Here is a 56,461-nt window from a genome sequence, read left to right as displayed (position 1 = left end):
GCTTTTTTTTGTTTTTCCTGTACGCGTCAGCCCGCATCGTTACCTGTGGTAATGATGATGGTTGTGGTAATGGTGGTGATGCTGATGCGTTTCATGGATGTTGTGTACTCTGTCATTATTATCTGTCTGTGCTGTATTCTTTTAGGGTTAAAGGATCGGGCACCTTAAGTCAATGGATTTTTAATTTGATCACATTTCGGGAGACTCTCACGTCCCGCTGCGTGCAGATTTATTTTCATCCGATTCCCCCAAGTACAACCCATCCAGACAGACTTATTCGCCATAGTAAAAACTTATGGCAGTATTTTACTCGGCCAATTTTTTTTCAATATCGTGCAGCAAACGGTGCAGCATGGCGGTGTCCCGCTGTTCAAGACGCCCCAAACGCTGCTGCAGCCAGTCAGCCATTTTTTGATCGTCCGCTACCCCCAATTGAGATAACAGTTGCTCAACACGAGCGCGCAGTGCGGCCAGCTGGTTTTCGTTTGCCCCTTCAGCCTGTGGCTGAGGGATTTGCATTAGGGAAGCTAATTGATAGCAGTAGACCATGACCGCCTGGCCTAAATTCAGGGACGGATAATCGGCCACCATCGGTGCCCCCGTGAGCACGTCAGCGAGTTCCAGCTCTTCGTTTGTTAACCCGGAATCTTCACGGCCAAACACCAGCGCGGCTTTCTCCAGCCACTGGCTTTTCTCTTTCAGCATGGGCACCAGTTCAGCAGGGGTGGCGTAGTAGTGGAATTTCGCACGGCTGCGCGCGGTGGTCGCAACGGTAAACGAAATGTCGTGCAACGCGGCGGCTAGTGTGTCGTAAGTGGTTATATTATCTAGAATATCTCCCGACCCGTGCGCCACCCACCGGGCGGCAGGCTCCAGATGGGCCGTGCTGTCCACAATACGTAAATCGGTAAAACCCATGGTCTTCATGGCACGCGCCGCTGCGCCTATATTTTCGGCTCTGGCTGGGGCAACTAGTACAATCGACAGATGCATTTATGCTCTCTTTTTAATCAGTTAGCGGGTAAAAATGTGATGCACATCAACATATTACGCAGCGCGAATTTACAAAATTGCAACACAAATCACCGAAATAGCGTTTCATAACAAATTAAAAACGCTAAACTATTTTGTGTCTGAACAATCAGTTAGAATGTTAACAGAAGACTATTATCCTTATGTTTTATAATGATAATAGCGACATGAATACCCTATTCTGATTGGATTCACTTCGTTTATAAATCAAGGTCCGCAACTAGTTGGTTTATTGAAAAATTGTGATAAAGGCTAGCATTCAGCTACGATGATTTCATCAAACTGTTAACGTGCTACAATTGAACTTGATATATGTCAACGAAGCGTAGTTTTATTGGGTGTCTGGTGTCACTTAGCCTGTTATGTTGCTGTTAAAATGGTTAGGATGACAGCCGTTTTTGACACTGTCGGGTCCAAAGGGAAAGTACCCAAGACCAAGCTAATGATGTTGTTGACGTTGATGGAAAGTGCATCAAGAACGCAATTACGTACTTTAGTCACGTTAGGCCGGTCATGTTAATTTGCGACATGTATCAGGCAGGTCAGGGACTTTTGTACTTCCTGTTTCGATTTAGTTGGCAATTTAGGTAGCAAACATGCAGACCCCGCACATTCTTATCGTTGAAGACGAGTTGGTAACACGCAACACGTTAAAGAGCATTTTCGAAGCAGAAGGCTACGATGTCTTTGAAGCGACCGATGGCGCAGAGATGCATCAGATCCTTTCTGAAAATGATATCAACCTGGTGATCATGGATATTAACCTTCCGGGCAAAAACGGTCTTCTTCTGGCGCGCGAACTGCGTGAACAGGCGAACGTCGCGTTGATGTTCCTGACAGGCCGTGACAACGAAGTTGATAAAATTCTTGGCCTGGAAATCGGTGCGGATGACTACATCACCAAGCCGTTCAACCCTCGCGAGTTAACCATTCGTGCACGCAACCTGCTGTCTCGCACCATGAACCTGGGTACGGTCAGCGAAGAGCGTCGTAGCGTCGATAGCTACAAATTCAACGGCTGGGAACTTGATATCAATAGCCGTTCACTGATTAGCCCGAACGGTGAGCAGTATAAACTGCCGCGCAGTGAATTCCGCGCGATGCTGCACTTCTGCGAAAACCCGGGCAAAATTCAGTCCCGTGCAGAATTGCTGAAGAAAATGACCGGCCGTGAGCTGAAACCGCACGACCGTACCGTAGACGTAACGATCCGTCGTATTCGTAAACATTTCGAATCTACGCCGGATACCCCGGAAATCATCGCCACGATCCACGGCGAAGGGTACCGTTTCTGCGGCGATCTGCAGGAGTAATCCCGCAGTTAACGCATTAAAAAACGGCGCATTTGCGCCGTTTTTTTATTTCCAAATCCGCATCGTATCGTCATCCGGTGCTGCAGGTGGTTCAGGTCGCTTCGGCTGAGAGAGCGAGTACCAGTCGAAATGCCGGGTCAGGTACATCACCGCAAACAGCGCCAGCGCGAGAACCGCTGACCCCAACAGCAGCGCGCTGTCCTCCGAACGCAGCAGGAACCACATCACCACGTCCAGCCCGAGTAGCGCCAGCACAAACAGCCCGCTGCGCTTCCAGCTTTTCAGCACGGCCTGCAGGTACATTCCGTTCATCGCTGCGCCAACCAGACTTGCAACAACCCAGGCGGGCGTAAACCCGACGTGTTCAGACAGCGCCAGCAGCACCAGATAGAACAGGACCAGCGACAGCCCCACCAGCAGATACTGCATCGGGTGAAGGCGTAATCCGGTTAAGGTTTCGAAGACAAAGAAGGCCATAAACGTCAGCGCAATCAGCAAAATAGCGTACTTGATCGCACGGTCAGTCAGCTGATACTGGTCGGCTGGCGTCGCTACCGTGACGCTGAAGGCCGGGAGCGCCTCCCACTCCGGCGACTCCTTGTCGTAGAACCAGCTCTCAAGGTTATTTGCAAACCAGCTGCTCTGCCAGTTCGCCTGGAAACCGGACTCGCCTATCTGATGCTTAACGGGGAGATAATCGCCCATAAAACCCGGATGCGGCCAGTTGCTGGTGAGCGTCATTTCGCTATTACGCCCTACCGGTACCACCGCAAAACTGCCCGTTCCCGCCAGGCTGAGGGACATCTCAAGCGCAAACGTTTTGGCTTCCAGCGCTTTGTCGGTCAGCGGGATGTGGATCCCAGCAAGCGCCCCGTAGACGCCTGAACCGGGTTCCACGCTTAGCGTCTCACCGTTGATTTTAGAGATACTGACCGTGCCAATGCCCCGCGCGTCGCCAACGCCCGTTACGATAAACGGTTGCCCTGTTGTTATCGTTTCCCCTCTCAGTTGTTTTAGCTCTTCGGTATTAAACTGTGCTTTTATCTTCAGGTCAGCGTTCCAGATTTGCCCGTCGTAGATGCCAATATTTCGGGACTCCACGCGCTGGTTACCTTCCACAACCAGAGATTCCGGCAGAATGAAATGCATATAGCTTTTCTTGTATTCGATCTTCTTCTCGTCCTCTATCTTGTAAAAGATCTCCGTCATCGGAATCGCAATCATCGGACCGACCAGCTTTTGCGGTCCGCTGGTGCTCTGACGAAGCGTATTTTCAACATCGTTGCGGTAGTTTTCACGCTCTGAAATCAGGTTACTGACCATAAAAAGCGGGACTAACAACAGCAGGATGCACCCCAGCAGAGTGCTTACTTTCCAGAACAGGGGGGATTTCATCATTACGTCTCCTTTGTGATGAGGAGAGCGTAACCGGGCTATGTGGGGCCAGTTTGAAGTTATGTGAAGGGACGGTGAAGTATCAGCGTGGCCATCACGCCACCTTCATCACGATTACGCAATGTGATCTCCCCCTGGTGCAGACGCGCCACCTCCTGTACAAAGGCCAGCCCAAGGCCGCTGCTTTTCAATCCGTTGTCACGAGGAAGAGAGTAAAAACGTTCGAAAATTCGCGTCAGGGCATAATCCGGGATCCCGCTGCCGCTGTCGGTGACGGTAAAGTGTATCTGCTTGTCCCCTTCATGGGCTGCAAGCTGAACAGCCCCGCCCTCCGGCGTGAAGTCGATGGCGTTATCCAGTAAATTACCCAATGCCTGTTCAAGCAGCTCCGCATCACCTTCCACACACAGCGCGGTGCTTTTACAGGTCAGGGTGATATTTTTAGCGGTCAGTAGCGTCGAGCGGGCGTCAGCCAGCCGCGTAAACAGCGCATCGACATCGACGCTTGTGGGGACAATCTCCACCCGATTTTCAAGCCTGGCCTGGGCAAGCAACTTTTCGACCAACGATTGCATACGCGCGTTTTGCACCAGGATGTTGTCGATAAATCGCCTGGCGACCTGCGGTGAGGGCTGCTCAGCGAGAATTTCCGCCGCGCCCCGGATTGCGGCCAGCGGGCTTTTCAGCTCGTGGGTGAGCGAGTGGACATAGTGTTCAATGTAATTTTTCCCTTCCAGGCGAATACGCATATTCTCCAGCGCCTGCGCCAGCTTGCGCAGTTCACTGCTGCCGGGATTCGGTAATGGCAGAGGGGAATCGGTGGTAACCGCGTCAGCGTAGCGCGACAACGTACCGATAGAACGATTGATCCACCACGCCACAACAAGGCCAATCAGCAAAGCAATGCCAAGCAATGCACCACCCGCCCACAGGATCCGTCGCTCGCTGCGATGGATAACAGGTGCCATCGCGCTGTTGGGTTTCCCGACCGACAGCACGCCAATAATCTTACCGTTGTCCACAACCGGAGCCGCAACATACATCACCGTGCTCTCTGGATCGTCAGGATTGCTCTGGGTGCTCCGCGCGCCGTATTCGCCACGAAGGGTCAGCCAGACATCGTTCCAGCGGGAGTAATCTTTCCCCACAGCCAGACTCGCGGAATCAAACACCACTCTGCCCTGCGCATCGGTCATGTAGACGTGGTATTCGTTGCGCACTTTATGAATGCCGCCGATATTGGCGCGGAAAGGCCGCTGATGAAGTTGTGAAAAGGCCTGCGCCAGTTTGCCCTGCTGCGCATTGCCCGAAAGGAGATCCTCGCGCCCGACTTCGGCTAGCAAGGTCGCGGTATCGATCAACGTCCCTTCAGTTGCCCTGCGCACGCCGGGCTTCACTTCCTGAACAAAGATCGACAGCACAAACCACGCGGCGATACCCACGATCAGGAAGTACCCCAGCAGCAGCCGCATCCCAATGCGCATTAATAAAGCCCCAGGCTGTAGCCCATACCACGATGGGTGCTGATGGGTGAAAGCTCCTCGTTCACCGCCCGCAGCTTGGCGCGCAGGGTTTTGATATGGGTGTCCACGGTACGATCGAAACTGTCCCCGTCTTCGCCCCACACCTTGTCCATTAGCTGCTGGCGGGAGTACACACGTCCGGGAGCCTGTAACAATGTTTTAAGTAACAAAAACTCGTAGCGCGTGAGGGGTAACACCTCACCGCACCAGCTGATTCGTGCCGCAGGTTCGTTCAGTTCAAACTGGCCGATACGCACAACATCCGAAGGCGCGGCTGATTTTTGCATCCGCCGTAAAATTGTCCGCACCCGGGCACACACTTCGCGCGGTGAGAAAGGTTTAGCGACGTAGTCATCAGCCCCCATCTCCAGACCGAGCAGTTTATCCACCTCGTCGCTTCGCGCCGTTAGAAACAGCACCGGCAACGCCGGATGCAGCGCCAGCAGTTGACGGCACAGCTCAAAGCCGCTGATGTCCGGCAACCCGACATCAAGAATTGCCAGCGCGGGTAACTGCCGCCGCGCCTCTTCCAGCACGGGCAGACCGCGTTCAAACGCCTTCACCGCGAATCCTTCCTGCTGAAGCATGTAGATAAGTGTGTCAGCGATGCTGATTTCGTCTTCAACCAGCCAGACCACAGGTAGTTGCATGGTTCGTCCCTGAATTAACGCCACGGCATGATTGGCACCGCGCTAATCGCATTTTTCGGTGAGCCTTCCACCACTTTGTCGGAATAGGCCAGGTAAGCCAGGGTGTTGCGTTTCGCATCATAGAAACGTACTACCTGCAGCTTTTTAAACACCAGCGAGGTGCGTTTCTGGAACACCACGTCGCCCTGCGCTTTACCGTTCTTAATTTTATCGCTTAACTCAACCGGACCCACCTGCTGGCAAGAGATTGCCGCATCGGAGGTATCTTCCGCCAGTCCCAGGCCACCTTTGATACCGCCGGTTTTCGCCCGGCTGACATAGCAGGTGACATTTTTCACGTCCGGATCGTCAAACGCCTCGACCACAATTTTGTGGTCCGGGCCAAACATTTTGAACACGGTATCGACGGAACCAATCTGTTCTGCCTGCGCCACGCGCCCGACCATCAGCATCAACGCGGTGAAGATCAAAGTCTTGTATTTCATATTGTTACCATTCTTTAAAATTACACTGGGCGATTATTCAACACTTTAGACAAAAATGTAGCAAGATCACAGGATTAGAATATATTTGCCCACAATGTGCTCCAAAAAGCATGAATGCGCAAAAAAAACACTGAATGCTAAAACATCAAAAAATGCTATTATCCGCTAACCTGTTATCAGGCACCTGCTGTTTTAAGGATGAGGATAGTATATGGATCAGGCTGGAATTATTCGCGACCTGCTCACCTGGCTGGAAGGTCATCTCGACCAGCCTTTGTCACTGGATAATGTGGCGGCTAAAGCAGGCTATTCCAAGTGGCATCTGCAAAGGATGTTCAAGGATGTCACCGGTCATGCTATCGGGGCCTATATTCGCGCGCGTCGTCTGTCTAAGTCTGCTGTGGCATTGCGCCTTACGGCACGGCCGATTCTGGATATTGCCCTGCAATATCGTTTCGATTCGCAGCAAACCTTCACCCGAGCCTTTAAAAAACAGTTCTCGTTAACGCCAGCGCTTTATCGTCGCTCGCCTGACTGGAGCTCGTTTGGTATGCGTCCACCGCTGCGTCTGGGCGAGTTCGCGATGCCAAAATACGAAATTGTCACGTTGCCTGAAACCCATCTGATCGGTACGACGCAGAGCTACTCCTGTTCTCTGGAGCAGATTTCTGAGTTCCGTCATCAGATGCGCGTACAGTTCTGGCGCGACTTCCTGAGCCACGCCCCGGCGATCCCGCCGATTCTGTATGGCCTCAACGAAACGCATCCAAGTCAGGAAAAAGACGACGAGCAGGAGGTGTTCTACACCACCGCGCTGACCCCAGAGATGGCCAATGGCTATATTCAGGGTTCGAAGCCTGTCGTGCTCGAAGGCGGCGAATACGTGATGTTCGCCTATGAAGGGCTGGGAACGGGCGTTCAGGAGTTTATCCTGACCGTTTACGGAACCTGCATGCCTATGCTGAATCTGAATCGCCGTAAAGGTCAGGACATTGAGCGCTACTACCCGGCGCAGGATGCCAAACCGGAAGAAGGCCCAATCAATCTGCGTATGGAATTCTTAATTCCGATTCGTCGTTAACGCTGCAGTTCGTCAAGTGCAGGGGCATCGAGATGCGAAATGTCCCCTGCCATCTCCACCACCCACCCCGACGCCAGCCATGCGCTTTCCTGGTAATCAATCCGGGAAATGGAGCAGTTGCGCAGACGCAAACGGCGTTCAGCGTAAGCCGGTAACCCCAGGATGGTGCTCACCAGGCAACCCAACGCAATCCCGTGACTCACCAGCAGCGGACGGCTTCCCGCCGGAAGCTTCAGGCATTCCGCCAGTGCGGCATGCATACGAACGCTCAGCTCTTGCATGGATTCGCCTTCAGGAATACGGCCATCTTCGGTACCGTTAACCAGCGTACGACGCCAGCCCTCCTCCTTCTCCGTCAGCGTATCAATATGGCGTTTTTCCAGCACGCCCATATCCAGCTCGCGCAGGCGCGGCTCAAGCATGACGTCACAGCCGCAGGCGTCCGCGATGATGCTCGCCGTCTGCTGTGTGCGACCGAGATCGCTGGTGATAACGTGGGTGATGCCCAGCGTTCGGGCGCGTTCCGCCACCTGCCACGCTTGCTGTACCCCCTTTTCGGTGAGGGGACTGTCTGACTGGCCTTGAATACGTCGCTCGGCGTTCCACTGCGTTTCACCGTGGCGAACAAGGTATACCTGTAACATGCTTTTTTTCCGTTATACTGCGATGAGTTTTTTTTCGAATCGAGCTTAATTATGCACCATGTTGTCTCTGCTACCACTAATCCTGCCAAAATTCAGGCAATTCTAAGGGCATTTGAAGAGATCTTCGGCGAAGGATCCTGCCATATTGATGCCATCGGCGTCGAGAGTGGTGTTCCTGAACAGCCGTTTGGCAGCGAGGAAACGCGGGCTGGCGCACGAAATCGCGTGGCAAATGCCAAAGTTGCGGTGCCTGAGGCTGACTTCTGGGTGGCGATTGAAGCGGGTATCGACGAAGGCGCAACCTTTAGCTGGGTGGTGATCGAAAGCCGCGAGCAACGTGGTGAAGCGCGCTCGGCTACCCTCCCTCTGCCAGAGATCATTCTGGAAAAAGTCCGTGCGGGTGACGCGCTGGGGCCGGTGATGTCACAGTACACCGGCATTGATGAGATTGGCCGTAAAGAAGGGGCTATTGGCGTCTTTACTGCAGGCGCACTGACGCGTTCAGGCGTTTACCACCAGGCGGTGATCCTGGCCTTAAGCCCGTTCCATAACGCGATTTATCGCTGATCGCCCAACAGCACAGACTCAAGCCACTGACGCAGCTCAACCGGTGCCGATTTCAGGCTGTTCGATCCGCGGGTAATCGTTGCGATACCCGCACCGAGCTCATTTTTGAGTTCACGCTGGCTCATTTCGCCGCGCAACAGCTCTTCAATAATCCGCACGCGCGTGCCCAGCGCTTCACGCTCATCTGGCGTGAGCATCAGCTGCATAAGGGGCAAATGCAAATCCTGAGCGTAAGACTGGCGGAGCAACTCCACAAAACGAAGCCACTCCTGATGACGTTGTTCGGCCATTGCCGAGGAATACGGGGAATGCTGGGTCATGTTATGCTGCCTCTTGTACTCTTTAGCGAGTACAGCATAACACAACCCGCGCCGATCAGTAACGTCTCTGCCACTCGGCATCGCTCATCAGGGTATCTTTCTGCCCCATGAAGTAGCGATAGTATGCGTCATACGCCAGCACGTTCTTCACGTAGCCACGCGTTTCCGAAAACGGAATACTCTCGACAAACGCCACGGCATCGATACGTCCGGCGCTGTTGCCAAGCCAGGTGCGCACGCGACCAGGGCCCGCGTTATACGCCGCAGACGAGAAGATACGGTTGTTACCGAACTGCTGATAAACATACTGCAGGTAGCTGGTACCGATATTGATGTTGGTATCCGGATCGAGAAGCTGTGACGGGCTGCTGTACCCCGGGATATTAAACATCTTCACCGTGTGCGTTGCCGTGCCCGGCATGATCTGCATCAGACCGCTGGCACCCACCGGAGAACGAACTTTCGGGTTCCAGGCACTCTCCTGACGGGCAATCGCCATCGCATAGCTTTGCGGGATATCTTTACCGCTGGTATAGCGATCGAACAGATCTTTGTAAGCCAGCGGGAAACGCTCTTCGAGATGATCCCACAGCTTACCGGCGATCGTGGCCTGCACGCTCAGATCCCACCAGTGGTTATCAAACGCATAGCGGGCAAGCTGAGCTTTCTCGTCAGTACTACGGCTGGTGACCAGATTCGCCCACTCGCTGCGCGCGGTGTTATCCATATTCCAGTACATTAGCTCGCGAACGCGCGCCATTTCAGGCCCCTGCGTCAATGCAGGGTTCGCATTGGCTGGCGCTTTATCAATGCGGAAGGTGTACTCTTCTCCCAGGCGTTGCGCGGCCGCCATCGGGTAGAATCCGCGCTGCTGCATCAGCGTATGGAGGATCTCTTTCGCTTCCTCATCACGTCCTCGCTCCATCAGCAGATCGGCCTGCCAGTAGCGCCATTCGTCTTTCTCTTTCGCTTCCATCGGCAGGCGCGCAAGCCAGGTATTGAGCCCACGACGATCGCCTGAGCCCAGCGCCATTCGCACGCGACGTTCCACCAGCGACATGGAGTTCGAACGCATAATGGCATCGTCTCGCCAGCGCGCCTGTTCGTCAGTCACATCCGTGCCCATCAGTCGCCACGCCACAATATCGCGCAACTCCTGGGTTTGCTCTTCGTTAAGTTGCTGCGCCTGCACCAGCTGCGGGATCATCAGCCGCGCGTTTTCCACATCGTCACGCGCCACGCTGGCAAAGGCTACCGCTGCCATCTGGCGGGTAAAATCGGTCGCGCCTGTGCTGCGGGCAAAGGTCAGCACAGAGTTAGGATCGTTGGCCAGCCCAATCACCGCAGTGGAAATGGTTTGATAATCCGATGGCATCTGCCCCGCCAGCGCGGTGACCAGACGCGTGTTTCCGGCTTTCATCGCCAGGCGAATACGCTCCAGATACGCCAGTGGATCTTGCTTGCCAGAGGCGCGCCAGGCACCAAAGAGAGAGTCGCAGGCATTGGGCTGATTTTTACCGGTCAACCACAGATCTTTGGCACCGTTCCACGCCTCTTCCTGCTGCCCCGTGGCCCATTTTGCGTAGTAATAGTTACACTGCGCTTCCGTGGTGGTCGGCTTTTCAGGGCTGAAAGCTAACAGCCCGCGCCAGTCTTCACGACGAGCCAGTTCATTCACAAAACGAGACTGTAGCGTCCGCGCGGGAGGCAGGGTTGGGTTAGCCTGAATGAAATTATTCACCGCGACGGTCGGTTGATTCATGAGATCGTCAGTTAGCTGGCGATACTCCAGATACGGATACAGAGGGTAATCCTTCAGTGTCGGCATCAGCGCCTGCACGGTATCCATCTGCTTGTTGTCCCACGCCTGTTTGATCTGGGCGTAGCGATTACGTTGTTCATCCAGTGAATCGGCATGCACCGCCTGGCTTACCGCCATTACGCATACGCTGGCAGCGAGCAGACGCCAGACCACCTGTTTGGCTTTTTCCACAAGCTCTTCCTCTTTGTTTTTCGTCAATTGCAGCGTCTTGCCACGTCAAAGTCTAATCAACTTATGCTAACCAGGCATCCTGCAACGCGCCACGTCATGGACACTTTTTTACCTTTCTTGCGCGTTTTAACACTCCCGACGTTCCTGGCTGGGATTAGGTCGTGAAAAAGGCTACACTTCGAGGCTGAAATTCCTTCTCATTACGATAAAAGAGGCGAAGTCCAACGTGGCTCAATTCGTTTATACCATGCATCGTGTCGGCAAAGTTGTCCCGCCGAAACGTCATATTCTTAAAAATATCTCGCTGAGCTTCTTCCCGGGCGCAAAAATCGGTGTTCTGGGTCTCAACGGTGCCGGTAAGTCCACCCTGCTGCGCATCATGGCCGGCATCGATACAGACATCGAAGGTGAAGCCCGTCCGCAGCCTGGCATCAAGATTGGTTACCTGCCGCAGGAACCTCAGTTGAACCCGGAACACACCGTCCGCGAATCCGTTGAAGAAGCGGTGTCCGAAGTGGTTAACGCCCTGAAAGGTCTGGATGAAGTGTATGCCAAATACGCTGAACCGGATGCTGACTTCGATAAACTGGCTGCTCAGCAAGGCAAGTTTGAAGAAATTATCCAGGCGCACGATGGTCACAACCTGAACGTGCAGCTGGAGCGCGCCGCTGACGCCCTGCGTCTGCCGGACTGGGATGCAAAAATCGCAAATCTGTCCGGTGGTGAACGCCGCCGTGTAGCGCTGTGCCGCCTGCTGCTGGAAAAACCAGACATGCTGCTGCTCGACGAACCAACCAACCACCTGGATGCAGAATCCGTGGCGTGGCTGGAGCGCTTCCTGCACGACTTCGAAGGCACCGTTGTGGCGATTACCCACGACCGTTACTTCCTCGACAACGTTGCAGGCTGGATCCTGGAGCTGGACCGTGGTGAAGGTATTCCATGGGAAGGTAACTACTCCTCCTGGCTGGAGCAGAAAGATCAGCGCCTGGCGCAGGAAGCCTCTCAGGAAGCGGCGCGTCGCAAGTCTATTGAGAAAGAGCTGGAGTGGGTTCGTCAGGGCGCGAAAGGCCGTCAGTCTAAGGGCAAAGCCCGTCTGGCACGCTTCGAAGAGCTGAACAATACCGAATACCAGAAACGTAACGAAACCAACGAACTGTTTATTCCACCTGGAGCACGTCTGGGGGATAAAGTGGTTGAAGTCAGCAATCTGCGTAAGTCTTACGGCGATCGCCTGCTGATCGACGATCTGAGCTTCTCTGTGCCGAAGGGCGCGATTGTCGGGATCATCGGTCCGAACGGCGCGGGTAAATCCACCCTGTTCCGCATGATGTCCGGTCAGGAACAACCTGACAGCGGCTCTATCACCCTGGGTGAAACCGTGAAGCTGGCGTCCGTTGACCAGTTCCGTGACGCGATGGATAACAGCAAAACCGTGTGGGAAGAAGTGTCCGGCGGTCTGGATATCATGCGTATCGGCAACACCGAGATGCCAAGCCGCGCCTATGTTGGCCGCTTTAACTTCAAAGGCACCGACCAGGGCAAACGCGTAGGCGAGCTGTCCGGTGGTGAGCGCGGTCGTCTGCACCTGGCGAAACTGCTGCAGGTGGGCGGTAACGTTCTGCTGCTCGATGAACCAACCAACGACCTGGACATCGAAACCCTGCGCGCGCTGGAAAACGCCCTGCTGGAGTTCCCGGGCTGCGCGATGGTGATCTCGCACGACCGCTGGTTCCTGGACCGTATCGCGACCCACATCCTGGACTACCAGGACGAAGGTAAGGTGGAGTTCTTCGAAGGTAACTTCACCGAATACGAAGAGTACAAGAAACGCACGCTGGGCGCAGACGCGCTGGAGCCGAAGCGTATTAAGTACAAGCGTATTGCGAAATAAAAGCAAAACGGCGACCTCGGTTGCCGTTTTTTTATGTTTGTTCCCTCTCCCCGTGGGAGAGGGACAGGGTGAGGGCATCAGGCCGCACAAAATCACCCGCCCACGTAATACCGCTTCACCTCATCGAACTGCATCGCAAACTCGATATAGCTCATCAGCGCAGGCGAATTCAGCTTGCGGCTCGGATAGGCCAGCCACAGGTCATTCCCCTCGACATTCCACTCAGGCAGCACTTTTACCAACGCGCCCTTCTCCACCTTATCTTCCAGCAGAAAAGCAGGCAGCAGCGTAATGCCGGCGCCAGCAATCGCGCACTCACGCGCGTACACCAGGTTATCCGTCATATGGGCGTTATCCGGCAGATAGCGGTAATCCTCACTCTCGCTTCGCAGCAGCCATTCAGACCAGGCTTTGTGGGTAATACAGCGGTGCTCCACCAGCTGGCGGGGATGCGTCAGCGGCTCCCGACGCGCGAGATATTCGGGCGAGGCCAGCATAAAGCGCGGACAGTGCCCGATCATCCGGCCAATCAGGGAGGAGTCCTGTGGCTTACCGGTACGCAGCGCCACGTCAAATCCAGCCTCGACCAGATCCACCACGTCGTCAGAGATCGACACATCCAGCGACACGTCAGGAAAGCTCAACTGGAACTCGGCGTTCATATGCGCCAGCAGCGTCGCGCCAATCCCTGCCGGGCAGGTGATCCTTAGCCGCCCACTCGGGTTTTCGCGCAGCCGCTGAATGGCGTACTCCGCACGCTCGCTGGCTGCCAGCATCTCACGGCAGTGCACCAGATAGTGCTCGCCCGCAAACGTCAGGTTCAGCCTGCGCGTGGTACGGTTAAGCAGACGGATCCCCACCTGCTGCTCAAGCTGGCTAATGCGCTGGCTGACGCTGGATTTCGGCAGCTCGGCCTTCTGCGCCGCAGCGGTAAAACTTCCCATCTCTGCCACCAGCGCAAACAGCGCCATATCCTGCAGCTGTTTAAACATGATTGTTCACCCTGTACGAACGCTGAGTTCTCGATTGTCCATCTTATCATGCAGCTGACCACTTAATAGACTAGCCTCAACAAAACGCATTCCATTGAGGAGCACACCATGTCCGTTAAAGCCATTGCCGTTAACCCATCGAACCCTTCAGCCTTTATTGAGATTGCTCAACCGATGCCGCAACCCGGCGAGCACGACCTGCTGGTCGAGGTGAAGGCCGTTTCCATCAACCCGGTCGATACCAAAGTGCATGCCAGTATTGCCAGAAACGGTCTGCAGGAGCCGCGTATTCTCGGCTGGGATGCCAGCGGTATCGTTAAATCCGTTGGCGCTGGCGTTAGCGGATTTAAACCGGGCGATGCGGTGTGGTATGCAGGGGATATCACCCGCCCTGGCAGCAACACTACCCACCAGTTGATCGATGCGCGTATCGTCGGGCACAAACCAGCCAACCTCGGTTGGGCCGCCGCAGCCGCATTGCCACTAACCGCCCTGACAGCCTGGGAAGGATTATTCGAGCGGCTGAACATTCAGAATGCCGACGCGGATAAAACGCTGTTGATTATCGGCGGTGCAGGTGGCGTAGGATCGCTGGCGATCCCGTTTGCGAAGCACAACAGCAAGGTGAAGATCATCGCGACGGCGTCAAGAGAGGATTCCGCCCAGTGGTGCCGCGATCGCGGTGCTGATGTGGTGGTGAACTATCGCGACCTGAAAGGTGAACTGGCAAAACAGGGGATCACCTTTGTGGATTACATTTTCATTCTCAACGACACCGATGGCCACTGGGATGCGGTCAGTGAGCTGATTGCACCACAGGGGCATATCTGCTCCATCGTTGAGAACGCGCATCCGCTGAATCAGGATAAGCTGAAATCAAAATCTGCCGCCCTGCACTGGGAATTTATGTACACCCGCAGCATGTACCAGACTGCCGATATGGCACGTCAGGGGGAGATCCTCAATGAGGTGGCGAAACTGGTAGATAACGGTGTGGTAGAGAGTTCGCTGAGTGAAACATTGCACGGGCTGAGCGTGGAAAGCATTACCGAGGCGCACCGTAAAGTGCTGGACGGGCATATGCGCGGGAAAGTGGTGGTTGAGTTCTGAGTGGTCTGATTCCCTCACCCTGGCCCTCTCCCAAAGGGAGAGGGCGGTTAACGCTTACCCCTGCTCCCCCATCATCTCCTTCACCAGCTCGACGCAGCGCAGGAAACGGGAGTCGTAATCTGACTCTTCAACATGCACAAACTCAACGTTGTTCTCATTGAGCATATCCACCAGCATGGTCTGGAATTCCCGCCTGTCCACGGAGCTGCCGAGGCTGCGCATCCCGTCAGCCACCCACGGGGTGTTGTTTTCCAGCAGGATCACCAGGTCAAAGCGGTATTCATCAATCAGCGCCTGCACGAACGGGTGCTCACGCCCTTCATATTTTTTACAAAACGCCTGAGTGGTGACGAAATCAGTATCAATGAATGCCACTTTATTCGCGTATTTCACCGCGAAATCAATGTACTGGGCATGACCGAGCGCGATTTTGTCGTAGTCGGAATACTGCAGCGCCATCTCGTCGCCGCCGAGGTGCGAGAAGACATAATCGCGGCCATATTCCCACGCGCTGGTGGTGTTGAAGATATTCGCCAGTTTGTTAACCAGCGTTGATTTCCCGCTCGACTCACCGCCCAGAATGGCGACGGTGCGGACAAAGAACGGTTTCACTTCAGTTGGGATGTAATCCCAGTAGCGGAACGGGTTTTCGCGGATTTGCGCCCCGCTGATGTTCATAAACGTCCGTTTCGGATCAATCAGCACCGTTTCAATACCCAGATGCTCGCGGAACTGCGGCGCGTCTGACTCTTCAGAGGTGTAGATCCAGTTCGGGGTGATTCCCTTCTCTTCCATGAACGCTTTAACGCCGTTGCTCCACACGTCCCAGCCGTGCGGATACGGCTCCATGCCCTCTTCATTAAAGGCATGGATGCGGATATTTTTCTGATATTTGAAGGTCTGAAGTAGCCAGCGCAGACGGTCCGGCACGGTCGGCTGCTGCGACATGGCGCTGTCTTCAAACAGCTGGCGATCGCGGGTTTCGTCATACCCCATGATGATGTGCAGCTCATCTACCTGGCTACAGGCGCGCTGAATCAGATAGATGTGCCCGGTATGCAGCGGGTAAAATTTGCCGAATACCACGCCGATATTCTTTTGCATACGCGGGAATTCCAGCCCCAGAAAGCGATGTAACGCCTCCAGCTTTTGCGCGCTGGGACTTTTGATTTTGGCGTTCAGCAGTTGGCTAAGGTAGCCTTTGGTCATTCCGCTGGCGTCCGCCACCTGCTGTAACGTGCAGCCCTTCTGGCGGATTGCGGTCTTAATGTAGTCAAATGATGACATAAATTACGGTGCCTCCTGCAAAATCGAATACGTAATTATAAGTCGTCAAAGACATTTAACGCATCTGCGAGTTTCTTAACGCCAAAAACCTGCATCCCTTCCGGGATTTTTTTCGGCACGTTAGCGGCGGGGACAATCGCCCGGCGGAAGCCGTGTTTTGCCGCCTCGGAGATACGCTCCTGGCCGCTTGGCACCGGACGGATCTCTCCAGCCAGACCGACCTCACCAAATACCACCAGATCCTGCGGCAGCGGCCTGTCTCGCAGGCTGGAGACCATCGCCAGCAGCAATGCGAGGTCTGCACTGGTCTCAGTGACTTTAACGCCGCCGACCACGTTAACGAAGACGTCCTGATCCGCCATCTGCAGCCCGCCGTGACGGTGCAGCACCGCCAGCAGGATCGCCAGGCGGTTCTGTTCCAGACCGACCGCCACGCGCCGTGGGTTGCCCATCATCGACACGTCCACCAGCGCCTGAATTTCAACGAGCAGCGGGCGCGTCCCTTCCCACAGCACCATCACCGAGCTGCCGGAGGTGATTTCATCTCCGCGACTCAGGAAGATGGCCGACGGGTTGCTAACTTCGCGTAGCCCCTGCTCGGTCATGGCAAATACGCCCAGTTCGTTCACCGCCCCGAAGCGGTTTTTATGGCTGCGCAGGGTGCGGAAGCGGGAATCTGCGTCGCCGTCGAGCATCACGGAGCAGTCGATACAGTGTTCGAGCACCTTCGGCCCCGCCAGCGAGCCGTCTTTGGTGACGTGGCCGACCATCACAATCGCCACGCCGCGCGTTTTGGCAAAGCGCGTCAGGTAGGCCGCAGTTTCACGCACCTGCGCAACGCTGCCAGGCGAAGACTGAATGTCCGCCATGTGCATCACCTGGATGGAGTCGATCACCATCAGCTTCGGCTGCTCTTCTTCGGCAATCATGCAGATCTGCTCGATGCTGGTTTCCGAAAGCATATTCAGATTGCCGGTTGGCAGGCCAAGGCGGTGCGCGCGCATTGCTACCTGCTGCAGGGACTCTTCCCCCGTGACGTACAGGGTTTTCATCTGCTCGGCGAGCTTACAGAGCGTTTGCAGCAGCAGGGTCGACTTACCCGCGCCCGGGTTACCGCCGATCAGGATGGCGCTGCCCGGCACCACGCCGCCGCCGAGCACGCGGTCAAACTCTTTGAACCCGGTGGAGAAGCGCGGCAGCTCTTCGAGGCTGATATCCGAGAGCTTTTGCACCTTCGCCACGCCCGCGTTACCGGCGTAACCGCTCAGGCGCTCGTTGCGCGCCACGCTCGGCGAAGCCGCCACACCACGCACTTCGGTGATGGTGTTCCAGGCATGACAGGCGCTGCATTGCCCCTGCCAGCGCGGATAATCCGCACCACATTCATTACAGACAAATGCGCGTTTTGGAGCTTTCGCCACGGTTTACCTCGTTATTTCTGATTAAGGCTGCCAGAGAGAATGCAGAACACTCCCATCAGGTCAGCATGACGGATAGTCACTTCCGTCTTTTCGTTCACTTTCGGCTTAGCATGATAGGCAATGCCAAGCCCGGCTGCTTTGATCATCGGCAGGTCGTTCGCGCCATCGCCGATGGCGACAGTCTGGACGTGCGGAATTTCATATTTTTCCGCCAGACGGGTCAGGGTGTTGGCTTTGTACTGAGCATCCACGATATCGCCGATCACCTGGCCGGTCAGCTTGCCATCCATGATCTCCAGCTCGTTGGCCACAACGGTGGTCAGATGCAGTTTTTCCCGCAAATAATCCGCGAAGAAGGTGAAGCCACCGGAGGCGATCGCGACTTTCCAGCCTAACGACTGCAGCTTCAGTACCAGCTGCGTCAGCCCTGGCATCAGCGGCAGCACGTCGCGTACCTGACGCAGAATGTTGGCATCGGCCCCTTTCAGGGTCGCCACGCGCTGTCTCAGGCTGGCGGTGAAGTCCAGTTCTCCGCGCATCGCACGCTCGGTGACTTCTGCCACCAGATCGCCGCTGCCTGCCAGTTTCGCAATCTCGTCAATACACTCGATCTGAATGGCGGTAGAGTCCATATCCATCACCAGCAGGCCCGGCGTTTTCAGGTGAGGAATTTTACCCAGCGGGGCAACGTCCAGCCCGGCGTCATGCGCCAGGCGTGTCGCACGTTGCGTCAGGGAGCCTGCCAGACGAATGACCTGATAATCCTCGACACACCAGGCGGCGACAATGACCATCGCGGCACCCAGTTTGGTTTGATATTGGGTAAGGCGTTGCTTATCCAGGCCGCGTCCGTACAGCAGCCAGCCGCTACGGCCAGCGTGGTAATCCAGAGGCATCACCTCATCGCCACTAAGAGAGAGCGGCAATCCTGGCCATAAAGAGACATCCGTTGGCAGGTCACACCAGGTAATGTTCGGCATTAAAGCTCCTGTAATTTCGTTCGCGCCGGAAGGTTCCAGAGGGAAAATAACGCATGAGGCTACCTTGTAACCATCACTTCTGGCAACATTAAGCCCTAAATTTTCAGCAGGTGGAATATGGCTCGCGCAAAACTGAAATTCCGGCTTCATCGCGCCGTGATTGTCCTTTTCTGTCTCGCACTCCTCGTGGTGCTGATGCAGGGGGCGTCGTGGTTTAGCCAGAATCATCAACGGCAACGTAACCCACAGTTTGAAGAGCTGGCCCGCACGCTGGCGCGTCAGGTGACACTCAACGTCGCACCCTATATGCGTACCGAGACGCCGGACGATAAACGAATCGGTCAGGTCTTACGTCAACTCACTGAAAACAGTCGTATTCTGGATGCGGGCGTTTATGACGAGCAAGGTGACCTGATTGCCCGCGCCGGCGAACATGTCGACGTGCGCGACAGGCTGGCGCTGGACGGCAAAAAAGCCGGAGGCTATTTCAACCAGCAGATTGTCGAACCTGTCCAGGGTAAAAATGGCCCACTGGGGTATCTACGTATGACGCTCGACACTCACACCCTGCCAACCGAAGCTAAACAGGTGGATAACACCACCAATATTCTCCGCCTGATGCTGCTGCTCTCTCTGGCAATTGGCGTCGTGCTGGCGCGCACGCTGCTTCAGGGCAAACGCACCCGCTGGCAACAGTCGCCGTTCCTGCTGACCGCAAGCAAGTCTATCCCCGAAGAGGAAGAGAGCGAGAAGAAAGATTAATGATAAAGTAGGCGGACGACCCGGAAAAGGAACTCTGCCATGACGACGTTACGCCTGCTTATCTCTGACTCTTACGATCCCTGGTTTAATCTCGCGGTAGAAGAGTGCATCTTCCGCCAGATGCCCGCCACCCAACGTGTACTATTTCTCTGGCGCAACGCGGATACGGTGGTCATCGGTCGTGCGCAAAACCCGTGGAAAGAGTGCAATACGCGGCGTATGGAAGAGGACAACGTCCGCCTGGCGCGCAGAAGCAGCGGCGGCGGCGCGGTGTTTCACGATCTGGGCAATACCTGCTTTACCTTTATGGCGGGCAAACCGGAGTACGACAAAACCATCTCAACATCCATCGTCCTGAACGCCCTCAATGCGCTCGGCGTGACGGCAGAGGCCTCCGGGCGTAACGACCTGGTGGTGAAAACCGCTGAAGGCGACCGGAAAGTCTCGGGTTCGGCTTACCGCGAAACGATGGATCGCGGGTTCCACCACGGTACCCTTCTTCTGAACGCCGATCTCAGCCGTCTGGCGAACTATCTGAATCCCGATAAGAAAAAGCTGCAGGCCAAAGGGATTACCTCCGTTCGCGGCCGCGTGGCAAATCTGGTGGAACTGCTGCCGGGGATTACTCACGAGCAGATTTGCGATGCGATCCGTGACGCTTTCTTTGAACATTACGGCGAGCGCGTAGAAGCAGAAGTGATCTCCCCTGACAAAACCCCGGACCTGCCCAACTTTGCCGAGACGTTTGCCCGTCAGAGCAGCTGGGAGTGGAACTTCGGTCAGGCTCCTGCATTTTCTCACCTGCTGGATGAGCGTTTTACCTGGGGCGGCGTGGAGCTGCATTTTGACGTGGAGAAAGGCCATATCACCCGCACGCAGGTGTTTACCGATAGCCTGAATCCGGCACCGCTGGAAGCACTTGCGGCACGTTTACAGGGCTGTTTGTATCGGGCGGATATGCTGCAACAGGAATGCGAGGTGTTAATCGAGGATTTCCCGGAGCAGGAAAATGAGCTGCGGGAGCTGTCAGCGTGGATTGCACAGGCCGTGCGCTAGGTGCGGTCCGGTACCCTCTCCCAACGGGAGAGGGAGGGAAGAGACAGAATTACTCTTTATCGCCCAGCAGAACGGATTCCAGCGCGATTTTGATCATGTCGTTGAAGGTGGTCTGACGCTCGGCAGCGGTGGTCTGCTCGTGGGTACGGATGTGGTCAGACACGGTGCAGATGGTCAGCGCTTTCGCACCAAACTCAGCCGCCACACCGTAGATGCCCGCAGCTTCCATTTCCACGCCCAGGATGCCGTATTTTTCCATCACGTCGAACATCTCGCCGCCGTCTGGCGCATAGAACAGGTCAGCAGAGAAGAGGTTACCTACGCGAGCGTCAACGCCCAGCGCTTTTGCTGCGTCAACGGCGTTACGCACCATGCCAAAGTCTGCAATCGCAGCAAAGTCATGATCTTTGAAACGCATGCGGTTGACTTTGGAATCGGTGCAGGCACCCATACCAATGACCACATCACGCAGTTGAACGTCCATGCGCACAGCGCCGCAGGAACCCACACGGATGATTTTCTTCACGCCGAAATCGGTGATCAGCTCTTTGGTGTAGATGGAGCAGGATGGGATACCCATACCGTGGCCCATAACGGAGATTTTGCGGCCTTTGTAAGTTCCGGTGAAGCCCAGCATGCCGCGAACGTTGTTCACTTCACGCACGTCTTCGAGGAAAGTTTCTGCAATGTGCTTCGCGCGCAGCGGGTCACCCGGCATCAATACGACGTCAGCGAAATCACCCATTTCTGCGTTAATGTGAGGAGTTGCCATCTTCAGTTCCTTTTAAATTGTTTATTCTTTTCACCCTCTCCCTGTGGGAGAGGGTTGGGTGAGGGCATCAGACCGCACCCAACATGATTCAGAACATGGCCTTGCCATATTCCATGTCGGACGTACCAAAGTATTTCGCCAGGGTCTGGCCGATATCCGCGAAGCTTTCACGGTGACCAAGGGAGCCTGGTTTCACTTTCGGGCCGTACACCAGCACAGGAATGTGCTCACGGGTGTGATCGGTACCGGTCCAGGTTGGGTCACAGCCGTGGTCCGCAGTCAGGATCAGAATGTCATCTTCACCCACCAGCTCCATCAGCTCCGGCAGGCGGCGGTCGAACAACTCCAGGCCCGCTGCATAACCGGCAACATCACGACGGTGGCCCCAGGAAGAGTCGAAGTCGACGAAGTTGGTGAAAACAATGGTCTTGTCACCCGCCTCTTTCATCTCTTTGATGGTGGCATCAAACAGCGCGTCCAGACCGGTGGCTTTCACTTTCTTGGTGATGCCGCAGTTGGCGTAGATATCCGCAATTTTACCCACGGACACCACGTGACCGTCTTTCTCTTCAACCAGCTTCTGCAGCACGGTTGGTGCCGGTGGCTCAACGGCCAGATCGTGACGGTTACCGGTACGCTGGAAGTTACCCGCTTTGTCGCCGATAAACGGACGTGCGATAACGCGACCAATGTTGTATCCGCCTTCGGTCAGCTCTTCACGGGCGATTTCGCACAGCTCGTAAAGTTTATCCAGGCCGTAGGTTTCTTCGTGGCAGGCAATCTGGAACACGGAGTCAGCAGAGGTATAGAAAATCGGTTTGCCGGTTTTCATGTGCTCTTCACCGAGCTCATCCAGGATCACGGTACCGGAAGAGTGGCAGTTACCGAGGTAGCCCGGCAGGTTTGCGCGCTTAACCAGCTTGTCCAGCAGTTCCTGCGGGAAGCTGTTCTGATGATCGGAGAAGTAGCCCCAGTCGAACAGAACCGGCACACCGGCGATTTCCCAGTGTCCAGACGGGGTGTCTTTACCGGAAGAAAGCTCGTGAGCCCATGCGTAGGCACCCACCACTTCCGCGTTGCCGTCCATACCTGCTGCAATTTTACCGGTAGAACCTTCATGCGCTTTCACCAGACCCAGGCGGGTCAGGTTGGGTAGAGTCAGAGGGCCTTTACGACCTTTATCCGCTTCGCCTTTGGCACAGGCTTCCGCGATGTGACCCATGGTATCGGAACCCACGTCACCAAAACGTTCTGCATCTTCGGTTGCGCCGATGCCGAATGAGTCCAGCACCATAATAAATGCACGTTTCATAATTGTTCTCCGTACGTAGTGCTTAAAAATGATTGATCAGATCAGTATACCGCTATTCAGTGATACGACGATAGACCGTTGGTGTGCTTTCCGGTGCTTTATCGTCGAGTGTAATGGCCGCTTTAACCGCTTTCGCCGCTTCCTGCCAGCTGGCTTCATCTTTGGCGTGGATCACCGCCAGCGGACGTTGTCCGTCGACGCTGTCGCCCAGTCGGGCCATATCGGTAAAGCCGACGCTGTAATCAATCATGTCCGATGCCTGGCGACGACCGCCGCCCATTGAGACAACCGCCATGCCGAGTGCACGGGTATCCGTGGCTGAGACAAAGCCTTCGCTATCGGCATAAACCGCTTTACTGAGCGTCGCCGTTGGCAGGTATTTCGCGTAGTTTTCCACGAAATCGGTTGGACCTTTCTGCGCCGCCACCATGCGACCAAAGATCTCCGCCGCTTTGCCGTTATCCAGCACCGCCTGCAGTTTCGCGCGCGCGTCTGCATCATCTTTGGCAAGCTTGCCGGAGATTAACATCTCAACGCACAGTGCCATGGTGACGTCGAACAGACGCGGGTTGCGGTATTCACCGGTCAGGAATTGTACGGCTTCACGCACTTCAACCGCATTACCTGCACTGGAGGCCAGAACCTGGTTCATGTCGGTGAGCAGTGCAGTGGTGCGCACGCCGGCACCGTTGGAGACGCCAACGATCGCTTCAGCAAGCTGGGCAGAAAGTTCATAGGTTGGCATAAACGCGCCGCTACCTACTTTTACATCCATCACCAGCGCGTCCAGCCCTTCGGCCAGTTTCTTCGCCAGAATAGAGGCGGTGATCAGCGGGATGGAGTCAACGGTCGCGGTGATATCGCGGGTGGCATAGAAACGCTTATCTGCCGGAGCAAGAGAGCTGGTCTGGCCGATAATCGCCACACCAACGTCTTTAATAATGTCGCGGAAGCGGTTGTCATCCGGGAAGATATCGAAGCCCGGAATGGCTTCCAGTTTGTCGAGCGTACCACCGGTATGGCCGAGGCCGCGCCCGGAGATCATCGGGATGTAACCCCCACAGGCCGCCACCATTGGGCCGAGCATCAGGGAAGTCACATCACCTACGCCACCTGTGGAGTGCTTGTCCACAATCGGGCCGTTAAGGTTCAGGCTCTTCCAGTCCAGAACGGTTCCTGAATCTCGCATCGCCATCGTCAGCGAGACCCGCTCAGGCATCGACATATCGTGGAAGAAAATGGTCATCGCCAGCGCAGCGATCTGCCCTTCAGAGACGGTGTTATCACGAATGCCGTTGATAAAGAAGCGGATCTCTTCGTCGCTTAATGCATGACCATCACGTTTTTTACGAATAATTTCTTGTGCGAGAAACACGGTAACCTCCCGAAATAAGCCGGGATCGCTTCGCGTCACCCGGCAATTCAAACCTTAGTAGCTGCTTGCGCTCTTACCATCGCCGTGACCCAGCGCTTTCAGCAGGCTGGCCAGCAGGCTGGATGCGCCAAAGCGATAGTGACGGGAATCTGCCCATTCAGCGCCGAACAGTTCATCCGCGATGGCCAGGAACTGTTGCGCATCTTCCGCGGTACGTACGCCGCCCGCAGGTTTAAAACCAACCGTTTTGGACACGCCCATATCGCGGATCACTTCCATCATGATGCGTGCGCTTTCCGGGGTGGCGTTAACCGGCACTTTACCCGTAGAGGTTTTGATGAAATCAGCACCCGCTTTGATGGAGATTTCAGATGCTTTACGAATCAGGGCTTCTTCTTTCAGCTCACCGGTTTCGATGATCACTTTCAGCAGTACGTTTGCCGCAGCACACGCATCTTTACAGGCTTTCACCAGGTCAAAACCGACCTGCTCGTTGCCCGCAATCAACGCACGGTATGGGAATACCACGTCAACTTCATCTGCACCGTAAGCAATAGCTGCGCGGGTTTCTGCCAGCGCGATCTCGATATCGTCGTTGCCGTGCGGGAAGTTAGTCACGGTTGCAATACGCACGTCCGGCGTGCCCTGCTCTTTCAGCGTTTTACGGGCAATCGGGATAAAGCGCGGGTAGATACAGATAGCAGCGGTGTTACCGACGGGCGTTTTCGCCTGATGGCACAGGGCGATGACTTTTTCATTGGTGTCGTCATCGTTCAGGGTGGTCAGGTCCATCAGTTTCAACGCGCGCAGGCTGCTTGCAGTTAAATCGGTCATAACATTCTCCAACGGCAGTGCCGTATAAATTTTACCTTGCGGGTCTGTGAGTATTCTAACATTCACCCGCATCCACACTTCGACATTCATCACAGTTAATGAAAACTACGTACAAATTTGCATTGCTGTAATGAGATCTTCTTCAAACTTTATCGTGCTAATTGCTGACGAAAGCAGCAATACCCCCTGTCGGATCAAAAGCCCCAACAGATGTGCTTCCTACAATCCGTTCATCATCCGCAGAATAAACAAGGAAGCGATCATGTCCCACTCCAGCCCCGACGCCCTGCAACAACGTTGCCAGCACATTGTGACAAGCCCGGTGTTAACCCCGGAACAAAAACGTCATTTCCTGGCGCTGGAAGCGGAAAACAACCTGCCTTATCCGGAACTCCCTCAGGCAGCGCGCGCCGCGCTGGACGAGGGGTTTATCTGCGACATGTTCGAAGGCCATGCGCCTTACAAACCCCGCTATGTTCTGCCGGATTACGCAAAATTTTTGTCCAACGGCTCAGAATGGCTGGAGCTGGAAGGCGCGAAAGACCTGGATGACGCTCTTTCACTACTCACCATTCTTTACCACCATGTGCCATCCGTAACATCCATGCCTGTCTATCTGGGCCATCTCGATGTGTTACTGCAACCGTATGTTAGAATTCTAACACAAGAAGAGGTTGATAGCCGAATAAAACGTTTCTGGCGCTATCTCGACCGAACGCTGCCGGATGCATTTATGCACGCAAACATCGGACCTGCTGACGGCCCCATCACCCGTGCTATTCTGCGTGCCGATGCAGAGCTGAAGCAGGTCGCGCCGAACCTCACCTTTATCTACGATCCAGATATTACCCCGGACGATTTGCTGCTTGAGGTGGCAAAAAACATCTGTGAGTGCAGCAAACCACATATTTCTAACGGCCCGGAAAATGATAAAATTTTCACAAAAGGCCGTTACGGCGTGGTGAGTTGTTACAACTCCCTGCCGCTTGCGGGCGGTGGCAGCACCCTGGTACGCCTTAACCTCAAAGCCATTGCTGAACGCAGCACTTCCATTGAAGACTTCTTCACCCGCACGCTCCCGCATTACTGCCGGCAGCAAATTGCTATCATCGATTCACGCTGCGATTTCCTGTACGAGCAATCTGGCTTCTTTGAGAATAGCTTCCTGGTAAAAGAGGGACTGATTGATGCCGATCGGTTTGTGCCGATGTTTGGGATGTACGGTCTGGCAGAAGCGGTGAACATACTTTGCGAAAAGGAAAGTATTGCGGGGCGCTACGGTAAAGACGAGCAGGCCAACGCGCTGGGCTACCGCATCAGCGGGCAGCTTGCGGCATTTGTGGAAAACACGCCGGTGAAACACGGCTGGAAGCACCGCGCGATGCTGCACGCGCAGTCGGGGATCAGCTCTGACTCCGGCACCACGCCGGGGGCGCGCCTGCCCTATGGGGATGAACCGGATCCGATCAACCATCTGCTGGCCGTAGCGCCGCATCATAAATACTACCACTCAGGGATCAGCGATATTTTGACCCTGGATGAGACGGTAAAACGCAACCCGCAAGCGGTGGTTCAGCTATGTCTTGGTGCGTTCAGAGCCGGTATGCGTGAATTCACCGCGAACGTAGCCGGTAACGATCTGGTACGCGTGACCGGGTATATGGTGCGCTTGTCAGATCTTGAAAAATACCGTGAAGCCGGATCGCGTACTAATACCACGTGGCTTGGAGAAGAAGCCGCGCGTAACACCCGCATCCTCGAACGTCAGCCGCGCGTGATTAGCCATGAACAGCAGATGCGCTTTAGTTAGTCAGGTTATCCCTTTCTCCTGCGTGGACGGGCCGGGCAGCCGCCTGGCTCTTTTCCTGCAGGGATGTAACCTGCGTTGTAAAACCTGCCACAACCCGTGGACGATCGGCCGCTGCAACGACTGCGGTGACTGCGTGCCCCACTGTCCGCACGACGCGCTGACCATTCATGCCGGGCGCGTCTGGTGGCAGGAGAGTGACTGCCAGCAGTGCGACACCTGCCTCCGCCAGTGCCAGCAGCAGGCAACGCCCATGGCGCATCGCTTTAGCGTAGAGGAGATCCTCGCGCAAATCCGCAGAACTGCGCCCTTTATTGAGGGTATTACGGTGAGTGGCGGTGAGGCTACCACGCAACTTCCTTTTCTGATCGCGCTTTTCACGGCGATCAAAACGGATCCCACGCTGAATCATCTAAGCTGCCTGGTGGACAGCAATGGCCTGTTAAGTGAAACCGGCTGGCAGAAACTCCTGCCGGTGCTGGATGGCGCGATGCTGGATCTGAAGGCATGGGGAAATGAGCATCACCGTTTCCTGACCGGACGCGAAAACCCACAGATTAAACAAAGCATTCGCTGGCTGGCGGATCGTCACCGTTTGACGGAACTGCGCTTACTGGTCATCCCGGATCGGTGCGATTATCTGGAACAGATCAAACCGCTGACGACATTTATCCACGGGCTTGGAAACGTCCCGGTGCGAATCAACGCGTTTCATGCGCAGGGGGTTTATGGCGAAGCGGCGTCATGGCGTAGCGCTACACCGGAAGACGTTGAGCCGCTGGCGCTCGCGCTGGAAAAACAGAAGATAACCGTGATCCGCCCGGCACTTTATCTATAGTGTGATACCAAATACCGAACGCGTATTCTCAAGCAAGGCATCAGCAATCACCTCTTCTGGCTCATCGCGCAGCTCGCACAACGTGACAAACACGCGCGCCGCCTGTTCCGGGCGATTCGGCTGGCCCTGAAAACCATTCAGCGGCATATCCGGCGCGTCGGTTTCCAGCAGAAGCGCCGACAGCGGCAGCTGTGCCATTACGTCCCGGGTTTTACTGGCACGCGGATAAGTGATGGTGCCACCCACGCCAATTTTATAGCCCAGTTCGGTAAAACGCTGCGCCTGCTGCAGGCTGCCGGAGAAACCGTGTACGACACCTCTCCGTGGTAGATCGATGCGTTTCAGGTGCATCGCCAGCTTATCGTGCGTGCGTCTTGAGTGGAGGATCACGGGCAGATCGTAACGCTTGGCCAGCCTGAGCTGCGCATCAAGGATCGTCTGCTGACGCTCAAACTGCGGCTCCTCACGGTAAAGATCGAGGCCGATCTCACCGATGGCGACAAGTTTGTCTCCTGCGGTCTGCAGTACCTCATCAAGCCTCTCAATGTGCTCATCAAGATGTCGCTCAATGACAATCGGATGGAGGCCGAGCGCGGCATAGAGCGCGGGATACTGCGTGGCAAGATCCAGCACACGGGAAAAGTAAGCAGCTTCCACTGACGGCACAATGATGGCCTGAACGCCTGCTTCGGCAGCTTTCGCAATACTTTGCTCTTCATCCCCCGTAAACGGCGGAAAATCAAAGTGGCAGTGGGTATCGACAAAGCAGTGCGTCACGCCAGATCCTCGTTATCCAATAGAGCGTCATTCGCCTGCGGAATATCCACCAGCGGCATCGTCAGGGCATCGTTAGCGACAATCGCAGGCGGCATAATAATACGTTTATGCCGATGTAGCGGTGGTTGCTCCGCCAGCATTTTCCCCACTGTCGCCAGGAAGTAACGGCCGCACAGCCGGCCCGTTTTATAATCTGCACGCAACGCCGGGACGCGGCTGCCCAGCGCCATACTGACCAGCGGCTTAGGTGGATAGATTTCAAAAATACGCAGTTTTCCCGGCGGTTTTTCAATGAAACGCTGCATCGCGCCGTAGGTGGTTTCATGCTGTTTAGCGATGTTCACCAGCGGTTGCAGGCTGCTGTCGCCTAACCAGCGTTCCATGCGTTTAAACCACTGCGGGGTGTAGTACATTTGCGACGGTACGGTACGGATCACCACAATAGTTTTCGCTCCGCGCCGGGCAGCTTCCTGCACTGGCACTGCGTCACTGATCCCCCCATCCAGATAACTGATGCCATCCAGCTGCGCACCGGTACGATAAAAACCGGGAATGGCACTCGAGGCACGAATGATATCCAGCCAGTTTTCCTTCTGCGGAGAGAAATACCCCGGTGAATAATCATCTCCCCGGCTGGCACACATCCAGAATTCTTTCCCGCCATCAAACAGGCGCGCTGCAGTGTCCATAGCCAGCGGCATCTGGCTGGAGGTGGATTCCAGCAGCCAGTCGAGATCGATCAGATTGCCGCCACGCACAAAGCGTACCGGATTAAAAAATTCTTTCGCCGTGGTATAGCGCATTATCACTTTTCGCGCATAACCAGGCTGGTTACAGACATAGGCAGACAGGTTCTGTGCCCCGGCTGAGGTGCCGAAGTAAAGGTCAAACGGGTTGAACTGCGCGCGCATAAATTCATCCAGCACGCCCGCAGTGAAAATGCCACGCTGCCCGCCCCCCTCACAGACCAGCGCGAGCTGGCCTGCACGAAACGGCTTTAACGTTAGCGGCGCGATATTGCCGAGCGTAACGGGAATTCGTTGCCCCACCTCTGCCTTCCTGTTCTGGTTATTCTGTAACAACACAGTAACGCACACGACCTGCAACGCAAATAAGAAAAAGCCAGTCGCAGTGACTGGCTTTTTTTTGTTGAAGGAATATTGCGTTTGCTACGGACGTCGACGTCCGGTAAACAGGCTGACCAGGAACAGAATAATACCGACGACAAAGACAACTTTTGCTGCCCATGCCGCAGTACCCGCCAGTCCACCAAAGCCCAATGCGGCGGCAATTAACGCGATAACCAGAAATATAATGCCCCAACGAAACATAAGCCTCTCCTTTACCATAGTTAATGTCGGCCGCTAAACGTGAGCGCTCAGGTCACTCACCGGCGTTTTCCAGAGTCGTTCTTATTTTCGCCCGCTGGTTTTAGCCAGACGGGCGAATGGTCCAGATTTACTTCGTTTTCAGATCGTTTTTAACGCTTTTCACGCCATCAATCGCTTTGGCGATGGACTCGGCACGTTCACTTTGCGCCTGCGAATCTACCGTACCGGAGAGCTGAACCACACCATCGGTGGTTTCCACTTTCACCTTACGGGACGGCACAATGTCATCTGCTAAAAGTTTAGCTTTGATTTCGCTAGTGGTGGCTGCATCACCGGCATAACCTTTCACCGACGCGTTTTTGCTGTCACGTACGTGCAGCTTATCGCTAACGGACGCAACGCCTTCGACGCCTTTCGCCACTTTCACCGCCTGTTCGGCCTGAGCCTGGCTTTCAACAAAGCCACTCAGCGTGACCACTTTCTTGTCGGTCTTAACGGAAATATCGGTGCTCTTAATGGCTTCATCATCCACCAGTGCGGCTTTCACTTTTGCTGTGATTGAGCTGTCATCCATGAAATTGCCGACTTTATTCATAGAGCTATCGATTTTTTGCCCTGCGGTATCGGCCGTGGACTGTGCTTTATCCATGGTGCTGCTTTCCGCCAGAGCGGAACCGCTCACCAGAACGCTACCCACGGTTACAGCCAGCAGAGTTTTCGAAATCTTCAGTCTTGTCATATTCATCGATCTATTCCTGTGTTTACCCGTTATTCGGGCTACATACTTCCTTAGTAGTTTTATATATTGCGAATAAACACACGGGCAAAATGGATAACCTAAAGTCATGCATTGAACAGTTAATTTATCCACGCCCGGCGTTAAACACTGAGTTAAATATAGATCACTCTCACAGAGCCGCTTTCAGAATTGGGTAAAAAACGCGCGAATAGCGAGAAATTGCGTTGAATTAAGAACATTCCGCAAGGGATTAATAAGACAGGAATTAAAGAAGAGCACGGCGGCAGCCGTGCTCTGAGAGGGGATTAGTGTTCGCGGGTTTTGCGGAACTGAACATCAGGATAGCGTTCCTGAGTCAGGTTCAGGTTAACCATGGTTGGGGCGATGTACGTCAGGTTATCGCCACCATCGAGCGCCAGCTGAATTTCGTTCTTACGCTTAAATTCTTCGAATTTCTTCACGTCAGAACACTCAACCCAGCGCGCGGTCGCCACGTTCACCGATTCGTAAATCGCTTCCACGTTGTATTCGCTCTTAAGACGAGCCACCACCACGTCAAACTGCAACACACCCACCGCGCCAACGATCAGATCGTTGTTTGCGATTGGGCGGAACACCTGTACCGCGCCCTCTTCGGAAAGCTGTACCAGGCCTTTCAGCAGCTGTTTCTGCTTCAGCGGATCGCGCAGACGAATACGGCGGAACAGCTCCGGTGCGAAGTTCGGGATACCGGTGAACTTCATCATTTCGCCCTGGGTGAAGGTATCACCGATCTGGATGGTGCCATGGTTGTGGAGACCGATGATGTCGCCCGGGTACGCCTCTTCAACGTGCGAACGGTCGCCCGCCATAAAGGTCAGCGCATCGGAGATCACCACGTCTTTACCGATACGCACCTGGCGCAGCTTCATGCCCTTTTCATATTTACCGGACACTACGCGCATAAAGGCCACGCGGTCGCGGTGTTTCGGGTCCATGTTGGCCTGAATTTTAAATACGAAACCGGTGAACTTCTCTTCCTGCGCTTCCACTTCACGGGTGTCGGTTTTACGTGGCATCGGCTGCGGCGCCCACTCCACCAGACCGTCAAGCATGTGGTCAACGCCGAAGTTACCCAGCGCGGTACCAAAGAATACCGGCGTGATTTCACCGCTCAGGAACAGCTCTTTGTCGAACTCATGAGACGCGCCTTTCACCAGCTCCAGCTCGTCGCGCAGCTGTGCGGCCAACTCTTCACCTACCGCCGTATCCAGATCCGGGTTATCCAGACCTTTCACGATGCGCACTTCCTGGATAGTGTGGCCTTTACCGGTCTGATACAGGTAAGTTTCGTCTTTATAAAGGTGGTAAACACCTTTGAACAACTTGCCACAGCCGATTGGCCAGGTGATTGGTGCACAGGCGATTTTCAGCTCGTTTTCCACTTCATCCATCAGCTCCATCGGATCGCGGATGTCACGGTCGAGTTTGTTCATGAAGGTGAGGATCGGCGTATCGCGCAGACGGGTCACTTCCATCAGCTTACGGGTCCTGTCTTCTACACCTTTTGCGGCGTCGATCACCATCAGACAGCAGTCAACCGCCGTCAGCGTACGGTAGGTATCTTCGGAGAAGTCTTCGTGCCCCGGGGTGTCCAGCAGGTTCACCAGGCAGTTGTGATACGGGAACTGCATCACGGAGGTGGTAATCGAAATACCACGCTGCTTTTCCATCTCCATCCAGTCGGATTTCGCATGCTGGCTGGAACCACGGCCTTTAACCGTACCGGCAGTCTGAATCGCCTGTCCGAACAGCAGCACCTTTTCGGTGATGGTCGTTTTACCGGCATCCGGGTGCGAGATAATGGCAAAAGTGCGGCGCTTGGCCACCTCTTGCAGATAAGGAGACAACGTCATAATCAAATCTTCTTATATAAGCGCGGCAGCACGCCGTGCATCATGGAATACGAAAAATGCGGCTATTTTACCCATCAATGGGGGGCAGGCAATCATTGTTTACACAGGAGTTGCTCCAGTTCGTTCAACGACGTCACGGTCCAGGTCGGTTCGATACCTTCAGGCTTCACGCGGCCATGCGCATTAAGCCAGACGGTCGACAGACCGGAATTCATGCCACCCAGAATATCTGACTCTGCGGTATCACCCACCATCAGTACGCGATCGCGGTCAGGATTGCCGGCCTGCGCCAGCGCATAATCGAAAATACGCGGATCCGGTTTCGGCACGCCGACCTCTTCCGAGATCACCAGCGCGTCAAAATGATCGCGCAGGCCGGTGCGCTCAAGGCGGATCTGCTGCAGGGCGGTAAAACCGTTGGTGATGATCCCCAGTTTCACCTTGCCTTTCAACGCATTCAGCAGGGAAACCGCGCCCGGCAGTGGCGCACAAATATCGGCCATCGCATTCAGGAAGGCATCGTTCAGCGTCCCCGGACTCACCTTTAAACGTTCCGCCCAGACATCAAAACGCTGATGCTGAAGTTGTAACGCGGTGATGGCACCGTTCTGGTAATCCACCCACAGCGGTTTATTCACCGCCTGATAGTCCTGAAAATCCTCAGCGGTGAAGGTTACGCTATAGTCGAGAAACATCCGCTGTAGACCACCGAACGCGTCGAACGTAAACAGCGTTTCGTCGGCATCAAAGAAAATCCAGTCCCATTTCATCGTTACAACCTTATTTTCGTTATCCAATCGGCAGAGCCATTATGATGGCGTCTTCACGTCCCTCTGCGGTGGGGTAGTAGTTACGGCGGATTGTCGCCTCATTAAAGCCTAAGCTTTCATAGAGCGCGATGGCGGCGACGTTCGATGCGCGCACTTCCAGCCACAGGGTGAAAACGTCACGGGTTTCGAGCTCACGGATGAGGTGCTCAAGCAGTTCTCTTCCCAGCCCACGACGCTGAAACGCAGGATCAACCGCGATATTAAACAGCGTCGCTTCATCAAGAACAACCTGCGTAATCGCGAAGGCGGCCATGGTGCCGTCAACGTCCAGGCGGTAATTCAGATACCGCTCGCCCTGATTGCTGGCGAAGGTTTTTTCGCTCCACGGAAACGCGTGGGCGCGTGTTTCAATCGCAAACGCTGTGGTCAGGTCAGGCGTCGTGAGGGAAGAAATCGTGTTCATATTCGCAGATTTGTTGCCATAGCGCGCAACGCGCTTTTGGGTTGGCTTTCAGTTCGTCCAGCGCTGGCGAGCAGATCTGGCTCCCCTGTAGGGGGATTTCGTTTGTCTCTCCGATACGCCAGCTGTTACAGCGGCAATCAGGAGGAAGCATCGCGACCCGTTCTGGCGTCAGCTGTAAAACCTGGTCGGCCGTCAGCTTCAGGCAGCGAAGGACATCACCGATCAGGGGTTCGTTCAGGGCAGGCAGTTCTTCCGCCACCATCACCAGGCGAACGTGCGCCGGGATGGAGATGGCGATTTCGCCCTGCAACGCCGTCGGGCGACGCAAAGCCCACTGGGTGATGCCCAGTTGCTGCAACTGCCAGTCTCGTCGGGATGTCATAGGGAAAACTCCTGTCTCTCAGGCGCGCAAATATAGCAAATGTGTCGAAAGTGCGCCATCTACCTACTATAATCCCCGCCTGAGTTTATTGAGGAACAATTCATGTCTGCATTTACCCCGGCAAGTGAAGTCTTGCTGCGTCACAGTGATGATTTCGAAGAAAGCCGTATTCTGTTTGCCGGAGATATGCAGGATGACCTGCCCGCACGTTTCGAATGTGCTGAAAGCCGTGCCCACACCCAATATTATCACCACTGGCAGGTCCTGAGCCGCCAGATGGGCGAGCGCGCGCGCTTTAGCCTGGTGGCGGAGCAGAGCGATATCGCCGACTGCGATACGCTGATTTACTACTGGCCGAAGAATAAACCGGAAGCCCAGTTCCAGCTGATGAACCTGCTCTCCCTGCTGCCGGTCGGCTGCGATATTTTTGTGGTGGGTGAGAACCGCAGCGGCGTGCGTAGCGCTGAACAGATGTTGGAAGGCTACGCGCCGCTGAATAAAGTCGACAGCGCTCGCCGCTGTGGTCTGTACCATGGCCGTCTGGAAAAACAGACTTCGTTTGATGCACAAGCTTACTGGGACGAGTACCAGCTTGACGGTCTGACCATCAAAACCCTGCCGGGCGTGTTCAGCCGTGACGCGCTGGATACGGGTAGCAAACTGCTGCTCTCCACCCTGACGCCGCACACCAAAGGCAAAGTGCTGGACGTGGGCTGTGGCGCGGGGGTACTTTCAACAGTTCTTGCCAGCCATTCGCCAAAAGTGCGTTTAACCCTGTGTGATGTGAGCGCGCCAGCGGTAGAAGCCAGTCGCGCAACGCTTGCCGCAAACGGAATCGAAGGCGAAGTGATTGCCAGTAACGTCTTCTCCGACATTACGGGTCGTTTCGACATGATTATCTCCAACCCGCCGTTCCATGATGGCATGGAGACCAGCCTTGAAGCCGCGCAAACGCTGATCCGTGGCGCAGTTCGTCACCTTAACAGCGGTGGAGAGCTGCGCATCGTGGCTAACGCCTTCCTGGCGTACCCGAAAGTGCTGGACGAAACCTTCGGCTTCCATGAAGTGATCGCTCAGACCGGTCGCTTTAAGGTTTACCGCACCGTGATGACGCGTCAGGCCAAAAAATAATCTCTAATCCTGTAGGCCGGAGAAGCGCAAGCGCTATCCGGCTCCACATGGCATCACCATCGGCCATTTTTCCAGCAATCAAGGTGTCGCGCGCACTTTTCTGTTGACGTAAAGCTGAAAACATCTAGAATGCGCCTCCGTGGTTACGATACTTTTACAGTATCGATGGTATGCGAAGGTGGCGGAATTGGTAGACGCGCTAGCTTCAGGTGTTAGTGTCCTTACGGATGTGGGGGTTCGAGTCCCCCCCCTCGCACCATAAATCACGTTGATATTGCTCGCACTGGGCGAAGGTGGCGGAATTGGTAGACGCGCTAGCTTCAGGTGTTAGTGTCCTTAGGATGTGGGGGTTCGAGTCCCCCCCCTCGCACCAACGAGGCGATATCAAAAATAGTAAGATGACTGTGCGAAGGTGGCGGAATTGGTAGACGCGCTAGCTTCAGGTGTTAGTGTCCTTACGGATGTGGGGGTTCGAGTCCCCCCCCTCGCACCAATTATCTTACAGCCCTTCTGAAGTTCTTCTTTTTTTCTGTTATTTCAAACTCATCAGTATCACCAGAATTCCACTAACCAGTGCAACGCACGATGGCAGTAGAACAAAGTGGCGTAACTGCTTATGCCATATCATTCCTGACGTGACTAATAATCCTGACACAATGATGGCTTTCCAGACATTGATGGAGAGATCGGCAAACATCAAACCGCCGAGAATCACTCCCGGCAGTAATACACCCCAACCACTTCCCAGCGCTCTGTTCAACATGACTCGCCCTCTCACATTGATAATGATAACCAATATCATATGAAATAAATTATCATTTGTCAGCATAGCGAATCAAAAACCATCGACCTTTACCTTTCCCATAATGACAGGAATTGCCTAAGGTGATAAATTGCACACCTGTTAATTACACCTAAAGATTTTCTGATAATTATTCTTTGAGTTTTTTACTTTTTTAATTGCGACACCACACCTATTTATTTGTTTTAATTAAATTTTAATAAAAACGTACTACTATGACATCACAATCCTGGCGGTCTTTGGTTCACAGAAAATATCAATTATCGTTACGTTTATTTTTATTCCTGAACGCAACATCAGCCGTGTTCTCGGTAACAAATCCACTTAATTCTGTGCGCGTGTTCTCTTTCCCTCTGATTGCTATTTTCTCCATCAGCACTGGCCTGCTCGCCTGGCACTGGAAGAAGAGGACACGGAAGATCAATATTCCTGTTATTTCAGGGATTTTCGGTATTTTGTGGGCCTGGCAAATTGTCTCAAAATTTTCACTAATTACTCACGACCATATGACGTATTTGATAATAGCGCTATTAACGGTGCTTTTTATCGGTACGCTGGCATTTGCCAGTAATATTGTGGCATTCATACTGCACTCATTACCCACCTTTATTGTCTGCCTGTGGTTAGGTAACCACGATATATGGCTGAGAATAGCCTATTCTTTCGCACTTCCTGTGGTGGCAATTGCTATTCATAACATTTTGCAAAGACGTAACGATCGCTTTGCTCAGGAGCTGCTCTCTCGCTTACTGGAAGAACGGGAAACCCTCACCGATCTCAGCATGATGGATCCCCTTACCGGACTCTATAATCGTCGCGGCCTGCAAAGCCGTCTGGAGAACTTGCCAGCGGTTGAGAACGGCGAACACTTTGTCCTGCTGATGGATATCGACCACTTCAAAGCCTATAACGACCACTACGGCCATATGATGGGCGACCAGGCATTGAAACGTGTCTCTGCGGCAATTCGCGACGCCGTGCGTTCTCGCGATATTGTGGCGCGTTTTGGCGGGGAGGAGTTTATGGTGCTGCTGACCAATATTTCACTCGAACATGCCCGCCAGACGGCAGAGCGGATCCGTCAGAAAGTCTACGATTTGAAAATCCCGCATCTGTTCAACGAAAGCGTTGCGACAAATGTCACCATCAGCATTGGTATTGCTATTTTCGAGGATGAAGACGTGGAAGGCGCGCTGGAAAAAGCGGACAAAGCTCTCTACGAAGCCAAGCATATGGGACGCAATAATATTCTGCTTAGTGAAGGCCTTCAGTCGGCTTAAGCACGAGGTCGTTTAACCAGGACAAAAGTCTTGCCATTGGTTTGAGCAATAGTTAGGATTGGCAATCATTATCATTTAGATTTCTATCCATACTATGGCCACTCAGACCGCACACATTGCTGAACCACTCCTCTGGCGAGCCCCCCTCGCCAGCGGGAATGCTTCGCTTGCGGATGCCATACGGGATAAGATTGCGAAAACTCGTGCTCATCTGCTGGACTTTATCCGGCTTGATGAAGCGCACCCGCAGCACGCCATGACGCTTGCTGAGTGGCGGCAACCAGCCCAACTGCAATCATTGCTGGCCACCTATTCCGACCATATCTATCGTCATCAACCCACCCTTAAGCGGGAAAATAAACCCCTGCTCTCTCTCTGGGCGCAGTGGTATATCGGGCTGATGGTGCCTCCCCTCATGCTGGCGCTGTTAACGCAAAAGAGCATGCTGGAACTCTCGCCGGATAATTTCCATGTCGAGTTTCACGAAACCGGGCGTGCAGCCTGTTTCTGGATTGATCTCCACGAAGACCAGGCCGCAGAGCCACTTTCTGCTCAGGAGCGTATGGAGCAGCTTATCACTCAGGCTCTGATTCCGGTGGTTAATGCCCTTGAAGAGACGGGTGAGATTAACGGGAAACTTATCTGGAATAATACCGGGTATTTAATCCACTGGTATTTAACGGAAATGAAGCCTCTGCTTGGTGATGAGATCGTTGATGCCCTGCGTCAGTCCTGTTTCTTTGCAAAACAACTTTCTGATGGCAGTGAAAACCCGTTATTCCGTTCCGTAGTTCTCCGTGACGGACTTCTGGTTCGTCGCACCTGCTGCCAGCGCTATCGCCTGCCGGACGTTAAGCAGTGCGGGGATTGCACGCTGAAATAGTGCACTGAATTGCCCGGTGGCGCTTCGCTTACCGGGCCTACAAAAACCTCAACTCGTAGGCCGGGTAAGGCGTAGCCGCCACCCGGCACAACGCTTTTAAGCCACCTGCTGATTTTCCTCTTCCGCGTTACGCTGCGCTTCCTCGGCTTCCTGCTCCAGCAGCTGCTTCTCGTAAACTTTGAAGAACGGGAAGTAGATTATTGCTGATACGCAGGCCAGAACAACGACCAGAATGGCTGCGCGGAAATCCCAGCCAAGGGCCCATGCGGCGCCAATCGGAGCGGGTGCTGTCCAGGGCACGACTGAAATGACACGGCCAATCAGATCAAATGACATCGCCGCCCAGGCCAGCACGGCGTTCACCATGGGTGCCAACAGGAACGGAATAAAGAACACTGGGTTCATCACAATCGGCGTACCGAAAATGACAGGTTCGTTAATGTTAAAGAAGCTTGGTACCACGCTCAAACGCCCAATAGAGCGTAAATGTGCTGAACGACTGCGCAGATAGCAAATCACCAGCCCCATTGTGGCTCCTGACCCACCAATCACGATAAAGAACGTCCAGAATGCTTCCATAAAAATATGCGGCAGAGGCTGACTGGCAGCCAGCGCAGTCTGGTTAGCCCCCAGGTTAGTCAACCAGAACATCTGTAACATCCCGGAGACAATGGCGGCTCCGTGGATCCCGGCGAACCAGAGCAAATGACCAATCAACACAGCTAACAGAATCGCAGGCAGCGAGTCCGCAGCAGAAACCAAAGGCTTAAAGACTGACATAATCGCCTGCGGGATCAGCATGTCAAACTGAGACTGAATAATCAGGCTCAGCGGATAGAGCGTCAACACCACAACCAGCACCGGGATCAGCAGGTCGAAAGAGTTTTTGATCATCGGGGGAACCTGGTCTGGCAGGCGAATACCAATGTTATGCGCTTTAAGGAAACGCATCATCTCAACGCAGTAAATAGCCACCAGAATCGCGGTAAAGATGCCCGTCCCGCCCAGGCTGTCCACAGGAAGTGTGCCTTTGGTTTTAGGTGCTGCGACCAGGAGAAACGCCATCAGCGACAGCATGGCGCACATAAATGGGTCTAACTGATGCGATTTGACATAGTGTTTGCCAAGGTTATAGGCAATGGCCGCACAGATATAAATGGACATAATACCCATTGTCATATCAAACGGCGTCAGGATCTGGCCTTCAAATTGCTTCGCCATATCCAACCAGGCGCGCGCAAAACCCCAAGTGGTATCAGGCGAAAACGGTGGGTAAGCGAACACTAACAAAAATGAGCCCACAATCATAAATGGCATCGCGGAGATGAATCCATCACGAATAGCCATGACATGACGCTGGGAAGAGATGCGCCCGGCAATTGGGCTAACGTAATTTTCAACAAAACGGAATATCAGGTTAAACGCAGCATGGTTGGCAGACATGGCAGATCTCCTGTCAGACGTTTGTTACGGGCACATTCGTGCCACACGTTGTTCCATAAATCAGCTTCACAACCTTGCTGGCTTGTGTACCAGCGGTACTGCTCAGACTAAATGGTTTCATAATTTGCTCTTATTATTGGATACAGGGAACGTTACGTACTCAGTATTAATCTACGCACCACGCTCTGCAACCGGTTACTGTAACCGGTTTCTGTGATTGTGAAGATGATCCAGAAATCAGCTATATGGGGTATTTGTTACTTAAGAGATATTTACAGAGCATAAATTCTTATGACAGATTACGCAGGATATTTGTCAGGAGGAAACAATGAGTTTGCAGTCTGTACAGCAGTTTTTTGCCGACAACGCTCCGGATATAGACGTTATTGAATTGAGTCAGAGTACCGCTACCGTTGCACTCGCTGCAGCCGCCCATCGCGTTGAGCCGGGACAAATTGCTAAAACCCTGTCATTGAAGGTGAAAAACGAGGTGATTCTGGTGGTAGCGAAAGGCGATGCGCGCCTGGATAACAAAAAGCTAAAAGACACCTTTGGTGCAAAAGCACGCATGCTCAGCAGTGATGAAGTAGTGACCATAACAGGTCATCCTGTTGGTGGTGTTTGTCCGTTCGGGCTGGAAAACCCGCTTGCGGTTTACTGCGATATTTCCTTAAAGCAGTACGCTGAAGTACTCCCTGCCGCTGGCGCGATCCACAGTGCCGTACGTATTTCACCTGACAGGATGGCAGAGCTAACATCTGCAAAATGGGTTGATGTATGCATCTGATTGATGCGCCAGAGAGTATCTGGCGCACAAGGCAGGTTATAAAAATGTGGGTTTGCTGAGTGCAGGATTAAGCGGTTCTCGTGCCGGGAGATGCGTAAGAATATCCGCTGCATCAAGCAGCCCTACGTCAGAACTCACTCCCAACTTCACCATCGCATTAAACTTATGTGCCCGGATAGTTTTAATATTGCGTTCAAGCTGTGCGGCGATTTCGGGAATGGAATACCCGCAAGACATATAACGCAAAATGGCCCGCTCCGTGGGGCTTAACATCCTGTTTTGACTCCGATACCAGTGGTTCAGCATATTGTCATTGATGCGCAGCGTTTCACCCAACAACACCACGAGCTCCTTCTGCAAGTGCTCAAGTGTTAAGGATTTACTGACCACTCCGTGAAGACGTGAAGGTGATAGATGGCTAATTAACCGTGCTTCCATCTCATCAGACGCCAGAATAATGCGTTGAATATGGCTATGGGTAAATGCGAGATCCCGCACGTGCGCCAGGCAATTACGACGCTCTTCTCGCGCATCGGAAAGTGAATAGATCAGCGAAAAAAAATTGGTCTGATGAAGTGCCTTCTTAAAGCCCTCAAATCCACTAAATAAGTGCAACTGATAATGGTTAAGGGTGGGCATAGCAAAAAGATGCTGTAGCCCAACAGCACTCATTGAACAATTTTCGATAATGGCGATGTGTCTTGTTGAATCGGTTTTTTCCATTCCTCGAACTCTCCATAGGCTGAGATTAAACTCAGCTCTCTCATTCCCTGTGTACTACTGATCCAGGCATACATATCGGCGTTAGACCGCAACGACAGCCGTCGCATCGCACTGTTTTTCTGCGCACTTATCGTTTTATTGCTCTTCTTGAGCAAGGTGGCAATTTGATTAATCCCCCATCCCTTACCTAACAAACGTAATACTTTGCGTTCAGAGTGCGTGAGCGCAATAACGTGTTCATCTTCAACACTCTGAGGTTCTGGTATTAATAACGTCTGGCTTATCCGTTCAGCACGCTCACTCCCGGCCCGGATGGCATTAATCACGCCGTCGATGGGTTCCATATCGGAAAGCAGCGTGCTTTCTGGTCGCATAAGCAACTCAACCGCTATCGGGTACAGCGGTCGGGAGACTAAGAAGATCCAGTGTATTTCACGGTATTGGTTCAATAAGCTGTAGTACTCTTCGAGCGAGCCCCGGGGGTTTCTGTATTCACCTGAAATATCGGCAATAATTACATCTGCACTGCGTAACTGAAGCAGCGTTAGCTCCTGCAGTGAGCGGCAAAAGGTCAATTCAAAATCGGGGAAGTGACGTGCCATAACGCCTGCAAACCCTTTTTGCATCACGGGTATCCGGCTTATGACTACGCAATGTTTACCATGTAATGACAACATAGACCCTCCGTGTCCATTTTTCATTTGATGAGTAACGTTAATACGCATCAACGTAATAAGTATTTTCGTCCCTGAGTGTAAAACAGATTAATACAAGCAGAAGATGAGATATGTTTCTGATTTAAGAAATGCCTAAAACAGAGATAATATCTCATAAAGTGCAAGAAAATTTAATTACGGACTCATTAAAATATCGACAATATAAATTTAGAATAACTAAATACAAATATTTTATGTTACCGTATTAATAATTCACCATTGTTATGAATTAAAGCGAAAACCCTTTCACAATACAGGTTGCAACTGTTTGCATAAATCTTGATCTGACCCACAGCAAGGGGTACCGCACTTTGTGTTAAAAGTAAGCATCACGGGCCAAACCGCTAACATCCATTTTCTCTTCAGGACAATACATGCAGGCAGATCGGTCAACGCAGCGTGCTATCACGCGGCTATGTATTCAGTGCGGTCTTTTTCTGCTCCAGCACGGTGCGGAAAGCGCGCTGGTTGAGGAACTCTCAACACGGCTGGGGCTGGCGTTAGGTATGGATAGCGTTGAAAGCGCGATCTCTTCAAACGCCATTGTGCTGACCACGATCAAAGATGGTCAATGCCTGACCTCCACCCGCAAAAACCACGACCGTGGTATTAACATGCACGTCGTCACCGAAGTGCAACATATCGTCATTCTTGCTGAGCATAAGCTGCTCGACCACAATGAGATTAAAAAAAAATTCAACCAAATAAAGCCATTGCGTTACCCACGCTGGCTCGTTGTGCTCATGGTTGGGCTGTCGTGTGCCTGTTTTTGTAAGCTCAATAAAGGCGGCTGGGATGGCGCAATCATTACATTTTTCGCCAGCAGCATCGCGATGTATGTCCGCCAGTTACTGACACACCGGCAAATGCACCCACAAATCAATTTCTGTATTACCGCTTTTGTCGCCACCACGGTGTCTGGTTTACTGCTGCGCCTGCCGCAGTTTGTTAACACCCCCACTGTTGCCATGGCCGCCAGTGTGCTTCTGCTGGTCCCGGGGTTCCCGTTGATTAACGCTGTCGCCGATATGTTTAAAGGGCACATCAATACCGGTCTGGCACGTTGGGCTATCGCCAGCCTGCTGACGCTGGCGACCTGTATTGGCGTCGTCATGGCCATGACTCTCTGGGGGTTACGCGGATGGGCGTGATAGATTTTCTGCTGGCACTGGTACAGGACATGCTTCTGGCCGCCATTCCTGCCGTTGGCTTTGCGATGGTCTTTAATGTTCCGCAACGTGCTCTCCCGTGGTGTGCCCTGCTGGGTGCGATTGGTCATGGGTCACGGATGATCATGATGACGGCAGGTTTTAACATCGAATGGTCGACATTTATGGCGTCTATGCTGGTCGGTAGCATAGGCATTCAGTGGTCGCGCTGGTATCTGGCGCATCCCAAAGTGTTCACCGTTGCCGCCGTTATCCCGATGTTCCCGGGCATATCTGCCTACACGGCAATGATTTCCGCAGTAAAAATCAGCCATTTTGGCTACACCGAGCCACAGATGATCCTCCTTCTGAGCAACTTCCTTAAGGCCTCTTCCATTGTCGGTGCACTCTCTATCGGGCTGTCGATCCCGGGACTGTGGCTGTACCGCAAACGCCCACGCGTTTGATATTTGTGTTATTTCGCTGCCATGGGGATAATCGTCCAGGTCCGTTTGGTGAAAATAAGGAAAGATTGTGGCTAACCCAGGCAGCGAACACCCCGCACACAATGAAGAATCCAGCCTGAAAGAGAAAATTTTTCAGAGCGCGATCGCGCTTTTCGCCGAATATGGTTTGAACGGTGCCCGCATGGAGCAAATTGCGGAGAAAGCAGGCACGACCAAGCGCATGGTGGTTTACCATTTCAAGAACAAAGAAAATCTCTACCTTCTCGTCCTGGAGCATGTTTACACCCAAATCCGCGCCAGTGAGAAAGCACTGAGCCTGGCGGGAATGCCACCGGTAGAAGCGCTGGTCAACCTGGTTGAAGCTACCTTTGACTATCATGCCGATCACCCGGATTACATCCGCATTATCTGCATGGAAAACATGCAGCGTGGTCGCTTTATGCAGCAGTCGAGCTATCTGCGCCAGGTCAACCGTAGCGCGCTCGATCTGCTGGAAGCGATCCTGGACCGGGGTAAAGAAAAGCAGCTATTCAACCAGACAGTTGACGCCCGCGATCTCCACCGTCTGATAAGCAGTTTCAGCTTTCACTACGTCGCCAACAGCTACACCTTCACATTGCTGTTTGAAGATGGGGCGGATGAACAGGCTCAGCGCCAGCACTACCGCAAAATGGCCGTTCAGGTGGCACTCCGCTATACCTGCCCATAAAATTGCTTGCAATTAAATCGCGCACTATCTATATTCATTCCATGAACACGAAAACGAACGACACCACCGCTGCGCTCCTGCTGGATAACCAGCTCTGCTTTGCTCTCTACTCGGCAAATCTGGCGCTTAACAAGCTGTACCGGCAACTGCTGGCGCCGCTGAACCTGACTTACCCGCAATACCTGGTGATGCTGGTGCTCTGGGAGCAGGACGACATGACGGTGTCGGACATTGGTGAGCGGCTGTTCCTTGACTCTGCCACCCTGACACCGCTGTTAAAACGTCTGGAAAGCGCCGGGCTGATAAAACGCCAGCGCTCGCGTAAAGACGAACGTCAGGTGGCCGTCACGCTGAGCGACGAGGGACGTGCACTGCAGCAGCAGGCACTAAATATCCCCCATGCGGTGGGTTGCGCAGCGCAATGTGATACTGACACGATGCTGGCGCTGAAGCAGCAGCTTGAACTTTTGCGACACCAGTTACACCACGCGTAAGGCTATACTTTACGCGTATTTATTTAAACATATATATCGCACACTATTTAATAGCGCACTTAAATATAAAATGAGGAACCTGCCATGTCTTTAGAAAAAGTCGTTTATACCGCCAAAGCAAAAGCAACCGGAGGTCGTGACGGTCGTGCCACCTCTTCTGATGGTGTCCTGGACGTGAAACTGGGCGTGCCAAAAGAGATGGGTGGCATGGGGGGAGAAGTGACGAACCCTGAGCAGCTGTTTGCTGCCGGTTACTCTGCCTGCTTCCTGGGCGCGATGAAGTTTGTCGCCGCACGCGACAAATTTACCCTGCCAAAAGAGGCCTTTATTGAAGGCGAAGTGGGTATTGGCCCGCTGCCAACCGGCTTTGGTATCGAAGCAAAACTGAACATCCATGTTGAAGGCATGGATCCTGCGGAAGCCAAAAAGCTGGTCGATGCCGCCCACATCGTTTGCCCGTACTCTAACGCGACCCGCGGCAACATCGACGTGACCCTGAATATCATCGCATGATAAATGCCTGATGGCGCTGCGCTTATCAGGTCTACGGTTGTAGCCCTATAAGCGCATCGCCACCGGGGAAATCCCCTCCATCCCCTCATCCTCTCTGTGCTACCATAAGCTCATATCACGCCCGTAGTCATCAGTAGAGTAAGCGTTATGTCCTCCAGAATTCTGACCACCAGCATTGCTGGCATTGATGCCTTTATGCACGACCCACGCGGTGTGTTGACCCACGCCGAAGGCGGCACGGTTGCGGTTTTTGCCGACAATGCACCGGCATTTTACGCCATCACACCGGAACGTCTGGCACAGCTCCTGGAGATCGAAGCGCAATTATCACGCCCGGCGAGCGATATCATGCTGGATAACCAGTTCTTTGATGAGCCGGTTAACGCCCCGATGAGCGTTCCGATGGGAAAATTTGCCCTCTATGCGGGCTGGCAACCTGATGCCGATTTTCAGCGGCAGGCCGCGCTGTGGGGGATTGCGTTAACACAACCCGCCACCGCTGAAGAGCTGGCCGCGTTTACGGCCTGGTGGCAGGCAGAAGGTAAAGTCTTCACCCATATTCAGTGGCAGCAAAAGCTCGCGCGCCATCTTCAAATCACCCGCGCCAGCAATAATGGCCAGCCAAAACGCGATATCAACGCGTTTTCAGAACCGGATAAACAGATCCCTAACGGATTCCGAGGTGCGAAATGAAGAACGTCGGCGACCTGATGAAACGTCTGCAAAAAATGATGCCTGCCAACGTGAAGCCCGCTTTCACCACGGGTGAAGAACTGCTGGCGTGGCAAAAAGAGCAAGGAGAGATCCGCGCCGCCGCGCTCGCCCGTGAAAATCGGGCGATGAAAATGCAGCGCACCTTTAACCGTTCAGGTATTCGTCCCCTGCATCAGAACTGCTCATTTGATAATTATAAAGTTGAGACCAACGGGCAGATGAACGCGCTTGCCGCCGCCCGTCAGTATGTGGATGAATTCGATGGTAATATTGCCAGCTTCATCTTTAGCGGCAAACCTGGCACCGGAAAAAATCACCTCGCTGCCGCTATCTGCAACGAACTGCTCCTGCGCGGGAAATCGGTGCTCATCATCACCGTGGCCGATATCATGTCCGCGATGAAAGACACCTTCAGCAACCGCGAAACCAGCGAAGAACAACTGCTGAACGACCTGAGTAACGTCGATTTACTGGTCATCGACGAGATTGGCGTGCAGACGGAATCCCGTTATGAAAAGGTGATCATTAACCAGATTGTCGACCGCCGTTCCTCGTCAAAACGACCTACCGGTATGCTGACAAACCACAATATCGACGAGATGACCCGCTTACTGGGTGAACGCGTTATGGATCGCATGAAGCTGGGTAACAGCCTGTATGTCATCTTCGACTGGGAAAGTTACCGTAGCCGCGTCACCGGAAAAGAGTATTAAGATAGTTCCAGGAATCTATGGTGAGAAGGCGGTATATACTGGAATCACTTCCGGCCCAAAACGGACCTTTTTGAGAAATTTACGATGAAAAAACAGATTATTATCAGCACGCTGTTAGGCACCCTGTTGGTTACCGGCGCAGTGCAAGCGGCGTCCTGGCAGGATTCTCTGTCAAGCGCAGCAAACGAACTGACCAAAGAGAGCAGCAGCACTCAGGGCGGGCTGTCCGCATCTTCTCTCACCAGCCTGCTGGGTAACAGCTCCCAGAGCCTGAGTGCGGGTACAATGAACAACGCGGCGGGCATTCTGGAATATTGCGCGAAGCAAAAGCTGGCCTCCGTGACCGACGCGCAAAATGTCAAAAACCAGGTGCTGGGCAAGCTGGGTCTGGATACCCAGGAGCAGAAAGCGGATACCAACTACATGGACGGTATTCAGGGTCTGCTTAACGCGAAAAACGGCCAGCAGCTTAACCTGAGCACCATCGGCAACTCTTCTCTGGCCAAACAGGTGAAAACCAAAGCCTGCGATCTGGTGCTGAAACAAGGCGTTAATTTCATCTCCTGATCCATCCCATTTTCTGCCACAACACGCCGCGTTTAATGCGATAGTCTTGCAACGCGGCGCTAAATGAGCGTTTTCCCTGCCTGCCACCGTCTCAGCGTCCGTTTGTCAGGATGCGAGCACCTTCAAAAAAACGGTTTTCTAAACCAAATCCTAATAACAGCACACTTTCATGACACTAGAATTGCAGCTAAACGACATCGCAATTACATTGTAGTACCTAAAAATAAACAGTTAGCCAGCGAAGCATCTGGCGTCATGAGGATATGCTGTTGTCTGAATTCATGTCTCTTATCCTTTTTCTGGCTTCTGTCGGCGTTTACGCCTGGAAAGCTGGCCGTCACACCTGGTGGTTTATCGCCACGCTGGTGGTGCTCGGCATTTTTATTATTTTAAACATTACCTTATACGCCAGCGATTACTTTACCGGTGACGGGATTAACGATGCAGTGCTCTACACCCTGACGAACAGCCTGACGGGCGCGGGCGTAGGTAAGTATATTCTTCCTGGGCTGGGCCTGGTTGTGGCGCTGGTGGTCGTTTTTGGCGCACTGGCCTGGGTACTGCGGCGACGTCGCCATCATCCGCACCATCATGGTTACAGCCTGCTGGCGCTTTTCCTGGCACTGGCCTCAGTCGACGCCAGTCCCGCATTCCATCAGATCGCCGAGCTGGTAAAGTCCCAGTCGCGCGACGGCGATCCGGATTTCGTGGCCTACTACAAAGAGCCGTCGAAAACGATCGCCAGCCCGAAACTCAACCTGGTCTATATCTACGGCGAAAGTCTGGAGCGCACGTACTTTGATAACGACGCGTTCCCGAACCTGACACCAGAGCTGGGCGCGTTGAAAAACGAAGGTCTTGATTTCAGCCACACCATGCAGCTGCCCGGCACGGATTACACTATCGCCGGAATGGTTGCCTCCCAGTGTGGCATCCCGCTGTTTGCGCCTTTTGAAGGGAACGCCTCAGCCTCAATGTCGACATTCTTCCCGCAGAATGTTTGCCTGGGCGATATTCTGAAAAACTCCGGTTATGAAAACTATTTTGTCCAGGGGGCGAACCTGCGCTTTGCCGGAAAAGATGTGTTCCTGAAGTCCCACGGTTTTGACCACCTGTATGGCTCAGAGGAGTTAAAAACGACAGTTGCCGATCCGAACTACCGCAACGACTGGGGCTTCTACGACGATACGGTACTGGACGAAACCTGGAAGAAATTCGAAGAACTTTCCCGCTCGGGTAAACGCTTCTCCCTCTTTGCTCTGACCGTGGATACGCATCACCCGGACGGGTTCGTCTCACGTACCTGTAAACGCAGAAGCTATGATGTCGGCGGCAAAAACAACAAATCTTTCAGCGCCGTCACCTGTAGCCAGGAGCATATCGCCGCACTGGTCGAGAAAATCAAAGCTTCACCGTATTTTAAAAATACCGTCATCGTCGTTTCGTCTGACCATCTGGCGATGAAAAACAGCGCATGGGATCAACTCAACAAGCAGGATCGCAGCAATCTGTTCTTCGTACTTCGCGGCGACCAGCCGCAACAGGAAGTGATTGCCACCAAACGTAACTCAATGGATAACGGCGCGACCGTGCTGGACATTCTGGGCGGAGACAACTTTATTGGTCTGGGCCGCAGCACGTTGTCGGGGCAATCTCTGTCTGAAGTCTTCCTCAACATGAAGGAAAAAATCCTCGCGTGGAAGCCAGACATCATCCGCCTGTGGAACTTCCCGAAAGAGATGAAAGATTTCACCATCGATCAAAATAAAAACACGATTGCCTTCTCGGGCAGCAGCTTCCGCCTGCCGCTGCTGGTGCGCGTGTCGGACAATCGCGTCGAACCGCTGCCGGAAAGTGAGTACTCCGCCCCGCTGCGTTTCCAGCTGGCTGACTTTGCCCCTCGCGATAACTTCGTCTGGGTCGACAAGTGTTACAAAATGGGCCAACTCTGGTCTCAGCCGCTGGCGCTTTCTACCGACTGGTGCGTCTCTCAGGGACAGCTTGGCGGAGAGCAAACCGTGCAGCATGTTGATAAAGCCCAGTGGAAAGGCAAAACCGCGTTTAAAGATACGGTGATTGATACCGCACGCTACCAGCACAACGTCGACATGCTGAAAATCGTCGATAACGATATTCGCTACAAGGCGGACAGCTTTATCTTTAACGTGGCCGGCGCGCCGGAAGAGGTGAAACAGTTTAGCGGCATCTCACGTCCGGAGTCCTGGGGACGCTGGTCAAATGCGCAGTTGGGCAACGAGGTGAAAATTGAGTACACCCATCCCCTGCCAGAACAATTTGACCTGGTGATCACGGCCAGGGCGTATGGCTCCAATGCAAATAAGCCCGTGCCCGTGCGCGTGGGCGATCAAGAGCAGATGCTAACGCTTGGAAACGAAGTGACCACTCACACGCTTCATTTTGAGAATCCATCCCGCAGCAATACCCTGGTGATTGTGCCGCCAGACCCGCAGTCCACGAATGACGGGAATATCCTCGGCCATTCACCGCGTCAGCTGGGGGTAGGCATGGTCGAAATTAAAATTGTGAGTAATGCAGGCTAATGACCGTCCCCCTTAACATAACCGTTCGGCCAACTCGCTGTGACGACGTTTACGCCCTGCCCGCCATTGAACGCGCGGCGGGCGAACGTTTTCGACGCTATCCGGAGCTCGCCTGGCTTGCCGAGGGTGAGGTCATTTCCGCTGAGCAGCACCTTGAGTATGCCGAACACGGGCAAAGCTGGCTGGCGCTGGCGAATGACCGCCCCGTGGGGTTTATCCTCACCGAAGCACACTCTTCATCGCTGTTTATCGTGGAGCTTTCGGTTGATCTGGACTGGCAGGGAAAAGGGATTGGCCGGCAGCTCATCGCCTGTGTGGCTGACCATGCTCGTCAGCTAGGGCTGACGTCGCTGACGTTAACGACGTTCCGGGACGTCCCGTGGAATGCGCCGTTCTATGCGCGGTTGGGATTTGAACAAATTGCTGAGCTAACGCCAGAACTGCGTCAGAAAAGAGATGATGAAGCGGCGCATGGCTTAGCGTATGAATCCCGCTGTGCCATGCGCCTGTCACTTAATTAGAACGTTTCCCAGTTATCGCCTGAATCGGCAGTCGCGGTTTTACGCGCCATTACCGGCGTGGAAACCGCTTTAGCCGCAGCGAACTCGCGCGCTTTCATCTGCTCCTGCTGAATGCGGAACACCGCCACAGCCTGAGTCAGACGGCTCGCCTGCTCTTCCAGCGCGGCCGCGGCCGCAGCAGACTCTTCCACCAGCGAGGCGTTCTGCTGGGTCACACGATCCATCTCTGCGACTGCCAGACCCACCTGGTCAATACCGCGGCTCTGCTCATCTGACGCAGAGGCGATTTCACCCATAATGTCGGTAACGCGAGTGACTGCATTAACGATCTCGCCCATGGTTTCACCGGCGCTTTCTACCAGGGTAGAGCCCACTTCCACACGGCCAACAGAGTCTTCAATCAGGCTCTTAATTTCACGTGCCGCCTGGGCGCTGCGCTGCGCCAGGTTACGAACTTCACCTGCCACCACCGCAAAGCCACGGCCCTGCTCGCCCGCACGCGCCGCTTCTACCGCCGCGTTCAGTGCCAGAATGTTGGTCTGGAAAGCAATGCCGTCAATTACGCTAATAATGTCGGCAATTTTCTGCGAACTTCCGGCGATATCACGCATGGTTTGCACCACGTTATCCACCACTTTACCGCCTTTCTGCGCCGTTTCAGACGCACTCAGCGCCAGATGGCTTGCCTGACGGGCGTTTTCGGCGTTCTGCTTAACGGTCGCCGTCAGCTGTTCCATACTGGCAGCGGTCTCTTCCAGAGAAGCCGCCTGCTGCTCAGTACGGGAGGAGAGATCGTTGTTGCCCATCGCGATTTCGCTCGCACCGCTGTAAATGGCGTTCGCGCCATTACGCACGTCGCCAACGGTACGCACCAGCTCACCCTGCATATGACGCAGTGAATCGGCCAGTTCGCCCATCTCGTTGGAGCCTTCCACATCAATGCGCTTCACCAGGTCGCCGCTGGCGATATGGCGAATGCTGTCGATGAGACGGTTCAACGGAGAGATCAGCGCCTGTTTGATACCCAGCCAGACGGCGACAATCACCACCAGAACGGCAACCAATACGCTAATCAGCACCCAGATGGCCTGAGAGTAAGAGCTGTTGCTGTCCTCAACGGCGGTCTTGTACAGCTTGTCGTTCTGCTGCAGGTAGTTTACGTACTGCTTCTCAAAACCGTCCTGATAGCTCTGAGTCGGCTGGTCGAAGAAGGCGTTGATTTTACCTGCGCCCAGCAGCTGAATCAGCTCCGCCAGCGCACCGTGATAGATATCGTAGTTACGTTTGATTTCCATCGCGTCTGCATCACTTTGACGCGAGTCGCGCGGCAGGGCTTCATAGTCAGCCCAGTTTTTTTCCGCCTGTTTCAGAGACGCAGACGCGATTTGCATCAAATCGTTAACGGTCGCGCCGCTGCCGATATTGCTCTGATCCATCATATAGCGGATGCCCGCACGGTTCAGGGTATTACGGGTTTGCAGCAACGCCACCCAGCTGCCGTTCAGCGTGGATTGTTGCTGGCGAATGGTTTGCAGGACGGTGAAGTTCTCTTTGTCATTCTTCAGAGCGTTAAAGAAAAGACCACCGGATGTGAGTTGTAAAAGGCCAAATATCGCTAAAACCAGCATTAGGCTGGTGACAATCTTGATACGGTTTAACATGTTTTCTCTTTCCTTCAGACAGATAACAGAATTTTCGGCCTGGAAAGGGAAAACTTTACGAAAAACGTACTGAGAAGAGGGACTATTTCCCTCCTCTTGTGTTGATGATCACGATGATGATTTCAGCAGCTCAGATATGTCATTGAAAAGTGTGAGGGTTATCTCCAGGCCATTACGGTTTGCGCGCTCACGAGATTGATAGCGGCGCTCTCCCGGCAATCGGGCCCCCTGCTGCGTCATCCCGCTGAAGAGTGTCTCGGCGCGGGCCAGATGGGCCGCGGCGTCATTTCCCAAAAAACGCGTCGGGTCGAGCGCCAGAATCAGTTCACCGCCGTAAGGCAGGCCGCCTGCGCCCTCATCCCACGCCAGCGATTCCGCACTGGTCATATCACCGATCAGCGGCCCGGCAAGCAGCTCCACCATCGCCGCCAGCACCGATCCTTTATGTCCACCGAAGGTCAACATCGCGCCGTCGAGAATAGCCTGTGCATCGGTCGTCGGTTTGCCCTGAGCATCGATCCCCCATCCTTCCGGCACGGGTTTACCCGCGCGCTGATGCAGCTGGATTTCACCCCGTGCCGCCGCACTGGTGGCCATATCAAAAATAAACGGCGGCTTATCGCCGCGTGGCCAGCCAAAAGCAATCGGGTTCGTGCCAAACAGCGGTTGCGTGCCGCCCGCAGGGGCGACCCACGCATGGCTCGGCGTGGTCGCCAGCGCCACCAGGCCGGCCTCCGTCAGCGGTTCAACGTCCGCAAACAGGGCAGAAAAGTGCACGCAGCGGTTAATCGCCAGCGCGGCGATACCACCGTGTCGCGCCTTTTCTATCAGCAGCGGCAGCGCACGTTCGAACGCCAGCAGGGAAAATGCCCCACCAGCGTCCGCTTTCACGATGGCGGGTGCGATATCGGCGATCGCCGGCTCTGCGTCTGGTGACACCTTCCCTTTACGCAGCGTTTCGACAATACCCAGCAACCGCCACAAACCGTGCGAGGCGCAGCCATCGCGCTCGCCGTGGGTGACGTTTTTCGCAACCGCGGCGGCGTGCGCCTCGCTGAATCCGTTCCCGCGCAGCACGTTAAATGCCAGCGCATAAGCCTCTGTTAACGAGAGGTTTACCATCTCCATGACCCACTCCTCTACTCTTCTTCGTCTCCGGTAAAGTTAGCCTGTGGCAGACAGGTTCGCTCGCCCCAGTAGTAAATGCCCAGCGACATCACCGCCACCACCACCGTATCCCACGGATGACCAATCACCCCTGTGCCGCCAAAACTGCCCAGCCACGAGAACAGCATAATCAGCGCGTAGAAAGCGATGAGCCACAGGGACGATTTCACCTGCTGCGCCAGACTCACGGTGTGGACAGGCACTTTTGCTTTGCACAGCACGTAGACCACGAACATCACAATCTGCAACCCCAGCAGCCATGACAGCGTCCCCCAGCCAGACCAGAAGACAATCAGGGCTGAAATCACAAACGACACCGGGCCGATAATCCCGAAGGCACGCACGCGGAACGGGCGCGGCAGATCGGGCGCATTTCGGCGCAGCCCCGCCGCCGTGACCGGGGCAATGGCATAGCTCAACACCAGCGCCGCCGACACCACGCTAATCAACTGCTCCCAGGACGGGAACGGTAGCGTCCAGAAGATAGACATGGCGAAGGTCAGCCACAGCGCCGGGCGCGGAATGCCGGACTCTTTATCAATGTGGGTAAACGCCTTAAAGAACGTCCCCGCTTTCGCCCAGCCGTAAATCACGCGCGGCGTCGCGTTCATATAGATATTGCCGGTGCCGCTTGGGGAGACAATCGCATCGCACACCACCATAAATGCCAGCCAGCCCATACCGAGCGTAATGGCGATATCGCGATAAGGCAGCGAGAACTGTTTGCTGATCTCCGCCCAGCCGCTGCCGAGCATTTCGGTTGGAATACTGCCAAGAAATGCCAGTTGCAACAGCACGTAGATAATGGTCGACAGCACCACAGATAAAATCAGCGCAACCGGGATGGTCCGCTGCGGATTTTGTACTTCACTCGCCACAGATATAATCGGTGTCAGCCCCAGGTAGGCAAAAATAATCCCCCCGGCGCTGATCGCCGCCTCAACGCCTGACATACCAAACGGCGCAATCCCCTGAACGTGCAGGTTTTCAGGTTTGAAAAAGGTAAACAGGGTGACGACAACCGCCAGCGGCACCAGAAACTTCAGAATACTGATGATGTTGTTGGAGCGTGCGAACGTTTTTACGCTGTAGTAGTTCAGGCCAAAGAAGAAACAGAGCAGTAAAAACTGCACCACCCAGCCCAGCAGGGTCGGATCGCTTGAGCCTGGCTGCGTTAGCATCGGGAACCAGGCGGCCGCGTACTGGCGTGCAGCAACAATCTCAATGGAGATCAGGCTTGAGAACGCAATCAGCGTAATAAAGCCCAGCAGATACCCCATCAGCTCGCCGTGGGAAAACACCGGATAACGGATGATCCCCCCGGCACGCGGCAGCGCCGCCCCCAGTTCACAATAGACAATCCCCAGCAGCAGCACGGCAATCCCGCCGATAACCCACGAGGCAATGCCCGCAGGCCCGGCAATCGAGGCCACATGGCTTGCGGCAAACAGCCAGCCGGAGCCGAAGATAGCCCCAAGACCAATAAACGTCAGGTCGGTTAACGTGAGCTGCTTTTTAAATTTCCCTGACTCAACAACGCGGGACGATGTTTGATGCGTAGAGTGAATCGTCATGGTCATGCCCTTCAGTCAACAGAGGGGGAAATGGCTTCCCGGGTCCACTGCCCGTTAATCAGGCGCAGCAGGTTCAGAGGGTTAGCATCCTGGACAGCAGGCGGCAGCAGTGCAGCGGGCACATTCTGCAGGCACACCGGACGCATAAAACGTTCGATGGAGCGGGTTCCGACGGAGGTCCCGCGTGAATCGGTGGTGGCAGGCCACGGGCCGCCGTGCACCATCGCATCGCACACTTCCACGCCGGTCGGATATCCGTTAAACAGCACGCGCCCGGCCTTTTCGCTCAGGGCTGGCAGCAGGCGTTGCGCCAGCGGGCCGTCATCGGATTCGGCGTGCACCGTTGCCGTCAACTGCCCCTGGATGGCACGCAGAACAGCCTGCATTTCAGCCTCGTCAGCCACCTCAACCAGCACCGCCAGCGGGCCAAACACCTCATGCTGCAACAGAGGCTCCTGCGCCAGCAGCAGCGAAACCGGGGCCTGATACAGGCGAGCCTGCGCGCGTCCGCTAACAGAATCATCAGAGCCTGCCAGCCGCTGAATCGCGGGATGCGCCTCAAACGCACTGACGCCTTCTTCGTAGTGGGCAAGGGTCGGGGCATTGAGCATGGTCTGTGCCGGAGCCTGATCCACCGCCTCCTTCAGCGCCTGCGTGAAGCGGGTCATGCCTTCGCCACGCAAGGCCAGGATCAGCCCGGGCTTGGTACAAAACTGCCCGCTGCCGAGGGTAAAAGAGGCCACCAGTTCCTTCGCCAGCGCCTCTGCCCGGGTGGCTAACGCCTGCGGCAGGATAATCAGCGGGTTAATGGCTGACATCTCCGCAAAGACCGGGATCGGCTGCGGACGCTGCTGAGCAAGCTGCCAGAGCGCCTTACCGCCGCGTAAAGAACCGGTAAACCCGACCGCCTGGATCGCCGGGTGACGCACCAGCTCTGCGCCAATGTCGGTGCCGAAAATCATGTTAAAAACGCCCGCAGGAAGGGCGACTTTCTCCACCGCACGCACAATGGCCTGGGCGGTGAGTTCTGCCGTTGCCATATGCCCCGGATGAGCCTTCACCACCACCGGGCAGCCCGCCGCCAGCGCAGAGGCGGTATCGCCCCCTGCGGTGGAGAAAGCCAGCGGGAAATTGCTGGCACCGAATACTGCCACCGGGCCCAGCGCCGTCAGATACTGGCGCAGATCCGGGCGCGGCAGCGGCTGGCGCGCAGGGAGTGCGGTATCAATGCGCACGCCGAAGGCATCACCCCGACGCAGCACGCCAGCGAACATACGCAGCTGATTGCTGGTCCGGGCACGCTCTCCCTGCAAGCGCGGCAGCGGCAGCGCCGTCTCCTGATGGGCTATCGCGAAAAATTCATCGCCGAGTAAATCCAGCTCGTCGGCGAGAGTTTCGAGAAAGCGGGCTCGTACCTCGGGTGACGTCTGTGAATAGATCGGAAATGCCTGTTCTGCCGCCAGCGCCGCGGCGGCGGCCTCCTCGCGGGAGGCCGGGTAAAAGCGGTATCCGGTGGGTTCACCGTCAGCGGCACGCAGGCCCGGCAGCGTCGCCTCACCGCTTGCCACGCGGCGGCCGGCGATAAACTGCTGGCCTGAAACAGAGAGAGATAAAGTCATCGTCACTCCTGTGCTTAAAGGCCGACGTCAGGCAGCTGTGGGCGAGTCGCCAGCGCCTTCTCGACAATCGCTACCACCTGCGCACGGGTTTCCCCTTCCAGCGCCAGGCGCGGCGGACGGGTAATCGCGCTGCCGCGGCCCAGCAGCTCTTCGCAAAGCTTGATGCACTGCACCAGATCCGGACGCGCATCCAGATGCAGCAGCGGCATAAACCAGCGGTAAAGCGCCATCGCTTCTTCATAGCGCTGCTGTTTTGCCAGGCGGAACAGCGTCTCCCCTTCACGTGGGAACGCGTTAGACATCCCCGAGATCCAGCCTTCCGCCCCCACGGCGATGCTCTCGACCACCACGTCATCCAGCCCGGCAAACAGCACAAAGCGGTCGCCAACGGAATTACGCAGGTCGATAAAGCGGCGGGTATCGCCGGAAGAGTCTTTAAAGCAGACGATGTTGTCGCAGTCAGCGAGC

At 54.4% G+C, this 56,461-nt stretch carries 58 protein-coding genes, 3 tRNA genes and 1 other annotated feature (2 of these 62 cut by a window edge); of the genes, 26 read left to right on the top strand and 35 right to left on the bottom strand.

Going from position 1 to position 56,461, the window contains the following annotated elements; translation table 11 throughout:
* Positions 1-88: a sequence feature (Thr leader region), on the bottom strand (it extends 30 nt beyond the left edge of the window).
* From thrL to yjjY, 3 genes are all read right to left on the bottom strand, one after another.
* A complete protein-coding gene (thrL, locus tag JGF26_RS14785; protein WP_015572623.1) occupies positions 27-95 on the bottom strand; it encodes a thr operon leader peptide in 69 nt (22 codons plus the stop codon). (Overlaps the previous feature by 62 nt.)
* Before the next feature lie 211 nt (positions 96-306).
* Complete coding sequence (locus JGF26_RS14780; protein ID WP_129323960.1) at positions 307-993, bottom strand: tRNA/rRNA methyltransferase; 687 nt, start codon at positions 991-993, stop codon at positions 307-309.
* A gap of 399 nt (positions 994-1,392) precedes the next feature.
* Entirely contained in the window at positions 1,393-1,533 is a 141-nt protein-coding gene (gene yjjY / locus JGF26_RS14775) for a protein YjjY (RefSeq protein WP_085928893.1), read from the bottom strand.
* Between the two features lie 95 nt (positions 1,534-1,628).
* Here yjjY and arcA point away from each other — a divergent pair, with 95 nt between their 5' ends.
* Positions 1,629-2,345, top strand: a complete 717-nt coding sequence (arcA, locus tag JGF26_RS14770) for a two-component system response regulator ArcA (protein ID WP_003856501.1) — start codon at positions 1,629-1,631, stop codon at positions 2,343-2,345.
* A 45-nt stretch (positions 2,346-2,390) separates the two neighbouring features.
* Here the strand turns inward: arcA and creD are convergent, their stop codons facing one another.
* From creD to creA, 4 genes are read right to left on the bottom strand one after another with little or no spacing between them, the layout of a single operon-like run.
* Positions 2,391-3,743, bottom strand: a complete 1,353-nt coding sequence (creD, locus tag JGF26_RS14765; protein WP_134708270.1) for a cell envelope integrity protein CreD — start codon at positions 3,741-3,743, stop codon at positions 2,391-2,393.
* A 56-nt stretch (positions 3,744-3,799) separates the two neighbouring features.
* Complete coding sequence (gene creC / locus JGF26_RS14760) at positions 3,800-5,224, bottom strand: two-component system sensor histidine kinase CreC (protein WP_134708269.1); 1,425 nt, start codon at positions 5,222-5,224, stop codon at positions 3,800-3,802.
* Positions 5,224-5,913 carry a two-component system response regulator CreB gene (gene creB, locus JGF26_RS14755; protein WP_134708268.1) on the bottom strand — a complete coding sequence of 230 codons (690 nt, stop codon included), beginning with the start codon at positions 5,911-5,913 and terminating at the stop codon, positions 5,224-5,226. Before creB ends, creC begins: the two co-directional genes overlap by 1 nt.
* A 14-nt stretch (positions 5,914-5,927) precedes the next feature.
* Positions 5,928-6,398, bottom strand: coding sequence for a protein CreA (gene creA, locus JGF26_RS14750; RefSeq protein ID WP_028016612.1), 471 nt, complete (start codon positions 6,396-6,398; stop codon positions 5,928-5,930).
* 211 nt (positions 6,399-6,609) lie between these two features.
* On the opposite strand from creA, the gene robA reads away from it, so the two are divergent.
* Positions 6,610-7,479, top strand: a complete 870-nt coding sequence (gene robA / locus JGF26_RS14745; protein WP_028016611.1) for an MDR efflux pump AcrAB transcriptional activator RobA — start codon at positions 6,610-6,612, stop codon at positions 7,477-7,479.
* Here robA and gpmB read toward each other — a convergent pair.
* The gene (gene gpmB, locus JGF26_RS14740; protein ID WP_028016610.1) at positions 7,476-8,123 is read right to left on the bottom strand and encodes a 2,3-diphosphoglycerate-dependent phosphoglycerate mutase GpmB; all 648 of its coding nucleotides are present in this window, start codon (positions 8,121-8,123) and stop codon (positions 7,476-7,478) included. The genes robA and gpmB overlap by 4 nt on opposite strands.
* A 51-nt stretch (positions 8,124-8,174) precedes the next feature.
* On the opposite strand from gpmB, the gene yjjX reads away from it, so the two are divergent.
* The gene (gene yjjX, locus JGF26_RS14735) at positions 8,175-8,690 is read left to right on the top strand and encodes an inosine/xanthosine triphosphatase (RefSeq protein WP_128348219.1); all 516 of its coding nucleotides are present in this window, start codon (positions 8,175-8,177) and stop codon (positions 8,688-8,690) included.
* Here yjjX and trpR read toward each other — a convergent pair.
* Both trpR and sltY read right to left on the bottom strand, forming a co-directional pair.
* Positions 8,681-9,010 (bottom strand): trp operon repressor, encoded by a 330-nt coding sequence (gene trpR / locus JGF26_RS14730; RefSeq protein ID WP_028016608.1) that lies wholly within the window; start codon positions 9,008-9,010, stop codon positions 8,681-8,683. The two genes, yjjX and trpR, sit on opposite strands and share 10 nt — an antisense overlap.
* A 55-nt stretch (positions 9,011-9,065) precedes the next feature.
* Entirely contained in the window at positions 9,066-11,003 is a 1,938-nt protein-coding gene (gene sltY / locus JGF26_RS14725) for a murein transglycosylase (RefSeq protein ID WP_028016607.1), read from the bottom strand.
* Between the two features lie 226 nt (positions 11,004-11,229).
* On the opposite strand from sltY, the gene ettA reads away from it, so the two are divergent.
* Entirely contained in the window at positions 11,230-12,897 is a 1,668-nt protein-coding gene (ettA, locus tag JGF26_RS14720) for an energy-dependent translational throttle protein EttA (protein WP_028016606.1), read from the top strand.
* A gap of 92 nt (positions 12,898-12,989) precedes the next feature.
* Here the strand turns inward: ettA and JGF26_RS14715 are convergent, their stop codons facing one another.
* Entirely contained in the window at positions 12,990-13,889 is a 900-nt protein-coding gene (locus tag JGF26_RS14715; protein ID WP_108089536.1) for a LysR family transcriptional regulator, read from the bottom strand.
* Between the two features lie 108 nt (positions 13,890-13,997).
* Here JGF26_RS14715 and JGF26_RS14710 point away from each other — a divergent pair, with 108 nt between their 5' ends.
* Positions 13,998-14,999 (top strand): zinc-binding alcohol dehydrogenase family protein, encoded by a 1,002-nt coding sequence (locus tag JGF26_RS14710; protein WP_134708267.1) that lies wholly within the window; start codon positions 13,998-14,000, stop codon positions 14,997-14,999.
* A gap of 54 nt (positions 15,000-15,053) precedes the next feature.
* Here the strand turns inward: JGF26_RS14710 and nadR are convergent, their stop codons facing one another.
* From nadR to serB, 3 genes are read right to left on the bottom strand one after another with little or no spacing between them, the layout of a single operon-like run.
* Positions 15,054-16,286, bottom strand: a complete 1,233-nt coding sequence (nadR, locus tag JGF26_RS14705; RefSeq protein WP_028016603.1) for a multifunctional transcriptional regulator/nicotinamide-nucleotide adenylyltransferase/ribosylnicotinamide kinase NadR — start codon at positions 16,284-16,286, stop codon at positions 15,054-15,056.
* Positions 16,287-16,321: 35 nt separating this feature from the next.
* The gene (gene radA / locus JGF26_RS14700) at positions 16,322-17,707 is read right to left on the bottom strand and encodes a DNA repair protein RadA (RefSeq protein ID WP_014068810.1); all 1,386 of its coding nucleotides are present in this window, start codon (positions 17,705-17,707) and stop codon (positions 16,322-16,324) included.
* Positions 17,708-17,718: 11 nt separating this feature from the next.
* The gene (gene serB, locus JGF26_RS14695; RefSeq protein ID WP_028016602.1) at positions 17,719-18,687 is read right to left on the bottom strand and encodes a phosphoserine phosphatase; all 969 of its coding nucleotides are present in this window, start codon (positions 18,685-18,687) and stop codon (positions 17,719-17,721) included.
* A 117-nt stretch (positions 18,688-18,804) separates the two neighbouring features.
* Between serB and JGF26_RS14690 the strand changes: the two genes are divergently transcribed.
* Together JGF26_RS14690 and lplA are read left to right on the top strand one after the other, a co-directional pair.
* A complete protein-coding gene (locus JGF26_RS14690; protein WP_028016601.1) occupies positions 18,805-19,449 on the top strand; it encodes a YtjB family periplasmic protein in 645 nt (214 codons plus the stop codon).
* A gap of 39 nt (positions 19,450-19,488) precedes the next feature.
* Complete coding sequence (lplA, locus tag JGF26_RS14685) at positions 19,489-20,505, top strand: lipoate--protein ligase LplA (protein ID WP_049005218.1); 1,017 nt, start codon at positions 19,489-19,491, stop codon at positions 20,503-20,505.
* Positions 20,506-20,554: 49 nt separating this feature from the next.
* On the opposite strand, the gene deoD is transcribed toward lplA, so the two are convergent.
* From deoD to deoC, 4 genes are all read right to left on the bottom strand, one after another.
* Positions 20,555-21,277 (bottom strand): purine-nucleoside phosphorylase, encoded by a 723-nt coding sequence (gene deoD / locus JGF26_RS14680; protein ID WP_028016599.1) that lies wholly within the window; start codon positions 21,275-21,277, stop codon positions 20,555-20,557.
* Positions 21,278-21,365: 88 nt separating this feature from the next.
* Entirely contained in the window at positions 21,366-22,589 is a 1,224-nt protein-coding gene (gene deoB / locus JGF26_RS14675) for a phosphopentomutase (RefSeq protein WP_028016598.1), read from the bottom strand.
* 52 nt (positions 22,590-22,641) lie between these two features.
* Entirely contained in the window at positions 22,642-23,964 is a 1,323-nt protein-coding gene (deoA, locus tag JGF26_RS14670; protein ID WP_134708266.1) for a thymidine phosphorylase, read from the bottom strand.
* A gap of 54 nt (positions 23,965-24,018) precedes the next feature.
* Complete coding sequence (gene deoC, locus JGF26_RS14665; protein ID WP_032666764.1) at positions 24,019-24,798, bottom strand: deoxyribose-phosphate aldolase; 780 nt, start codon at positions 24,796-24,798, stop codon at positions 24,019-24,021.
* Between the two features lie 262 nt (positions 24,799-25,060).
* On the opposite strand from deoC, the gene JGF26_RS14660 reads away from it, so the two are divergent.
* Both JGF26_RS14660 and JGF26_RS14655 read left to right on the top strand, forming a co-directional pair.
* Entirely contained in the window at positions 25,061-26,608 is a 1,548-nt protein-coding gene (locus tag JGF26_RS14660; protein ID WP_134708265.1) for a YjjI family glycine radical enzyme, read from the top strand.
* Entirely contained in the window at positions 26,583-27,443 is an 861-nt protein-coding gene (locus JGF26_RS14655; protein WP_134708264.1) for a YjjW family glycine radical enzyme activase, read from the top strand. Before JGF26_RS14660 ends, JGF26_RS14655 begins: the two co-directional genes overlap by 26 nt.
* Here the strand turns inward: JGF26_RS14655 and JGF26_RS14650 are convergent.
* The 8 genes from JGF26_RS14650 to JGF26_RS14615 all read right to left on the bottom strand — a co-directional run bounded on the left by JGF26_RS14650 (position 27,438) and on the right by JGF26_RS14615 (position 33,800).
* Positions 27,438-28,220, bottom strand: coding sequence for a TatD family hydrolase (locus JGF26_RS14650; protein WP_134708263.1), 783 nt, complete (start codon positions 28,218-28,220; stop codon positions 27,438-27,440). The genes JGF26_RS14655 and JGF26_RS14650 overlap by 6 nt on opposite strands.
* Positions 28,217-29,269: a patatin family protein gene (locus tag JGF26_RS14645; protein ID WP_032666763.1), complete on the bottom strand. Its 1,053-nt coding sequence runs from the start codon at positions 29,267-29,269 to the stop codon at positions 28,217-28,219. The genes JGF26_RS14650 and JGF26_RS14645 overlap by 4 nt, the downstream gene beginning before the upstream one ends.
* Before the next feature lie 120 nt (positions 29,270-29,389).
* Positions 29,390-29,551, bottom strand: coding sequence for a DUF1328 domain-containing protein (locus tag JGF26_RS14640; protein ID WP_032666762.1), 162 nt, complete (start codon positions 29,549-29,551; stop codon positions 29,390-29,392).
* A 127-nt stretch (positions 29,552-29,678) separates the two neighbouring features.
* Entirely contained in the window at positions 29,679-30,296 is a 618-nt protein-coding gene (gene osmY / locus JGF26_RS14635; protein WP_134708262.1) for a molecular chaperone OsmY, read from the bottom strand.
* A 299-nt stretch (positions 30,297-30,595) separates the two neighbouring features.
* A complete protein-coding gene (gene prfC, locus JGF26_RS14630) occupies positions 30,596-32,185 on the bottom strand; it encodes a peptide chain release factor 3 (RefSeq protein ID WP_028016590.1) in 1,590 nt (529 codons plus the stop codon).
* A 92-nt stretch (positions 32,186-32,277) separates the two neighbouring features.
* Positions 32,278-32,955 carry a pyrimidine 5'-nucleotidase gene (yjjG, locus tag JGF26_RS14625; protein WP_128348211.1) on the bottom strand — a complete coding sequence of 226 codons (678 nt, stop codon included), beginning with the start codon at positions 32,953-32,955 and terminating at the stop codon, positions 32,278-32,280.
* A 19-nt stretch (positions 32,956-32,974) separates the two neighbouring features.
* Positions 32,975-33,418: a ribosomal protein S18-alanine N-acetyltransferase gene (gene rimI, locus JGF26_RS14620; RefSeq protein WP_023334424.1), complete on the bottom strand. Its 444-nt coding sequence runs from the start codon at positions 33,416-33,418 to the stop codon at positions 32,975-32,977.
* Complete coding sequence (locus JGF26_RS14615) at positions 33,387-33,800, bottom strand: DNA polymerase III subunit psi (RefSeq protein ID WP_134708261.1); 414 nt, start codon at positions 33,798-33,800, stop codon at positions 33,387-33,389. Before JGF26_RS14615 ends, rimI begins: the two co-directional genes overlap by 32 nt.
* A gap of 102 nt (positions 33,801-33,902) precedes the next feature.
* On the opposite strand from JGF26_RS14615, the gene rsmC reads away from it, so the two are divergent.
* The 4 genes from rsmC (at position 33,903) to JGF26_RS14595 (ending at position 35,424) form a co-directional block, all read left to right on the top strand.
* Positions 33,903-34,931 carry a 16S rRNA (guanine(1207)-N(2))-methyltransferase RsmC gene (gene rsmC / locus JGF26_RS14610; protein WP_028016587.1) on the top strand — a complete coding sequence of 343 codons (1,029 nt, stop codon included), beginning with the start codon at positions 33,903-33,905 and terminating at the stop codon, positions 34,929-34,931.
* Between the two features lie 172 nt (positions 34,932-35,103).
* Positions 35,104-35,190, top strand: a tRNA-Leu gene (locus JGF26_RS14605).
* Between the two features lie 28 nt (positions 35,191-35,218).
* A tRNA-Leu gene (locus JGF26_RS14600) sits at positions 35,219-35,304 on the top strand.
* 33 nt (positions 35,305-35,337) lie between these two features.
* A tRNA-Leu gene (locus JGF26_RS14595) sits at positions 35,338-35,424 on the top strand.
* Positions 35,425-35,463: 39 nt separating this feature from the next.
* Here JGF26_RS14595 and JGF26_RS14590 read toward each other — a convergent pair.
* On the bottom strand, positions 35,464-35,733 hold the full coding sequence (locus JGF26_RS14590; protein ID WP_203250369.1) for a DUF1435 domain-containing protein: 270 nt from the start codon (positions 35,731-35,733) through the stop codon (positions 35,464-35,466).
* Between the two features lie 215 nt (positions 35,734-35,948).
* Between JGF26_RS14590 and JGF26_RS14585 the strand changes: the two genes are divergently transcribed.
* Both JGF26_RS14585 and fhuF read left to right on the top strand, forming a co-directional pair.
* Positions 35,949-37,013, top strand: coding sequence for a GGDEF domain-containing protein (locus tag JGF26_RS14585; protein ID WP_028016585.1), 1,065 nt, complete (start codon positions 35,949-35,951; stop codon positions 37,011-37,013).
* 94 nt (positions 37,014-37,107) lie between these two features.
* The gene (gene fhuF, locus JGF26_RS14580) at positions 37,108-37,896 is read left to right on the top strand and encodes a siderophore-iron reductase FhuF (protein ID WP_108089529.1); all 789 of its coding nucleotides are present in this window, start codon (positions 37,108-37,110) and stop codon (positions 37,894-37,896) included.
* A gap of 96 nt (positions 37,897-37,992) precedes the next feature.
* On the opposite strand, the gene JGF26_RS14575 is transcribed toward fhuF, so the two are convergent.
* A complete protein-coding gene (locus JGF26_RS14575) occupies positions 37,993-39,339 on the bottom strand; it encodes a PTS sugar transporter subunit IIC (RefSeq protein WP_028016583.1) in 1,347 nt (448 codons plus the stop codon).
* A gap of 328 nt (positions 39,340-39,667) precedes the next feature.
* Here JGF26_RS14575 and JGF26_RS14570 point away from each other — a divergent pair, with 328 nt between their 5' ends.
* Positions 39,668-40,126: a YbaK/EbsC family protein gene (locus JGF26_RS14570; protein WP_008502085.1), complete on the top strand. Its 459-nt coding sequence runs from the start codon at positions 39,668-39,670 to the stop codon at positions 40,124-40,126.
* Positions 40,127-40,162: 36 nt separating this feature from the next.
* On the opposite strand, the gene bglJ is transcribed toward JGF26_RS14570, so the two are convergent.
* Positions 40,163-40,798 (bottom strand): DNA-binding transcriptional activator BglJ, encoded by a 636-nt coding sequence (gene bglJ / locus JGF26_RS14565; RefSeq protein WP_049007394.1) that lies wholly within the window; start codon positions 40,796-40,798, stop codon positions 40,163-40,165.
* Positions 40,795-41,526: a LuxR C-terminal-related transcriptional regulator gene (locus JGF26_RS14560; RefSeq protein WP_028016581.1), complete on the bottom strand. Its 732-nt coding sequence runs from the start codon at positions 41,524-41,526 to the stop codon at positions 40,795-40,797. Before JGF26_RS14560 ends, bglJ begins: the two co-directional genes overlap by 4 nt.
* Positions 41,527-41,939: 413 nt before the next feature.
* Between JGF26_RS14560 and JGF26_RS14555 the strand changes: the two genes are divergently transcribed.
* The 10 genes from JGF26_RS14555 to JGF26_RS14510 all read left to right on the top strand — a co-directional run bounded on the left by JGF26_RS14555 (position 41,940) and on the right by JGF26_RS14510 (position 49,972).
* Positions 41,940-42,716: a threonine/serine exporter ThrE family protein gene (locus tag JGF26_RS14555; RefSeq protein ID WP_134708260.1), complete on the top strand. Its 777-nt coding sequence runs from the start codon at positions 41,940-41,942 to the stop codon at positions 42,714-42,716.
* Positions 42,707-43,180: a threonine/serine exporter gene (locus tag JGF26_RS14550; protein ID WP_108089527.1), complete on the top strand. Its 474-nt coding sequence runs from the start codon at positions 42,707-42,709 to the stop codon at positions 43,178-43,180. Before JGF26_RS14555 ends, JGF26_RS14550 begins: the two co-directional genes overlap by 10 nt.
* Positions 43,181-43,247: 67 nt before the next feature.
* Positions 43,248-43,889, top strand: a complete 642-nt coding sequence (locus JGF26_RS14545) for a TetR family transcriptional regulator (RefSeq protein WP_028016578.1) — start codon at positions 43,248-43,250, stop codon at positions 43,887-43,889.
* A gap of 41 nt (positions 43,890-43,930) precedes the next feature.
* Entirely contained in the window at positions 43,931-44,383 is a 453-nt protein-coding gene (locus JGF26_RS14540; protein WP_108089611.1) for a MarR family transcriptional regulator, read from the top strand.
* Between the two features lie 84 nt (positions 44,384-44,467).
* A complete protein-coding gene (locus tag JGF26_RS14535; RefSeq protein WP_013095463.1) occupies positions 44,468-44,896 on the top strand; it encodes an organic hydroperoxide resistance protein in 429 nt (142 codons plus the stop codon).
* 147 nt (positions 44,897-45,043) lie between these two features.
* Positions 45,044-45,589, top strand: a complete 546-nt coding sequence (dnaT, locus tag JGF26_RS14530) for a primosomal protein DnaT (protein WP_134708259.1) — start codon at positions 45,044-45,046, stop codon at positions 45,587-45,589.
* Positions 45,586-46,323 (top strand): DNA replication protein DnaC, encoded by a 738-nt coding sequence (gene dnaC, locus JGF26_RS14525; RefSeq protein WP_023334409.1) that lies wholly within the window; start codon positions 45,586-45,588, stop codon positions 46,321-46,323. The genes dnaT and dnaC overlap by 4 nt, the downstream gene beginning before the upstream one ends.
* Before the next feature lie 84 nt (positions 46,324-46,407).
* Positions 46,408-46,890: a DUF2501 domain-containing protein gene (locus tag JGF26_RS14520; RefSeq protein ID WP_049007398.1), complete on the top strand. Its 483-nt coding sequence runs from the start codon at positions 46,408-46,410 to the stop codon at positions 46,888-46,890.
* A gap of 269 nt (positions 46,891-47,159) precedes the next feature.
* Positions 47,160-49,451: a phosphatidylglycerol--membrane-oligosaccharide glycerophosphotransferase gene (gene opgB / locus JGF26_RS14515; protein ID WP_134708258.1), complete on the top strand. Its 2,292-nt coding sequence runs from the start codon at positions 47,160-47,162 to the stop codon at positions 49,449-49,451.
* Positions 49,451-49,972: a GNAT family N-acetyltransferase gene (locus JGF26_RS14510; protein ID WP_134708257.1), complete on the top strand. Its 522-nt coding sequence runs from the start codon at positions 49,451-49,453 to the stop codon at positions 49,970-49,972. The genes opgB and JGF26_RS14510 overlap by 1 nt, the downstream gene beginning before the upstream one ends.
* Here the strand turns inward: JGF26_RS14510 and tsr are convergent.
* From tsr to JGF26_RS14485, 5 genes are all read right to left on the bottom strand, one after another.
* On the bottom strand, positions 49,969-51,633 hold the full coding sequence (gene tsr / locus JGF26_RS14505) for a methyl-accepting chemotaxis protein (RefSeq protein WP_028016572.1): 1,665 nt from the start codon (positions 51,631-51,633) through the stop codon (positions 49,969-49,971). The two genes, JGF26_RS14510 and tsr, sit on opposite strands and share 4 nt — an antisense overlap.
* A gap of 108 nt (positions 51,634-51,741) precedes the next feature.
* Positions 51,742-52,761 carry an Ldh family oxidoreductase gene (locus JGF26_RS14500; protein WP_134708256.1) on the bottom strand — a complete coding sequence of 340 codons (1,020 nt, stop codon included), beginning with the start codon at positions 52,759-52,761 and terminating at the stop codon, positions 51,742-51,744.
* A gap of 11 nt (positions 52,762-52,772) precedes the next feature.
* The gene (locus JGF26_RS14495; RefSeq protein WP_049007401.1) at positions 52,773-54,374 is read right to left on the bottom strand and encodes an APC family permease; all 1,602 of its coding nucleotides are present in this window, start codon (positions 54,372-54,374) and stop codon (positions 52,773-52,775) included.
* A gap of 11 nt (positions 54,375-54,385) precedes the next feature.
* Positions 54,386-55,993, bottom strand: coding sequence for an aldehyde dehydrogenase (NADP(+)) (locus JGF26_RS14490; protein ID WP_134708255.1), 1,608 nt, complete (start codon positions 55,991-55,993; stop codon positions 54,386-54,388).
* Between the two features lie 14 nt (positions 55,994-56,007).
* Positions 56,008-56,461: the end of a dihydrodipicolinate synthase family protein gene (locus tag JGF26_RS14485; RefSeq protein ID WP_049007403.1), read on the bottom strand. 467 nt of this gene lie beyond the right edge of the window; 454 of the gene's 921 nt are visible here — the last part of the coding sequence; the start codon falls outside the window, past its right edge; it ends in the stop codon at positions 56,008-56,010.

It is taken from the genome of Enterobacter sp. E1, assembly GCF_016809815.1.
Lineage (GTDB): Bacteria > Pseudomonadota > Gammaproteobacteria > Enterobacterales > Enterobacteriaceae > Enterobacter > Enterobacter adelaidei.
Note: the sequence above shows the minus strand (reverse complement) of the source record. Positions and strands in the feature narration are given on the sequence as shown.

What these genes read in the sequence shown, in the direction of transcription:
- JGF26_RS14660 (WP_134708265.1), top strand. Translation starts at nt 25,061, where the DNA reads ATGTCCCACTCCAGCCCCGACGCCCTGCAACAACGTTGCCAGCACATT.
- arcA (WP_003856501.1), top strand. Translation starts at nt 1,629, where the DNA reads ATGCAGACCCCGCACATTCTTATCGTTGAAGACGAGTTGGTAACACGC.
- JGF26_RS14690 (WP_028016601.1), top strand. Translation starts at nt 18,805, where the DNA reads ATGGCTCGCGCAAAACTGAAATTCCGGCTTCATCGCGCCGTGATTGTC.
- JGF26_RS14500 (WP_134708256.1), bottom strand. Translation starts at nt 52,761, where the DNA reads ATGGAGATGGTAAACCTCTCGTTAACAGAGGCTTATGCGCTGGCATTT.
- JGF26_RS14550 (WP_108089527.1), top strand. Translation starts at nt 42,707, where the DNA reads ATGGGCGTGATAGATTTTCTGCTGGCACTGGTACAGGACATGCTTCTG.
- yjjX (WP_128348219.1), top strand. Translation starts at nt 8,175, where the DNA reads ATGCACCATGTTGTCTCTGCTACCACTAATCCTGCCAAAATTCAGGCA.
- JGF26_RS14585 (WP_028016585.1), top strand. Translation starts at nt 35,949, where the DNA reads ATGACATCACAATCCTGGCGGTCTTTGGTTCACAGAAAATATCAATTA.
- JGF26_RS14490 (WP_134708255.1), bottom strand. Translation starts at nt 55,993, where the DNA reads ATGACTTTATCTCTCTCTGTTTCAGGCCAGCAGTTTATCGCCGGCCGC.
- prfC (WP_028016590.1), bottom strand. Translation starts at nt 32,185, where the DNA reads ATGACGTTGTCTCCTTATCTGCAAGAGGTGGCCAAGCGCCGCACTTTT.
- trpR (WP_028016608.1), bottom strand. Translation starts at nt 9,010, where the DNA reads ATGACCCAGCATTCCCCGTATTCCTCGGCAATGGCCGAACAACGTCAT.
- JGF26_RS14570 (WP_008502085.1), top strand. Translation starts at nt 39,668, where the DNA reads ATGAGTTTGCAGTCTGTACAGCAGTTTTTTGCCGACAACGCTCCGGAT.
- fhuF (WP_108089529.1), top strand. Translation starts at nt 37,108, where the DNA reads ATGGCCACTCAGACCGCACACATTGCTGAACCACTCCTCTGGCGAGCC.
- rimI (WP_023334424.1), bottom strand. Translation starts at nt 33,418, where the DNA reads ATGAACACGATTTCTTCCCTCACGACGCCTGACCTGACCACAGCGTTT.
- JGF26_RS14615 (WP_134708261.1), bottom strand. Translation starts at nt 33,800, where the DNA reads ATGACATCCCGACGAGACTGGCAGTTGCAGCAACTGGGCATCACCCAG.
- JGF26_RS14495 (WP_049007401.1), bottom strand. Translation starts at nt 54,374, where the DNA reads ATGACGATTCACTCTACGCATCAAACATCGTCCCGCGTTGTTGAGTCA.
- JGF26_RS14655 (WP_134708264.1), top strand. Translation starts at nt 26,583, where the DNA reads ATGAACAGCAGATGCGCTTTAGTTAGTCAGGTTATCCCTTTCTCCTGC.
- JGF26_RS14640 (WP_032666762.1), bottom strand. Translation starts at nt 29,551, where the DNA reads ATGTTTCGTTGGGGCATTATATTTCTGGTTATCGCGTTAATTGCCGCC.
- JGF26_RS14715 (WP_108089536.1), bottom strand. Translation starts at nt 13,889, where the DNA reads ATGTTTAAACAGCTGCAGGATATGGCGCTGTTTGCGCTGGTGGCAGAG.
- bglJ (WP_049007394.1), bottom strand. Translation starts at nt 40,798, where the DNA reads ATGAGTGCTGTTGGGCTACAGCATCTTTTTGCTATGCCCACCCTTAAC.
- creD (WP_134708270.1), bottom strand. Translation starts at nt 3,743, where the DNA reads ATGATGAAATCCCCCCTGTTCTGGAAAGTAAGCACTCTGCTGGGGTGC.
- JGF26_RS14535 (WP_013095463.1), top strand. Translation starts at nt 44,468, where the DNA reads ATGTCTTTAGAAAAAGTCGTTTATACCGCCAAAGCAAAAGCAACCGGA.
- JGF26_RS14540 (WP_108089611.1), top strand. Translation starts at nt 43,931, where the DNA reads ATGAACACGAAAACGAACGACACCACCGCTGCGCTCCTGCTGGATAAC.
- rsmC (WP_028016587.1), top strand. Translation starts at nt 33,903, where the DNA reads ATGTCTGCATTTACCCCGGCAAGTGAAGTCTTGCTGCGTCACAGTGAT.
- JGF26_RS14520 (WP_049007398.1), top strand. Translation starts at nt 46,408, where the DNA reads ATGAAAAAACAGATTATTATCAGCACGCTGTTAGGCACCCTGTTGGTT.
- deoD (WP_028016599.1), bottom strand. Translation starts at nt 21,277, where the DNA reads ATGGCAACTCCTCACATTAACGCAGAAATGGGTGATTTCGCTGACGTC.
- JGF26_RS14780 (WP_129323960.1), bottom strand. Translation starts at nt 993, where the DNA reads ATGCATCTGTCGATTGTACTAGTTGCCCCAGCCAGAGCCGAAAATATA.
- dnaT (WP_134708259.1), top strand. Translation starts at nt 45,044, where the DNA reads ATGTCCTCCAGAATTCTGACCACCAGCATTGCTGGCATTGATGCCTTT.
- lplA (WP_049005218.1), top strand. Translation starts at nt 19,489, where the DNA reads ATGACGACGTTACGCCTGCTTATCTCTGACTCTTACGATCCCTGGTTT.
- dnaC (WP_023334409.1), top strand. Translation starts at nt 45,586, where the DNA reads ATGAAGAACGTCGGCGACCTGATGAAACGTCTGCAAAAAATGATGCCT.
- JGF26_RS14710 (WP_134708267.1), top strand. Translation starts at nt 13,998, where the DNA reads ATGTCCGTTAAAGCCATTGCCGTTAACCCATCGAACCCTTCAGCCTTT.
- creB (WP_134708268.1), bottom strand. Translation starts at nt 5,913, where the DNA reads ATGCAACTACCTGTGGTCTGGCTGGTTGAAGACGAAATCAGCATCGCT.
- osmY (WP_134708262.1), bottom strand. Translation starts at nt 30,296, where the DNA reads ATGAATATGACAAGACTGAAGATTTCGAAAACTCTGCTGGCTGTAACC.
- JGF26_RS14590 (WP_203250369.1), bottom strand. Translation starts at nt 35,733, where the DNA reads ATGATATTGGTTATCATTATCAATGTGAGAGGGCGAGTCATGTTGAAC.
- tsr (WP_028016572.1), bottom strand. Translation starts at nt 51,633, where the DNA reads ATGTTAAACCGTATCAAGATTGTCACCAGCCTAATGCTGGTTTTAGCG.
- JGF26_RS14510 (WP_134708257.1), top strand. Translation starts at nt 49,451, where the DNA reads ATGACCGTCCCCCTTAACATAACCGTTCGGCCAACTCGCTGTGACGAC.
- serB (WP_028016602.1), bottom strand. Translation starts at nt 18,687, where the DNA reads ATGCCGAACATTACCTGGTGTGACCTGCCAACGGATGTCTCTTTATGG.
- yjjG (WP_128348211.1), bottom strand. Translation starts at nt 32,955, where the DNA reads ATGAAATGGGACTGGATTTTCTTTGATGCCGACGAAACGCTGTTTACG.
- deoC (WP_032666764.1), bottom strand. Translation starts at nt 24,798, where the DNA reads ATGACCGATTTAACTGCAAGCAGCCTGCGCGCGTTGAAACTGATGGAC.
- JGF26_RS14560 (WP_028016581.1), bottom strand. Translation starts at nt 41,526, where the DNA reads ATGTTGTCATTACATGGTAAACATTGCGTAGTCATAAGCCGGATACCC.
- JGF26_RS14575 (WP_028016583.1), bottom strand. Translation starts at nt 39,339, where the DNA reads ATGTCTGCCAACCATGCTGCGTTTAACCTGATATTCCGTTTTGTTGAA.
- gpmB (WP_028016610.1), bottom strand. Translation starts at nt 8,123, where the DNA reads ATGTTACAGGTATACCTTGTTCGCCACGGTGAAACGCAGTGGAACGCC.
- JGF26_RS14555 (WP_134708260.1), top strand. Translation starts at nt 41,940, where the DNA reads ATGCAGGCAGATCGGTCAACGCAGCGTGCTATCACGCGGCTATGTATT.
- creA (WP_028016612.1), bottom strand. Translation starts at nt 6,398, where the DNA reads ATGAAATACAAGACTTTGATCTTCACCGCGTTGATGCTGATGGTCGGG.
- creC (WP_134708269.1), bottom strand. Translation starts at nt 5,224, where the DNA reads ATGCGCATTGGGATGCGGCTGCTGCTGGGGTACTTCCTGATCGTGGGT.
- deoB (WP_028016598.1), bottom strand. Translation starts at nt 22,589, where the DNA reads ATGAAACGTGCATTTATTATGGTGCTGGACTCATTCGGCATCGGCGCA.
- robA (WP_028016611.1), top strand. Translation starts at nt 6,610, where the DNA reads ATGGATCAGGCTGGAATTATTCGCGACCTGCTCACCTGGCTGGAAGGT.
- nadR (WP_028016603.1), bottom strand. Translation starts at nt 16,286, where the DNA reads ATGTCATCATTTGACTACATTAAGACCGCAATCCGCCAGAAGGGCTGC.